Origin of the sequence: Pseudooceanicola sediminis (assembly GCF_003575965.1) — a bacterium.
GTDB classification, from domain to species: Bacteria; Pseudomonadota; Alphaproteobacteria; order Rhodobacterales; family Rhodobacteraceae; genus Pseudooceanicola; species Pseudooceanicola sediminis.
In genome coordinates this window covers 113752-170838 of record NZ_QWJJ01000003.1, presented here as the reverse complement: position 1 = coordinate 170838, position 57087 = coordinate 113752, and the positions used below count along the sequence as shown (strand labels likewise).

General features: G+C 64.8%; 51 protein-coding genes and 1 riboswitch (2 of these 52 cut by a window edge). Of the genes, 16 read left to right on the top strand and 35 right to left on the bottom strand.

Features of this window, described 5'->3' with window-relative positions; all coding sequences use genetic code 11:
• On the top strand, positions 1-427 hold the 3' portion of the coding sequence (locus DL237_RS04440; protein WP_119397828.1) for a thymidine kinase. It extends 164 nt beyond the left edge of the window; the window shows 427 of its 591 coding nt (coding positions 165-591); its start codon lies beyond the left edge, outside the window; it ends in the stop codon at positions 425-427.
• Between the two features lie 142 nt (positions 428-569).
• On the opposite strand, the gene DL237_RS04430 is transcribed toward DL237_RS04440, so the two are convergent.
• From DL237_RS04430 to DL237_RS04415, 4 genes are read right to left on the bottom strand one after another with little or no spacing between them, the layout of a single operon-like run.
• The gene (locus tag DL237_RS04430; protein WP_119397826.1) at positions 570-1526 is read right to left on the bottom strand and encodes a 2-hydroxyacid dehydrogenase; all 957 of its coding nucleotides are present in this window, start codon (positions 1524-1526) and stop codon (positions 570-572) included.
• The gene (locus tag DL237_RS04425; protein WP_119397825.1) at positions 1523-1864 is read right to left on the bottom strand and encodes a tRNA-binding protein; all 342 of its coding nucleotides are present in this window, start codon (positions 1862-1864) and stop codon (positions 1523-1525) included. Before DL237_RS04425 ends, DL237_RS04430 begins: the two co-directional genes overlap by 4 nt.
• On the bottom strand, positions 1857-2672 hold the full coding sequence (gene proC, locus DL237_RS04420) for a pyrroline-5-carboxylate reductase (RefSeq protein ID WP_119397824.1): 816 nt from the start codon (positions 2670-2672) through the stop codon (positions 1857-1859). Before proC ends, DL237_RS04425 begins: the two co-directional genes overlap by 8 nt.
• 35 nt (positions 2673-2707) lie before the next feature.
• Positions 2708-3208: a type III secretion system chaperone family protein gene (locus tag DL237_RS04415; RefSeq protein WP_119397823.1), complete on the bottom strand. Its 501-nt coding sequence runs from the start codon at positions 3206-3208 to the stop codon at positions 2708-2710.
• A gap of 654 nt (positions 3209-3862) precedes the next feature.
• Here DL237_RS04415 and cls point away from each other — a divergent pair.
• Positions 3863-5476: a cardiolipin synthase gene (gene cls, locus DL237_RS04410; protein WP_119397822.1), complete on the top strand. Its 1614-nt coding sequence runs from the start codon at positions 3863-3865 to the stop codon at positions 5474-5476.
• A gap of 9 nt (positions 5477-5485) precedes the next feature.
• Here the strand turns inward: cls and DL237_RS04405 are convergent, their stop codons facing one another.
• From DL237_RS04405 to DL237_RS04365, 9 genes are all read right to left on the bottom strand, one after another.
• Positions 5486-6451 carry a cell envelope integrity protein TolA gene (locus DL237_RS04405; RefSeq protein ID WP_119397821.1) on the bottom strand — a complete coding sequence of 322 codons (966 nt, stop codon included), beginning with the start codon at positions 6449-6451 and terminating at the stop codon, positions 5486-5488.
• The gene (locus DL237_RS04400; protein WP_325048626.1) at positions 6448-6840 is read right to left on the bottom strand and encodes an ExbD/TolR family protein; all 393 of its coding nucleotides are present in this window, start codon (positions 6838-6840) and stop codon (positions 6448-6450) included. The genes DL237_RS04405 and DL237_RS04400 overlap by 4 nt, the downstream gene beginning before the upstream one ends.
• Before the next feature lie 4 nt (positions 6841-6844).
• The gene (locus DL237_RS04395) at positions 6845-7225 is read right to left on the bottom strand and encodes an ExbD/TolR family protein (RefSeq protein ID WP_119397820.1); all 381 of its coding nucleotides are present in this window, start codon (positions 7223-7225) and stop codon (positions 6845-6847) included.
• Positions 7226-7237: 12 nt separating this feature from the next.
• On the bottom strand, positions 7238-8404 hold the full coding sequence (locus DL237_RS04390; protein WP_119397819.1) for a MotA/TolQ/ExbB proton channel family protein: 1167 nt from the start codon (positions 8402-8404) through the stop codon (positions 7238-7240).
• 326 nt (positions 8405-8730) lie between these two features.
• A complete protein-coding gene (locus DL237_RS04385) occupies positions 8731-9483 on the bottom strand; it encodes an iron ABC transporter ATP-binding protein (protein ID WP_119397818.1) in 753 nt (250 codons plus the stop codon).
• Complete coding sequence (locus DL237_RS04380; protein ID WP_119397817.1) at positions 9480-10436, bottom strand: iron chelate uptake ABC transporter family permease subunit; 957 nt, start codon at positions 10434-10436, stop codon at positions 9480-9482. Before DL237_RS04380 ends, DL237_RS04385 begins: the two co-directional genes overlap by 4 nt.
• The gene (locus DL237_RS04375; RefSeq protein ID WP_119397966.1) at positions 10429-11385 is read right to left on the bottom strand and encodes an ABC transporter permease; all 957 of its coding nucleotides are present in this window, start codon (positions 11383-11385) and stop codon (positions 10429-10431) included. The genes DL237_RS04380 and DL237_RS04375 overlap by 8 nt, the downstream gene beginning before the upstream one ends.
• Entirely contained in the window at positions 11382-12320 is a 939-nt protein-coding gene (locus tag DL237_RS04370) for a siderophore ABC transporter substrate-binding protein (RefSeq protein ID WP_119397816.1), read from the bottom strand. Before DL237_RS04370 ends, DL237_RS04375 begins: the two co-directional genes overlap by 4 nt.
• Positions 12321-12459: 139 nt before the next feature.
• Complete coding sequence (locus DL237_RS04365; RefSeq protein ID WP_119397815.1) at positions 12460-13110, bottom strand: helix-turn-helix transcriptional regulator; 651 nt, start codon at positions 13108-13110, stop codon at positions 12460-12462.
• 81 nt (positions 13111-13191) lie between these two features.
• Between DL237_RS04365 and DL237_RS04360 the strand changes: the two genes are divergently transcribed.
• The 6 genes from DL237_RS04360 (at position 13192) to DL237_RS04335 (ending at position 18842) form a co-directional block, all read left to right on the top strand.
• Positions 13192-14394 (top strand): substrate-binding domain-containing protein, encoded by a 1203-nt coding sequence (locus tag DL237_RS04360; protein WP_119397814.1) that lies wholly within the window; start codon positions 13192-13194, stop codon positions 14392-14394.
• Positions 14395-14455: 61 nt separating this feature from the next.
• Positions 14456-15220, top strand: a complete 765-nt coding sequence (locus tag DL237_RS04355) for an ABC transporter ATP-binding protein (RefSeq protein WP_119397813.1) — start codon at positions 14456-14458, stop codon at positions 15218-15220.
• Positions 15217-15921, top strand: a complete 705-nt coding sequence (locus DL237_RS04350; RefSeq protein WP_119397812.1) for an ABC transporter ATP-binding protein — start codon at positions 15217-15219, stop codon at positions 15919-15921. Before DL237_RS04355 ends, DL237_RS04350 begins: the two co-directional genes overlap by 4 nt.
• An 11-nt stretch (positions 15922-15932) precedes the next feature.
• Positions 15933-16916, top strand: a complete 984-nt coding sequence (locus tag DL237_RS04345) for a branched-chain amino acid ABC transporter permease (protein ID WP_199671979.1) — start codon at positions 15933-15935, stop codon at positions 16914-16916.
• Between the two features lie 10 nt (positions 16917-16926).
• The gene (locus tag DL237_RS04340) at positions 16927-18000 is read left to right on the top strand and encodes a branched-chain amino acid ABC transporter permease (RefSeq protein WP_119397810.1); all 1074 of its coding nucleotides are present in this window, start codon (positions 16927-16929) and stop codon (positions 17998-18000) included.
• Positions 17997-18842 carry an alpha/beta fold hydrolase gene (locus DL237_RS04335; RefSeq protein WP_119397809.1) on the top strand — a complete coding sequence of 282 codons (846 nt, stop codon included), beginning with the start codon at positions 17997-17999 and terminating at the stop codon, positions 18840-18842. The genes DL237_RS04340 and DL237_RS04335 overlap by 4 nt, the downstream gene beginning before the upstream one ends.
• On the opposite strand, the gene DL237_RS04330 is transcribed toward DL237_RS04335, so the two are convergent.
• The 17 genes from DL237_RS04330 to DL237_RS04250 all read right to left on the bottom strand — a co-directional run bounded on the left by DL237_RS04330 (position 18839) and on the right by DL237_RS04250 (position 36966).
• Positions 18839-19078: an Lrp/AsnC ligand binding domain-containing protein gene (locus DL237_RS04330; RefSeq protein WP_119397808.1), complete on the bottom strand. Its 240-nt coding sequence runs from the start codon at positions 19076-19078 to the stop codon at positions 18839-18841. The two genes, DL237_RS04335 and DL237_RS04330, sit on opposite strands and share 4 nt — an antisense overlap.
• 69 nt (positions 19079-19147) lie before the next feature.
• Positions 19148-19837 carry an ABC transporter ATP-binding protein gene (locus DL237_RS04325; RefSeq protein ID WP_119397807.1) on the bottom strand — a complete coding sequence of 230 codons (690 nt, stop codon included), beginning with the start codon at positions 19835-19837 and terminating at the stop codon, positions 19148-19150.
• Positions 19830-20597: an ABC transporter ATP-binding protein gene (locus tag DL237_RS04320; protein WP_119397806.1), complete on the bottom strand. Its 768-nt coding sequence runs from the start codon at positions 20595-20597 to the stop codon at positions 19830-19832. Before DL237_RS04320 ends, DL237_RS04325 begins: the two co-directional genes overlap by 8 nt.
• Positions 20590-21543 carry a branched-chain amino acid ABC transporter permease gene (locus DL237_RS04315; protein ID WP_119397805.1) on the bottom strand — a complete coding sequence of 318 codons (954 nt, stop codon included), beginning with the start codon at positions 21541-21543 and terminating at the stop codon, positions 20590-20592. The genes DL237_RS04320 and DL237_RS04315 overlap by 8 nt, the downstream gene beginning before the upstream one ends.
• On the bottom strand, positions 21540-22463 hold the full coding sequence (locus tag DL237_RS04310) for a branched-chain amino acid ABC transporter permease (RefSeq protein WP_119397804.1): 924 nt from the start codon (positions 22461-22463) through the stop codon (positions 21540-21542). Before DL237_RS04310 ends, DL237_RS04315 begins: the two co-directional genes overlap by 4 nt.
• Before the next feature lie 38 nt (positions 22464-22501).
• A complete protein-coding gene (locus DL237_RS04305) occupies positions 22502-23659 on the bottom strand; it encodes an ABC transporter substrate-binding protein (RefSeq protein WP_119397803.1) in 1158 nt (385 codons plus the stop codon).
• A 224-nt stretch (positions 23660-23883) separates the two neighbouring features.
• Positions 23884-24705, bottom strand: a complete 822-nt coding sequence (locus tag DL237_RS04300; RefSeq protein ID WP_119397965.1) for an alpha/beta hydrolase — start codon at positions 24703-24705, stop codon at positions 23884-23886.
• Between the two features lie 230 nt (positions 24706-24935).
• Positions 24936-25409 (bottom strand): hypothetical protein, encoded by a 474-nt coding sequence (locus DL237_RS04295; protein ID WP_119397802.1) that lies wholly within the window; start codon positions 25407-25409, stop codon positions 24936-24938.
• Positions 25399-26640: an agmatinase family protein gene (locus DL237_RS04290; RefSeq protein ID WP_119397801.1), complete on the bottom strand. Its 1242-nt coding sequence runs from the start codon at positions 26638-26640 to the stop codon at positions 25399-25401. The genes DL237_RS04295 and DL237_RS04290 overlap by 11 nt, the downstream gene beginning before the upstream one ends.
• Positions 26624-27403: an ABC transporter ATP-binding protein gene (locus DL237_RS04285; protein WP_119397800.1), complete on the bottom strand. Its 780-nt coding sequence runs from the start codon at positions 27401-27403 to the stop codon at positions 26624-26626. Before DL237_RS04285 ends, DL237_RS04290 begins: the two co-directional genes overlap by 17 nt.
• Complete coding sequence (locus DL237_RS04280) at positions 27400-28212, bottom strand: ABC transporter permease (protein WP_119397799.1); 813 nt, start codon at positions 28210-28212, stop codon at positions 27400-27402. Before DL237_RS04280 ends, DL237_RS04285 begins: the two co-directional genes overlap by 4 nt.
• Positions 28213-28293: 81 nt before the next feature.
• Positions 28294-29409 (bottom strand): putative urea ABC transporter substrate-binding protein, encoded by a 1116-nt coding sequence (locus DL237_RS04275; protein ID WP_233544863.1) that lies wholly within the window; start codon positions 29407-29409, stop codon positions 28294-28296.
• Between the two features lie 88 nt (positions 29410-29497).
• Positions 29498-29608, bottom strand: a riboswitch (guanidine-I (ykkC/yxkD leader).
• Between the two features lie 172 nt (positions 29609-29780).
• Positions 29781-31097: an OpgC family protein gene (locus DL237_RS04270; protein ID WP_233544862.1), complete on the bottom strand. Its 1317-nt coding sequence runs from the start codon at positions 31095-31097 to the stop codon at positions 29781-29783.
• 61 nt (positions 31098-31158) lie between these two features.
• Positions 31159-32979, bottom strand: a complete 1821-nt coding sequence (gene mdoH, locus DL237_RS04265) for a glucans biosynthesis glucosyltransferase MdoH (protein ID WP_119397962.1) — start codon at positions 32977-32979, stop codon at positions 31159-31161.
• 20 nt (positions 32980-32999) lie between these two features.
• Positions 33000-33191: a hypothetical protein gene (locus DL237_RS04260; protein WP_147405310.1), complete on the bottom strand. Its 192-nt coding sequence runs from the start codon at positions 33189-33191 to the stop codon at positions 33000-33002.
• On the bottom strand, positions 33188-34876 hold the full coding sequence (locus DL237_RS04255) for a glucan biosynthesis protein (protein WP_199671976.1): 1689 nt from the start codon (positions 34874-34876) through the stop codon (positions 33188-33190). The genes DL237_RS04260 and DL237_RS04255 overlap by 4 nt, the downstream gene beginning before the upstream one ends.
• Before the next feature lie 707 nt (positions 34877-35583).
• On the bottom strand, positions 35584-36966 hold the full coding sequence (locus DL237_RS04250) for an aspartate aminotransferase family protein (protein WP_119397797.1): 1383 nt from the start codon (positions 36964-36966) through the stop codon (positions 35584-35586).
• A 251-nt stretch (positions 36967-37217) separates the two neighbouring features.
• On the opposite strand from DL237_RS04250, the gene DL237_RS04245 reads away from it, so the two are divergent.
• Complete coding sequence (locus DL237_RS04245) at positions 37218-38834, top strand: DUF1217 domain-containing protein (RefSeq protein ID WP_119397796.1); 1617 nt, start codon at positions 37218-37220, stop codon at positions 38832-38834.
• A gap of 178 nt (positions 38835-39012) precedes the next feature.
• Here DL237_RS04245 and DL237_RS04240 read toward each other — a convergent pair whose 3' ends face one another.
• Entirely contained in the window at positions 39013-39501 is a 489-nt protein-coding gene (locus DL237_RS04240) for a nucleoside deaminase (protein ID WP_119397795.1), read from the bottom strand.
• A 479-nt stretch (positions 39502-39980) separates the two neighbouring features.
• On the opposite strand from DL237_RS04240, the gene DL237_RS04235 reads away from it, so the two are divergent.
• From DL237_RS04235 to DL237_RS04210, 6 genes are all read left to right on the top strand, one after another.
• Positions 39981-40967 (top strand): ABC transporter substrate-binding protein, encoded by a 987-nt coding sequence (locus tag DL237_RS04235; RefSeq protein WP_119397794.1) that lies wholly within the window; start codon positions 39981-39983, stop codon positions 40965-40967.
• Positions 40968-40991: 24 nt separating this feature from the next.
• Positions 40992-41765, top strand: a complete 774-nt coding sequence (locus DL237_RS04230) for an ABC transporter ATP-binding protein (RefSeq protein ID WP_119397793.1) — start codon at positions 40992-40994, stop codon at positions 41763-41765.
• A gap of 1 nt (position 41766) precedes the next feature.
• Positions 41767-42621 carry an ABC transporter permease gene (locus DL237_RS04225; protein ID WP_119397792.1) on the top strand — a complete coding sequence of 285 codons (855 nt, stop codon included), beginning with the start codon at positions 41767-41769 and terminating at the stop codon, positions 42619-42621.
• Positions 42618-44006, top strand: a complete 1389-nt coding sequence (locus tag DL237_RS04220; RefSeq protein ID WP_119397791.1) for an amidohydrolase family protein — start codon at positions 42618-42620, stop codon at positions 44004-44006. Before DL237_RS04225 ends, DL237_RS04220 begins: the two co-directional genes overlap by 4 nt.
• Positions 44007-44082: 76 nt before the next feature.
• Positions 44083-45078, top strand: a complete 996-nt coding sequence (locus DL237_RS04215) for an isopenicillin N synthase family dioxygenase (RefSeq protein ID WP_119397790.1) — start codon at positions 44083-44085, stop codon at positions 45076-45078.
• A 54-nt stretch (positions 45079-45132) separates the two neighbouring features.
• Complete coding sequence (locus DL237_RS04210) at positions 45133-46086, top strand: isopenicillin N synthase family dioxygenase (protein ID WP_119397789.1); 954 nt, start codon at positions 45133-45135, stop codon at positions 46084-46086.
• A 267-nt stretch (positions 46087-46353) separates the two neighbouring features.
• On the opposite strand, the gene DL237_RS04205 is transcribed toward DL237_RS04210, so the two are convergent.
• From DL237_RS04205 to DL237_RS04190, 4 genes are all read right to left on the bottom strand, one after another.
• On the bottom strand, positions 46354-47763 hold the full coding sequence (locus DL237_RS04205) for a pyridoxal phosphate-dependent decarboxylase family protein (RefSeq protein WP_119397788.1): 1410 nt from the start codon (positions 47761-47763) through the stop codon (positions 46354-46356).
• 57 nt (positions 47764-47820) lie between these two features.
• The gene (locus DL237_RS04200) at positions 47821-48699 is read right to left on the bottom strand and encodes a transglutaminase family protein (RefSeq protein ID WP_119397787.1); all 879 of its coding nucleotides are present in this window, start codon (positions 48697-48699) and stop codon (positions 47821-47823) included.
• A gap of 3 nt (positions 48700-48702) precedes the next feature.
• Complete coding sequence (locus DL237_RS04195) at positions 48703-51063, bottom strand: circularly permuted type 2 ATP-grasp protein (RefSeq protein WP_407691900.1); 2361 nt, start codon at positions 51061-51063, stop codon at positions 48703-48705.
• 342 nt (positions 51064-51405) lie between these two features.
• Positions 51406-54765, bottom strand: a complete 3360-nt coding sequence (locus DL237_RS04190; protein WP_119397786.1) for a transglutaminase family protein — start codon at positions 54763-54765, stop codon at positions 51406-51408.
• A gap of 255 nt (positions 54766-55020) precedes the next feature.
• Between DL237_RS04190 and DL237_RS04185 the strand changes: the two genes are divergently transcribed.
• Positions 55021-57087: the 5' portion of a Tex family protein gene (locus DL237_RS04185; RefSeq protein ID WP_199671971.1), read on the top strand. 303 nt of this gene lie beyond the right edge of the window; the window shows 2067 of its 2370 coding nt (coding positions 1-2067); the start codon lies at positions 55021-55023; its stop codon lies off the right edge, out of view.

The following is a 57087-nucleotide window of genomic DNA, read 5'->3' as shown; positions in this document are numbered from 1 at the left end:
CGGCGAGGCGGCGGATACCTTTTGCGACGATGACGACCTGTTCGCGAAGCTGACCGACCGCCTGGCACGGGGGCCCTTTGCCTGTGCCTTTATCGACGAGGCGCAGTTTTTGACCAAGGCCCAGGTCTGGCAACTGGCCCGCGCCGTCGATGACCTGAACATTCCGGTGATGTGCTATGGCTTGCGCGTCGATTTCCGGGGCGAGCTTTTCGATGGCTCTGCCGCCCTGCTGGCGCTGGCCGACGAAATGCGCGAAGTGCGCACGATCTGCCACTGCGGGCGCAAGGCCACGATGGTCGTGCGCCGCGGGCCGGACGGCCTGGCCCTGCACGAGGGTGCCCAGGTGATGATCGGTGGCAATGAAACCTATGTGTCGCTTTGCCGGCGTCACTGGCGCGCGGAAATGGGCGACCTCCCGGTCAGGTGAACCACTGGGGAGGCCTCCGGCGGGGGTATTTCCGGCCAGATGACAGGGAGCGGGGCGGAACATGGTCGCGGCGGCCCTTGGTCCGGGGCGCCGAGGCGTCTGCTCAGCCCCCCGGCCCGCCAGCCCCCCCGGCCCGCGCCGCTCAGTTGACCTGGTTGGGCACCTCTTCCCCGGCGAAGAAGGCGCGCAGGTTCTCGACCGCCATTGCGCCCATGTTCTCGCGGATGTTCATTGCGGCCGTGCCCAGGTGCGGCAGCAGCACCGCGTTTTCCAGTTTCAGCAGGGCGGCGGGGACCTTTGGTTCGTCTTCGTAGACATCCAGGCCCGCCGCGCCGATCTGGCGTGACTGGAGGGCGGCGATCAGGGCGGCTTCGTCGACGATGTCGCCGCGGGCGATATTGACGAAGACGGCGTGGGGCTTCATGGCGCCGAAGACCTGCTCGTTCACCAGGTGGCGCGTTTCGGGGCTGGCCGGCGTCGCGACGACCAGCACATCCGCCCACCCTGCCAGGTCTTCGAGGGTGTCCTTGCGCGCTGCCGGGAAGGCGAGGTCCTTTTGCGACCGGGAGAAATAGCCGACCTCCATTCCGAAGCCGAAATGGCAGCGCCGGGCCACCGCCTGGCCGATCCGGCCCATGCCGATCACGCCAAGCTTCAGCCCCGTCACGTGCAACCCGAGCAGTTGCGTCGGATGCCAGCCGTCCCATTTGCCCGAGCGCACGAGGCGTTCGGCCTCGCCCGCGCGGCGGCAGGCCATCAGGATCAGGGTCATCGCGATGTCCGCCGTCGCATCGGTGACCGCGCCGGGCGTGTTGGAAACCGTGACGCCGTGGGAGCGGCAGGCCTCGACATCGATATGGTTGTACCCGACGCCGAAATTGGACAGCATCTTGCAGCGCGGGCGCCCGAAATCCTGGAGGATGTCGGCGCTGACCCTGTCGCCGAGCGTCACCATCATCGCGTCGAACACGGCAAAGCCGGAGCGCAGTTCCGCCGGGGTCATCGGGCGGGTGCTGTGGCGCACCTCGACCTCGAACAGCGCTTCGGCGGCGGCGATGGTTCCGGGCGGCATCGGGCGGGAGAGCAGGATCCGTTTCACTGCATCCGCTCCCCCGGGGCGACCGGGTGGTCGGGGGACAACAGGACAATGCCGCCGTCGGCATCCGCGACACCCAGGGTCAACACTTCGGACATGAAGGGGCCGATCTGGCGGGGCGGAAAGTTGACCACGGCCATGACCAGGCGCCCCACCATCGAGTCAGGCGTGTAATGCGCCGTGATCTGGGCCGAGGTCTTCTTTTCGCCGATCTCGGGACCGAAATCGATCCAGAGCTTGATGGCGGGCTTGCGTGCCTCGGGGAAGGGTTCGGCGCGGATCACGCGACCGGCGCGGATATCGACCTTGAGAAAATCGTCAAAGGTGATTTCGTCAGCCATTGGCAAGCTCCCTGGATCGTTTCGTGGCCGCCGCGACCGCGCGGGGCAGCAGCGCGGGAAAGCCGCGCTCTTCGTCCATCAGCACGTCGAGGGCGGCCTGCGTGGTGCCATTGGGGCTGGTGACGTTGATGCGCAGTTGGGTCGGAGTTTCCTCGGTGCCCTCGGCCAGGGCGCCCGCGCCGGCCACCGTTGCCTTGGCCAGCTGCATGGCGAGGTCGTCGGGCAGGCCCTGGGCCACGCCGGCGGCGGCAAGGGTTTCGATCAGGTGAAAGACATAGGCGGGACCGGAGCCGGAGACGCCGGTGACGGCATCCATCTGGTCTTCGGTGCGGATCCGCACCACCTGACCGACGGCGGCGAGGAGCGCCTCGGCCATGGCCATGCCCGCCTCGCCCACATGGGTGTTGCCGACGATGGCGGTGATGCCGCGCCCCACGGCGGCGGGGGTATTGGGCATGCCGCGAATGATCGGGCTGTCGCTGCCGAACGCCGTCTCGAACGCCGAGATCGGGGTACCCGCAGCAATGGAGAGAAAGACCGTTTTGCCGTTGCCGAGGGCGCGCAGGCCGGGCAGTGCCTCGCCCATCATCTGCGGCTTGACCGCGACGATGGCGATGGCGGGTTCGTCCGGCAGGCCCGCGTTCAGGTGCACACCCGTCCCCTTGAGCCAGTCGGACGGCTTGGGATCCAGGACCCAGACCGAGCTGGGCGGCAGCCCGCCGTTGAGCCATCCGGCGAGCATCGCGCCGCCCATCTTGCCGCATCCCAGCAGGACGAGTCCCTTTGCGGCCACAGTTTCCAAAGACATGTTGCCCCCTAAGCTATTCGCGTCGGGGGCCAGTGTTACGCCCGCCCATAGGCCTCTGCAATGGCCACTTCCAACGCGGCCTTGGGCGGTGTGGCGCCCCAGACATTCAGCTGGAAGGCCGGGTAATAGCGTTCGGCCGACAGCACGGCCGCCGTGACCATGGTGCTGATCTGTTCCGGTGTCGCGATCTGTTCGCCCGACAGCACCAGGCCATAGCGATAGACCATCAGTTTCTGGTCCGCCCAGTAGGTGAAGGACCCTGCCCAGCACTGATCGTTGACGAGGTTCAGCAGTTCGTAGAGACCGGGCAGGCTGTCCTGGGGCGGGTCCATGTCGAAGGTGCAGACCATGCGCAGGGTTTCGTCGAAGGCGGACCAGGCGAGGGTGATCGAATAGGTACGCCACTGGCCTTCGACGGCCATGGCGATCTGGTCTTCGGCGATGCGGTCGAAATCCCATTCGTGATGCTCGGCCAGGGTTTCGACGATATCGATCGGATGCAGTTCTTCGGAGATGAAGGATTCAGACAAGGCCATGGCGCCACCTCTTGTGTTGCATAGCGCAGGGGGCCTTGCAGCACCCATACGCTAGATGCCTGCTCTAGAAACGGGAAGAATTCCTACGTTCCTTACCAGATATGGTGGTCCCGTGGCGACGACCTGTAAAGCTACTTTTTGTGGATAAACGCGATTTGTTGTGGATGAAGCGGGCGGACCTACGAAATCTCGCCTAAATCCGGGGCAGCGGTTTTTGGGGCCACGCGGGCCGATGGTGCCGATTTGGCTGTGATTTGGCGGCTATTTCGCGGTGATTTCGGCGCGATGCGCAGCGGCCGCCGCGGTGCCCTGCCGGGTGTCCGGCGAGGTGTCCGGCGGTCCGGGTGATGTGCCGGAGGGGTGCGCGGGCTGGTTCGGGTGGGCAGTTCGGGGCAGCGGTTCGGGCCGCCGGAGAGGGGCGGGAATGACGTCGGTATCTTGTCGGTATCCGGGCGGACAAACATGCGGTTCGCGGCCCGGTTCGGCAGGCGGGCGTCAGCGGGGGCAATCTGTGCGGCGTCGGGGCCTGCGCGATTGTTGACTGGCGCATGCCCCGCCAATAGTGCGACCATCCCCGCGAAGTGACCAAGTGACGTGACCAAGTGACGTGACCCCGCCCCCCCGTACTGGCCCGGCTGCAAGGACGACCACGATATGACCGACCTCACGCTCTGGCCTGCGACGCTGCTTGTTGCGCACGTGATCTTGCAGGCGATCTTTATTGTGCGCGCGCTGCTGCGGCCCCACCGTGAACCCTCGGCGCGCATGGCCTGGGTGCTGGTAATCATGGGGGTGCCGGCATTGGGGATGCTGGGGTATTTCCTGTTCGGGGAAACCAATATCGGGCGGCGGCGCGCAGCGCTGTACCGCGAGACGGCGCAAATGCTGGAGGGCGTGCAGCGCCACGACCCCGATCGGGATGTGGCCGCAGAGGCCGGGCCCGGCGCGGCCGGCGGTGGCATGGTCAGCGACGCGGACGCCGGGGGGAAGTCGGGCGGCGGGGCTGAGCGCGGCGGGGCGGAAGGCGACCCCCATGCGCATCTGTTCCACGTCGGCACCTCGATCAGCGGGCTGCATCCCGTGGACGGCAATACGGCGCACCTGATGGAGAGTTCGGACGCCGCGATCGACGCCATCGTCGCCGACATGGATGCCGCGCGCGCGCATGTGCATCTGCTGTTCTACATCTGGCTGAACGACGGCAACGGCACGCGTGTGGCCGAGGCCGCGATCCGCGCCGCGCGCCGGGGCGTGACAGTGCGTGCGATGGCCGATGACATCGGATCCCGCGGCATGATCCGGTCGCGCGATTGGGCCCGTATGAAGGAGGCCGGGGTGAAACTGGCGCGGGCGCTGCCGGTCAGCAACCCGTTCCTGCACCCGATCCGGGGCCGTATCGACCTGCGAAATCACCGCAAGATCGTCGTCATCGACGGTGCCGTGACCTATTGCGGCAGCCAGAATTGCGCCGATCCGGCGTTCCTGCCCAAGGCAAGGTATGGTCCCTGGGTCGATCTGGTGGTGCGCTTTGAAGGGCCGGTGGCCCGGCAGAACCAACTGCTGTTCATTGCCGACTGGATGGCACATGTCGACGAAGATCTGCGCGAACTGGCCGAGGCGGATGCGCCCCTGGCGGTTGCAGGGACTGCGGGCGCGGCTGCGGCACCGGAGGACGCAACGCGCGACCCGCAGGCAATGGCAAGGTGGGAGCCCGGGGGCGGCCTGACCGCGCAGGTGATCGGCACCGGCCCGACGGTGCGCCCGACGGCGATGCCGGAAATGTTCGAGGTGCTGATGCACGGGGCGCGGCGCGAATTGGTCGTGACGACGCCCTATTACGTGCCGACCGAGGCGATGCAATCGGCCCTGTGCATCACGGCCCGCCGGGGCGTGGCCACCAGCATCGTCTTCCCGACGCGCAACGATTCCCTGATCGTGGCCGCCGCCAGCCGCAGTTATTATTCCGAGCTGCTGGAGGCCGGGGTGCGCATCTACGAATATCCGCTGGGCCTGCTGCACAGCAAATCCCTGACGCTGGATGGTGAGGTGGCGCTGATCGGGTCGGCCAACCTGGACCGGCGCAGTTTTGAGCTGAATTACGAAAACAACATCCTGATCAGCGATACCGCCTTGACGGGCGCGCTGCGGGCACGCCAGCAAAGCTATATCGATGCCTCGGACGAGGTGCTGCCGCGCGACGTGGCCGAATGGTCGGTGGGGCGCAGGCTGTGGTACAATGCCATCGCCATGTTCGGCCCGGTCCTGTAGCGCGCGGCGCTAGCTGAAATCCATCGGCAGGTTGAAGGCGTAGCTGGGCCGCGACAGGCCCGCCGGGGCGGCAGGCATCCGGCCCGATCGCTGGATGGCGGCCATGGCTGCCTGATCAAAGGCCGCAATCCCCGACGACCGGACGACCTGCGCCCCGAGGACATTGCCGTCACGCCCGACGGTGATGCGCACGACAACGCGCCCCTGCTGGCCGCGCAACCCGCCGGGAAAGCGTTTCCTGCGTTCGATCCGGGTGCGGATCTGGCTGCCCCAGACCGCCTCAAGCCGGGCCTCGGCCTTGCCGTTGCCCGCCTTGACGCGGCCATTGCTGGTGCCCGCCTGCTGAGAGCCGCCATTGCCCGCGGCGCGCTGCGTGGCACCGCCTTCGCCGCCCTTGCGGGCCTTTTGCGTGCGATCCGCCTGGACGGCCTTAGGCGTGGGCTTTTCGCGCGGCTGCGGAATGGCGAGGTCTTCGGGACGCGGTTGCGGACGTTTCGAGAGCGCCGGGGTCAGTGGCGATTCGGCCACCTGCTCCGGTTCGGGTTCCGGTTCGGGCTGTGGTTCGGGTGCGGGCTGTGCGACCTCTTCGGGGATCGGGTCCGGTTCGGCCTGCGGTGGCGGGGGCACGTCCTGTTCGATTTTCGGCAGGGCGGTGGTATCGGGCTGCGCCTGCGGCAGTTCCATGCTGGGAAAGGCCGGGCGCGGGGTGGTCTGCGCGACAGGGCGCAGCGGCGCCGGGTCCGCGACGGCGTCCTGCGGCATGTCGGGGGTGTCGGGTTGCGCGACCTCGGGCGGGGTTTCCCAGGCCTTGACCATTTCGACCATGCCCGGCGCGGCCCCCTGAAGCGAGACCAGCGCCTGGCCACCCTGCCCGCCCGCGTCGGAGCCACCGTCGCTGGGCACCCGGATCGCGACCGCCACATGCAGCCCGACGGCAAGGGCCAGGAAGGCCGCGGTTTCCAGAAGCCGCCTCATTGCGGGGCCACCACCAGCGCGACATCGGCCAGGCCCGCCTCGGTCAGTTCGCGCAGGGCGCGGGCGACGGCGGCGGCTTCGGTCGTGGCATCGGCGCGCAATTGGGCAATACCGTCGCGACCCCGGTTTTCAGCGACGAATGCCTCGATCGCGGCAGCCCCGCGCAGGTCGCGCAGGCCCGCCTCGCCTTCGCTGGAGAGGTAGAGCGTGGTGGTATCGTCGGCCTCGGCCCCCTCGCTCGCCGTGGGGGGCGTTACGGGAAAGGGTTCGGGCGGCGTCAGACGCGAGGTCATCAGGAAGAAGATCAGCAGCAGGAACACCACGTTGATCATCGGCACGATGGATTCGCCCCGGGGGCGGCGCGGCGGGTCTGAAAAGGTCATCGCCATGGGGTTATTCCACAAGCACGAGATGGGTGAAGCCGGCGGCGCGCAGAATCGCCGCGGTATCGACGACGCGCTGGAGCCTGGCACCGTCGGCACCGCGCAGGATGATGGTATCCTCGGGGCGTTCGGTCAGGCCCTGTATCCGGGTGACAAGGGCGGTGGGGGCGGTATCAACGCCGTTGACCCTGAGGCCCTCGGGCAGGATGTCGACCAGGCGGGGCGGCCCGGCATAGCCCTGTCCTGCCGAGGCCAGCGGCAGCGGCAGCACCGCGTCCATGCCGAAACGTGACGCCAGCATGAAGAACACCAGCAGCAGGAACACCACGTCGATCATCGGCGTGAGGCTGGGTTTTCGGCGCGGGCGCGGCCTGTCGGGAAGGAAGGTCATCGTGGCGCGACCCTATTGAGCCGCGTGTTTCGACAGATGGCTGCCCCGGGAATAGCCCAGCCCGAGGTCGTGGCCCACGTCCTGGGCAATGCCCTGCCCCGGCAGATCCGCGATGAAGATACGGGCCGAGAGATCTTCGAGGTCGGTGCGCAGCGTATCCAGCACCGCTTCGAACCAGGTCAGCGCGGCGGAGGCGGGAATGGCCACGGCCATCCCGGCGGCGGTGGTCAGAAGCGCCTCCCAGATGCCGCCGGCGAGGAGGGCTGGGTCAGCCTGGCTGCCGGCCTCCTGCAACGCCTGGAACGCCGAGATCATGCCCATCACGGTGCCGAGCAGACCCAGCAGGGGCGCAATGGTTGCGATCAGTTCCAGCGCGCGCAGGGCGGTGCCCTGGCCGGTCAGAAGGCGGCGCGCAACGCGGGTCGTCTCTTCGCGCGCGGCGTCGTCGGACATGCCGAGACGGGCACGCATGGCGGCCCGCACCAGGCGCGAGCGGACACCGCCGCGCCCCTCGACAAGGGCGATGGCGGTCGCGGCCTCGCCCTGTTCCCAGGCCAGAACGGCCCGGCGCGAGGTGCGGCGTGACCAGGCCCCGGACAGCACGAGGCGCCAGATCTTCCACAGGATCAGGGCGACCGTGATGATCGACAGGGCAGCAATCGCCCAGATCGCCGGGCCGCCATCGACCAGGAACTTGACCGCGCTGTCGAGCGAGTCGTTCAGCATCGCAGTGACCGTGCGGGGTGGCTGCGGTGTTGCGGCAGGCACCGGCGCCAGTTCGGATGCAGGCGCATCCCCGGCGGCATCGGCAGAGGCTGTATCGGGGGCCGCTTCGGGCGCCGCGGTATCGGGGGTCGCCGCTTCGGGCGTCGCGGTATCGGCCGCCGCGTCGGGCGTCGCGCTGTCCGCCGTCTCGACCGGCGCAGAGGGCGCGGTCGGCGTGCTGGCTGTGGCCATGGTGCCGGGCAGAGAGGGGGCCGCGTCGGTCGTCGCCCCCGGCAGCGCCATGGGCTGCATCGTGTCGCCAACGCTGGGGGCCGTGTCAGTGGGGGCCATGTCACTGGTGGCCAAGTCACTGGGCGCAGCATCAAGGGACGCAGAGGGGTCGGTTTGGCCGAATGCGGCCCCGGCGACAATGAAGAGTGCCACCCCGGCAAGTGCCAGACGCTGCCTGACCATGTTGATCTCCTTTTCAAATGACGTGCCCGCAGGGCGGCATCATTTCGTGGGCGCGGCCCACCGTGCATAGCCTGCTTGACCAGGCCCCACCGGCCAAGAGAAACGGGCGGGCCGTATCGCGCGGGAAGGGTCTGGCCCCGTCGTGTCATGCACCGGTGGGGCCAGCAGAGCCCGGTGAAGTTCTGAATTGCTGGCAGAGATGCAGGGGATTCGAGGGAAAATCGACTGTCCCCAGTGACCGTCGCTGGCTTTAGCGTGGAGTTAAGATAACTGAGTAATACAGTCAACTATAATCCCGCGCGCCTTGCCGCCTGGGCGGAACGGGCCTAGACCATCACGAAGGGACGCCCGTCAATGCGCGAAATCTTGGCATCGGTGTCGAAAACGTCGCGCAAAAGCGTGTCGGAAATGACCTGATCCGGTGCGCCGGTGGCCGCGATTCGCCCATTTTTCAAGGCAACGATACGATCGGCAAAGGCTGCGGCATAGTTGATGTCGTGCAGCACGATCAGGATGGTCTTGTCGTCGCGGTCTGCCATGTCGCGCAGCAACCGCATCAACCCGCGCGCCCCGGCAATGTCGAGGTTGTTCAGGGGTTCATCAAGCAGCAGGTAGTCGGTGTCCTGCGCAAAGGCCATGGCGACAAAGGCGCGCTGGCGCTGACCGCCGGAGATTTCATCGAGGAAACGGTCAGCGATCGGCAGCAGGCCGAACCGTTCAAGCGCGGCTTCGATCAGGGCGTGATCGGCGGGGCCCGGCCGGCCCCGGTGCCAGGGATAGCGCCCGAACCCGACCAGTTCGCGGACGCGCAGGCGGGCAGAGACATGGGTGCTTTGCGCCATGATGGCGAGAACGCGGGCAAGGTCGCGGTCGGAACAGCCGCCGATTTTCAGCGTGTCGACCGTGATCTCGCCCTGTTTCAGCGGCGTCAGGCGGGCGATGAGCGACAGCAGCGTGCTTTTGCCTGCGCCGTTCGGCCCGATCAGCGCGGTGATGCCGCCCTTGGGCAGGTCGAGCGAGATGTCGTGCAGGATCTGTGCCCCGCCGATGAAATGACTGACGCCGGAGAGCCGGATCATGCGCGTTTCCTTTTCACCAGAAGGACGAGGAAGAGAATGCCGCCGATCAGTTCGATCACCACCGTCAGGGGGGTTGTCAGGTCAAGCAGGCGTTCCATCACGGTCTGTCCGCCGACAAGGATGATGCAGCCGGTCAGCGCGGCGGAGGGCAGCAGGATGCGGTGGCGTTCGCTGGGCGTGATGACATGGGCCAGGGCCGTGACGATGAGGCCGAAGAACGACCCGCCGCCGCCCGACATCGGCCCGACAAGGGCCGTCGAGGCAGCGACCAGGATGCAGATCAGCACCAGCGCCTGGGCCTGCCCGGACTTGGGGTTTTCGCCAAGGCCGGTGGCGGTGGCATCGCCCAGCCCCAGCACATCGAGGCGGTTGCGCATCCCCCAGGCCAAGGCCAGCGCAGGCAGCGTGACCAGGGCCGAGAGCGCCAGCAACGACGGTTCGACCTGCGTGAAGCGGGCGAAGGAGACGGATTGCACCATCTGGAATTCCGCCGGGTCGATCATGCGTTGCAGGAACTCGGTCACCGAGCGCAACAGGATGCCGAGGATCAGCCCCGTCAGCACCAGCCGCATGATGTCGCCGCGCGCGCCCTTTTGCAGCAGGCCGAACAGCAGCATCCCCAGCACCGTCATGCCCGCGACGTTCATCGCGAACAGCAGCGCGGCGGGCAGGCTGGCATAGCCGACGCCGCCAAGGACATGCACCAGCACCGTCAGCACCATGACATAGAGCGCATCGAACCCCATGACCGAGGGCGTCAGGATGCGATTGGCGGTGATGGTCTGGAACAGCACCGTGGCCACCGACAGGCCGATGCCGACCAGCAGCATAGACGCGAGCTTGGTCGCGCGGTAGGGCAGCAGAAAGCGCCACGCGCCTTCGGCGCCTAGGCCGATGTAGATGGCGCAGGCGACCAGCAGCAGGGCCGACAGGAGGATCAGACGCTTAGCCACGGCGCGGCTCGGAATACAGCAGTGCGAGGAAGACGACCGCGCCCGCGATCCCGACCAGCGAGGCGACGGGGATCTCGAACGGTGCGCGCAGGGTGCGGCCCAGCATGTCGCCCACCAGCACCAGACCCGCGCCCGACAGCGCCGCCACCGGCAGCGCGCGGCGCAGGTTGTCGCCCATGCGGCGGGCGATGATATTGGGAATGACGAGGCCGACGAAGGGGATCGCGCCGAGGGTCACGACCACCATTGCCGTGGTGACCGAGATCGCGGCCAGCCCCAGCCCCGACACCAGCGCGACATTGAGGCCGAGGCCGCGCGCGGCGTTTTCGCCCAGGCTGAGCACGGTGATGCGATCGGCGATCAGCCAGGTGACCCCTGCCGCCGCCGCAGCGCCCCAGAGCAGTTCGTAGCGGCCCTGAAGCACCCCGGAGAGTTCCCCCGTGAGCCAGCTGCCGAGGAACTGCATCATGTCGCCCTGATAGGCAAAGAAGGTGACGACTGCCCCGATCACGCCGCCGTAGACCAGCGCCACCAGCGGCACCAGCAGCGGCTGGGTCGGCGGCAGGGGCCGGATCAGCAGCAGCAGGCCCGCGCTGCCGATCAGGGTGGTCAGCGCCGAGACCCCCATCTTGGCCCAGATGGCAGAGGCCGGGAAGACCACCGATGCGATCAGGATGCCGAGCGCCGCGCTTTGCCCCGCCCCGGCCGTCATCGGTTCGACAAAGCGGTTGCGCGCGAGGATCTGCATGATCTGTCCGGTGACCGCCAGCGCCGCGCCCGCCAACAGGGCCGCCAGGGTGCGCGGAAGGCGGCTGACAATCAGCACCTGCTGGCTGTCGGGGTCGGTCAGGAAACCCGACAGCGACACCGGCACCGCGCCGATGAACAGAGAGGTGATGGCCAGCGCCGCAAGACACGCAAGGGCCAGGCTCCAGCGGAGCGGTGTCAGGGCTTTGCCTCCGGCTGCGGGGCGTTCAGCGCGTCGGTGATCTGGTCCAGCGTGCGCATGAGCGAGCGAATGCCACCGGCGGCCACATAGGATTCGGCCGTGGACAGGTAGATGACGCGCCCGGATTTCCACGCCTCGGTGCCCGCGACCAGCGGATTGTCCAGCGTGGCGGCGGCGTTCTGCGCGCCGTCGCTGACGGTCGTACCGCGGTCGATCACCAGCAGCGTATCGGGGTTGGCCTGCGCGATATATTCGAACGACACGGGTTCACCGTGGTTGGATGTCTGGATGCCCTCGACCGCCTCGGGCCAGTTCAGGCGGGTATGAAGCCAGCCAAAGCGGCTGGTCGCGCCATAGGCCGACACCTTGGGGCCGTTGGTCAGGATGATCATTGCGCGCCCCCCGTGCGCGGCAACGGCGGCCCTGGCCGCGTCGATCCGTGTATCGAGCTGATCCTCCAGCGCGTCGGCCTCGGGTTGTTTTCCGAACAGGGCGCCGTAGGTGTGGAGGCGCGCAATGCCGTCGCCAATGGCATCCGGTCCGATCGACATGTCGATCACGGGTGCAAGGCGCGACAGCATCTGCGTCTGCGCGGCGGATCGCCCACCGACGATGATGAGATCGGGGCGCAGGGCAGCGAGTTTTTCAAAGTTGGCCTCGAACATGGTGCCGACGACCGTCGCCCCCTGCGTTTCCCGGTCCAGGATATCGAGGTAGAGCGGCGTGACTATTCCACCCGGCACGACGCCCAGCGCGCCCAGCGTGTCGATCGCCGCGATGTCCAGCGCCGCGATGGTATCGGGGACGCCCGCCAGTTCGACGGGACCGGTCGACGTGTCGACGGTCACGGGATCGGCCAGGGCGACGCCCACGCTGCACAGGGCGACAAGAAGGGCGCCGGCGGCGGCTTTCAGAGGCGCGGAAATCAGGGGCATGGCTCTCTCCGATGGCGTGACGCGCGCGGGCGCAGGGGCCTGCCGCAGTCAGCGTTCGGGCTATCGCGTCGGAAATGACGGGTCAAGCGCATACCCTACAAAAACAATCGGAGATCAAGCGAGGGTGATTGCCATCGGCCTATTTGGCATCGCTGCGCGTGACGATGTGATCCTGGTAGACCCCGGCGAGGCAGTTCAGCAGGCCGCTGGTATTGTTTACACCGAATTTCTTGAGCAGCTTGGCACGATACACCTCGACCGTGCGATGCGAGATATCGAGTTTCAGCGCGATTTCCTTGCTGGTCAGACCGTCGGCCAGCAGCGAGATGATCTCTCGTTCGCGCCGGGTCAGGGGGATGTAGGGGCGGATCTGGCTGAGATCAGCAAAGCTCCAGACGGCGCGATCAAGGGGGGCGTCGGGGGTAAAGGAATGCCCCCGCACGCGGCACCAGAACAAGGTGCCATCGCGGCGCGCCATGATCCGTTCGTCCCAGTAGGTATTGGTTTCGCGCAATTGTTCGACACCGCGATCCCGGACGTTGGAAAATTCGGCCGGGCTTGGGTAGAGGCGCGCGAACAGCTGGTCGCGCAGGTCCGCCGGGCGATAGCCGAACATAGCGGCAAACGCGAGGTTGCAGTCGCGGATCACCCGGTTCTGCGTGACGACAAGGCCGATGGGCGCGTGGGCATAGGCAAGTGCGGCGAAATCGCCGTTCTCGAAACACCTGTCGATGTCTTCGCCGGTTTCCGGCGCGGTACGTATTTTCACGATCTTGCCCAGACTGCCCATGCGGTGGACTCTTGTCGCATACGGTAGAGCACGTGCCCGCGACCCGCAACGCGCGTCCTCTGCGTTATCTGGGAGGATATCATGAGACATTTGAGACAGGTGGTTTGCGCAGCCCTGGCCGTGACAAGCCTTGGCAGCGCGGTGATGGCACAGGAGGACCCGATCAGGATCGCCCTGATCCACGGGCTGTCGGGATCGAGCTTCGAGGCGTTTTCGAAGCAGGCGCAGACCGGGTTCGAGCTGGGGCTGGAATATGCCACCGGCGGCACGAACACCGTCAAGGGGCACCCGATCGAGATCATCACCAAGGACACGCAGTTCAAGCCCGATGTCGCGCGCGCCGTTCTGGCCGAAGCCTATGGCGACGACGAAGTGTTGCTGGCCGTCGGGGCAACGTCGTCGGGCGTGACGCAGGCGATGCTGCCGATTGCCGAGGAATACGAGAAGCTGCTGATCGTCGAACCCGCCGTGGCCGACAGCCTGACGGGACCGGACAGCAATCGCTATATCTTCAAGACCTCGCGCAATTCCTCGATGGACATGCAGGCACAGGCGCTTGCGCTGCAACCGGACGAGACGCTGTTCGTGGCGACCCTGGCCGAGGATTACGCCTTTGGCCGCGATGGCATCTCCGCGTTCAAGGCAGCGCTGGAGGGCAGCGGCGCGACCGTGGTGGGCGAGGAATACGTCCCCCAGGGCACCGCCGATTTCACCGCCGCAACCGAGCGCATGTTCAACGCGCTGAAAGACAAGGACGGTCGCAAGGTGATCCTGGTCTACATCGCGGGCGGCGGCGACGCGCCCGGCAAGATCAAGGCGATGGACCCGGACCGCTATGGCATCGAGATTTCCATGGGCGGGCATATCCTGCCGGTGCTGCCGACCTACAAGCGGTTTCCCGGGATGGAGGGCGCGGTTTATTATTACTACGAAGCCTATGACAACCCGATCAACAACTGGCTGGTCGAGGAGCACATGAAGCGTTTTGAGACCCCGCCGGATTTCTTTACCGCCGGGGGGATGTCTGCCGCGCTGGCGGTCGTGAAAGCGATCGAAACCGCCGACAGCCTTGAGACCGAAGACCTGATCACCGCGATGGAGGGCATGTCGTGGGATACGCCCAAGGGCGAGATGACCTTTCGCCCCGAGGATCATCAGGCGTTGCAGAGCATGGTGCACTTCAAGATCCGCGTCGATGATAGTGTCGACTGGGCGATCCCCGATCTGGTACGCATCATCGAACCCGATGAGATGGACATCCCCATCGGCCGTCACAACGACTGACGCGCCCTGCCCCGGTCGTGTGTTTCGACCGGGGCACCCTTTTCACAGAATTCGGGGCACCATGACCCAACCCAGCCTTATCACGCGCGATCTGACGATCCGCTTTGGCGGCCATGTGGCTGTCAACGCGGTTTCCTGCGCCTTTCACCCCGGAGAGCTGACGGTGATCGTTGGCCCGAACGGCGCGGGAAAGACGACCTATTTCAACCTGATCTCGGGTCAGCTGAGCGCCAGTTCCGGGCAGGTCATCAAGGACGGCGTCGACCTGACAAGGATGGCACCTTCGGCGCGGGCACACCACGGGATCGGCCGGGCGTTCCAGCTGACCAACCTGTTTCCCGCGCTTTCGGTGCTGGAAAACATCCGGCTGGCGGTGCAGGCCCGTGCGGGAATGGGCTGGCGCATGTTGCGCCCGGTCCGCCATTTTCGCGTGCTGAGCGAGAAGGCCGAACATTTCCTTGAGGCGACACGCCTGGGCGCCCGCGCCCATCAGCCCGCCGCGCTGTTGCCGCATGGCGATCAGCGCAAGCTGGAGGTGGCGCTGCTGATGGCGATGGAGCCCGATGTCTACATGTTCGACGAGCCAACCGCGGGCATGTCGCTGGACCATGCCCCCGAAGTGCTGGAGCTGATCGCCGGGATCAAGCGCGACACCACGAAAACCGTCCTGCTGGTCGAGCACAAGATGGAGGTGGTGCGTGCGCTGGCCGACCGGATCATCGTGCTGCACAACGGTGAACTGCTGGCGCAGGGCGATCCGGCCGAGGTTATGGCAAGCCAGCTGGTGCGCGATGTCTACCTGGGCAAGTCGGAGGGGGTCGCATGAGCCTGCTGAGTTTGCGCGGCCTGCGCACAAGCATCGGTCAGTATGCCGTGCTGCACGACGTCAGCATCGAGGTGCCGGAGGGCGGGGTTTTCGTGCTGCTGGGGCGCAATGGCGCGGGCAAGACGACGACGCTGCGGTCCGTCATGGGGTTGTGGAGCCCTTCGCCCGCTTCGGTGTTCTTTCGCGGGCGCGACCTTTCGGGGATGCACACGGCCGACATCGCCCGGCTGGGCATCGCCTTCGTGCCGGAAAACATGGGCATATTCGGCGGGCTGAGCGTGGCCGAGAACATGGTGCTGGCCACGCGTACCGGCCAGTTCGACAAATCCCGCCTGGCCTATGTGCAGGCGCTGTTTCCGGCGCTGGAGAAATTCTGGGACAGCCGCGCAGGCAGCCTGTCCGGCGGACAGAAACAGATGCTGGCCGTGGCCCGCGCAATCATCGAACCGCGTGAGCTGATCCTGGTGGACGAGCCGACAAAGGGCCTTGCCCCGGCCATCGTCGATGCCATGGCGGATGCCTTTGCCGAGATCGGGCAGAACACGACGATCCTGCTGGTCGAGCAGAATTTCCAGTTTGCCAGGCGCCTGGGGCGCGACATGGCGGTGATCGACGACGGGCGGATCGTCCATGCGGGCAGTATGGCGGAGTTCGCGGCAAATGCGGATCTGCAGGACCGGCTGCTTGGCCTCGCGGTATGAAGGAACTGGGGATGATCGGATTGATTGGAAAGCTGGGTGGGGTGAACCTGCTGCCCGTCGCGGTGATGCTGGTGGGGCTGGTCCTGATCGGTGCACCTTCGTCCTGGGTCACGCTGACGGTGGCCGGGCTGGCCATGGGGATGATGGTGTTCCTGATGGCATCGGGCCTGTCGCTGGTGTTTGGCCTGATGGATGTGCTGAACTTTGGCCATTCGGCGTTTGTCAGTTTCGGGGCCTTTGTCGCGGCCAGCGTTCTTGCGGGCCTGTCGGGTTGGCTCAGCGCGCCATCGGTGTTGCTGAACGTCGCCGCCCTGGCGCTGGCGCTGATCGCGGCGCTGGCCTTTGGTCTGGCGGCGGGGCTGTTCTTTGAACGGGTGATCATCAAGCCGGTGTACAAGGATCACCTGCGGCAGATCCTGATCACCATGGGCGCGCTGATCGTGTCGGAACAAATCATCCTGGCACTCTGGGGAGGAACGCCAATCACCGTGCACCGCCCCGCGTTCCTGGAAGGCGCCTGGATCATCGGGGATGTCAGCATCGAGATCTATCGCGGCTTTGCCTTTGCCCTCGGGCTGATCGTGTTCGCGGCGCTCTATGTCATGCTGAACCGCACCCGGCTGGGCCTGCTGATCCGCGCCGGAGTGGAGAACCGCGAGATGGTCGAGGCCCTCGGCTTTCGCATCGACCGTCTGTTCGTGGGCGTCTTCATGCTGGGATCGGCGCTGGCCGCGCTCGGCGGGGCGATGTGGGCGGGATACCAGACGCTGATCACCCCCGCATTGGGCGGAGAAATGATGATCGTCGTTTTCATCGTGGTGATCATCGGTGGTCTGGGCAGCATCGAGGGCACCCTGCTGGGCGCGCTGATGGTGGGGCTGATCAGCAATTACGTGGGCTTTCTGGCCCCAAAGCTGGCGCTGGCGTCGAACATGATCCTGATGATGGCGATCCTGATGTGGCGGCCTTCGGGCCTTCGCCCAGCAGTGAAGTGAGGGCGGCGTCATGACCACGACATCCACCTACGGAAGTATCGCCGTCAAGCTGATGGTCCTGCTGATTGCCGCCGCGCTGCTGTTCGCGCCGTTCCTGTTCCAGGACGTGCGCTCGGTCGAGGTGGCGGCGCGGATCTGCATCTTTATCGTGCTGGTGGCCAGCTACGATCTGCTGATCGGCTATACCGGCATCGTGAGCTTTGCCCATACGATGTTCTTTGGCTTCGGGGCCTATGGTGCGGCGATCCTGCTGAAACAGATGGGGCCGGGATGGGGGCCGGTGGTGCTTGGCGGGTTGGCCGGTATCGCGCTGTCGCTGGTCATCGCGGTGGCCATCGGGTTGCTGTCGCTGCGGGTCAAGGCGATCTTTTTCGCCATGATCACGCTGGCGGCGGCGTCTGTCGCGCTGGTCCTGGCGTCGCAACTGTCGCACCTGACGGGGGGCGAGGACGGCATCACCTACAGCGCGCCGGATCTGTTCAAACCCGCGACCAAGCTGTTGGTCGATGCCGACGGCAAGGTGATGAAAATCGCCGGGGTGCGGATGAACGGCAAGATCGCGGCGTATTATTTCGTCTTTGCCTCGTCCGCCGTGCTGTTCGCGCTGATGCTGCGGCTGGTCGGCTCGCCCCTTGGCACCGTGCTGAAGGCGATCCGGGAGAACGAGGCCCGGGCGGAGGCGATCGGATATCGGGTCGTCGCCTATCGCACCTTCGTCTTTTGCATCTCGGCGGTGGTGGCGTCGCTGGCGGGCACGATCTATGCCGTGTGGCTGAAATACACGGGGCCGGAAACGGCGCTGAGTTTCGACATCATGATCGACATCCTGTTGATGGTGGTGATCGGCGGCATGGGGACGATGTGGGGCCCGGTGATCGGCGCGACGCTGCTGGTGATCGCGCAATACTATCTGCGCGACCTGATGGGGGTGGCGGCCGAGGCGGTATCGTCGGTACCTGTGTTGCCAGAGTTGCTGAACCCGGATCGCTGGCTGTTCTGGCTGGGCATCCTGTTCATTTTGCTGGTCTATTTCTTTCCCAAGGGCATCGCGGGCACAGCGATGGAAAAAGGGGTGCGGCAATGAATGCGCCCCGCTTTGCGCTGGTCCCGGTGATGGACCACGAAATTCACGTCACGGAATGGGGCGATCCGGGCAAACCGGGGTTGGTGATGTGGCATGGTCTGGCCCGCACGGGCCGCGATTTCGACGAGCTGGCGCAGGCGCTGTCGGAGGATTTCTTTGTCCTGTGCCCCGACACCATCGGACGCGGCCTGTCGAGTTGGGCCAGCGACCCGGAGGTCGAATATTCAGTCGAATACTATGCCGGGATCGCGGGTGACCTGCTGGATCACTACGGGCAGGAGCGTGTGGCCTGGCTGGGCACCTCGATGGGGGGGATGATCGGGATGCGGCTGGCGTCGGGGCCGAATGCCGACCGGCTGCGCTGTCTGATCCTGAACGACATCGGCCCCGAGATACCGCAGTCAGCGATCGACCGCATCCTGTCCTATGTCGGGGATCTGCCGCGGTTCAGCCGCGTTTCGGGCGGCGAGGCATGGCTGCGCGAGGTGTATCAACCGTTCGGCCCGGCCAGCGATGCCTTTTGGCGGCGGATGGCACGCACGTCGCTGCACCGAATGGAGGGCGGCGACCTGACCCTGCATTACGACCCCAAGATCGTGATCCAGTTCACCGCATCGCCGGACGAGGTTCTGGTCTGGGACCGCTATGCCCGCATCACCGTGCCGACGCATGTGGTGCGCGGGGCACGCTCGGATCTGCTGACGCCGGAAATAGCGGAGCGCATGCAGCAACTCGGGCCGCAACCGGGGGTGACGGTGCTGCAAGATTGCGGCCACGCGCCAACCCTGACGCGTCCCGCAGATATCGCGCGCGTGCGGCAGGTTCTGGCGCAGCTGCTCTAGAACGCCTTGAAAGTCAGCGTTGTCAGGGTGCGTTCGATCCCGTCGATGCCGCCAAAGCTTTCGTTGACGAAGTGGCCGATGTCGCCACCTTCGGGCGGATATATCTTGACCAGCAGGTCGAACTCTCCGCTCGTCGAGTAGAGTTCGGAGTGGAATTCGCGCAGGGAAATGGCGTTGGCGACATCATAGGTCGTGCCCGGTTTGCAGCGCACCTGAACAAAGAGCGGGGTGGTCATCGGGGCGTCCCTTTCAGCCGTGTCTTTGGCCACAGGATGCGCCGGGACGAGGCCGGGTTTCAAGGCGTGTCAGACCTGGAGCCAGTTTTCCTTGACGCGCGCATCGCCCAGCAGGTCGGCGGACGTGCCGGACCAGACGACACGGCCCTTTTCGATCACGACATGGCGGTCGGCCAGCCGCGCCATCGCGTCGACGTTCTTGTCGATCACCAGGATCGCCGCGCCCTGATCGCGGATGCGGCCAAGGCAGGCCCATATCTCGGCCCGGATCAGCGGGGCCAGGCCCTCGGTCGCTTCGTCCAGCACCATCAGCGACGGGTTGGTCATCAGCGCGCGGCCAATCGCCAGCATCTGTTGCTCGCCCCCCGACAGTTGGTCGCCCATGTTGCGGCGGCGGTCGCGGAGCCGCGGGAACAGTGCCCATATCGCGGCCAGATCCCAGGGACCATTGCCGCGCGCCGTGGCGATCAGGTTTTCCTCGACCGAGAGGGTGGGAAAGATCTGGCGGCCCTCGGGCACCAGGCCGAGGCCGGCGCGGGCAATGCGATGCGGGCTGGCACCGGTCAGATCGACACCATTGATCGCGACGCGCCCGGCGCGCGGGCGGAGCAGGCCGAAGATGGAGTGTACCGTCGTCGTCTTGCCCATGCCGTTACGTCCCATCAGGGTCACGACCTCGCCCGCTGCGACATGCAGGTCGATGCCGAACAACACGCGGCTTTCGCCATAAGCGGCCTCAAGCCCCGTCACCTCAAGCATCTGGCGTGCCCTCCTCCTCTTCGCCCAGATAGGCCGCGCGCACCTTCGGGTCGGCGCGGATATCGCCGGGGGTGCCGCTGGCAGCGATCTGTCCATAGACAAGGACCGAGACGCGATCCGCCAGCGCAAAGACAGCCCCCATGTCATGTTCGATCAACACGATCGTCAGGCGGTCTTTCAGGCGCCGCATCAGGGAGATCAGCACCTCGGCCTCTTGCCCGCCGGTGCCGGCCAGGGGTTCATCCAGCAGCAAGAGGCGCGGTTTGGTGGCAAGGGCGACAGCCAGTTCCAACTGGCGCTGTTCGCCGTGCGACAGGGCGCGGGCGGGACGGTGTGCCCGGTCGGCAAGACCGACCTCATCCAGCGCCTGCATCGCCTCCTGGGACAATGCCGCGTCATCCGCGACGGGACGCCAGAAACGGTAGGACGACCCGCTGCGGGCCTGCACCGCAAGGGAGACGTTTTCCAGAACGCTCATCCCCGGCAGCAACGCCGTGATCTGGAAACTGCGCGCCAGGCCACGGCGCACGCGCGCGGCCATATCCAGCCGGGTGATCGGTGCACCGTCATAGAGAATCGTGCCGCTGTCCGGTGCCAACTGCCCCGAGAGCTGGGAAATCAGCGTGGTCTTTCCCGCGCCGTTCGGCCCGATGATTGCATGCAGTTCCCCCTCGGTCACCGACAGCGACACATCATCGGTGACGGCAAGCGCGCCGAAGGATTTGCGCAATGCCCGGACTTGCAACAGCGGTTCAGTCATGGCGAGGCCCAACCCCCAGCCGTTTCAAAAGGCCTGTGATGCCATCGGGCGAGAACAGCACGACAAGGACCAGCAGCAGCCCGAAGCCCAGGCGCCAGTGTTCGGACCACGCCGCGAACGTATGCTCCAGACCCACGGTGATCAGCGCGCCCGCCATCGCCCCGGTCAGCGTACCGATACCGCCCAGCACAAGCATGACGATCAGTTCGCCGGAACGGGACCATGCCATATAGGCCGGCGAGACGTATTCCGTCTGGTTGGCCAGCAGGACGCCCGCGACCGAGGCGATGCAGGCGGCAATCACATAGGCGGTCAGCTGATAGGGAAAGGGTCGGTAGCCGATGGCCTGCATACGCAGCGGATTTTCCCGTGTGCCGGTCAGGACCCGGCCAAAGCGCGCATTGGTCAGCCGGTAGAGGCCCCCGTAGCACAACACCAGCACGGCCAGGATCGTGTAGAAAAAGGCGATATCGCTTTCCAGGACATCGGTAGACAACAGGGTCGAGCGTGCGGTCAGCGCCACGCCATCGTCGCCGCCAAGGCTGCTTTGCGAGACAAAGAAGAAAAACGCCATCTGCGCGAAGGCGAGCGTGATCATGATGAAATAGACGCCGCGGGTGCGCAGGCTGATCGCGCCGGTCACCAGCGCGAAGGCAGCAGACATCAGTGCACCGAGCGCCATCTGCGCCAGCAGGTCCGTGACGCCGAAGCGCGCGCCGATCGCCACGGCATAGGCACCGACCCCGACATATGCGGCATGGCCGAAGCTGACCATCGCGCCGTAGCCGAGGATCAGGTCGAGCGACAGGGCGGCGATGGCAAAGACCAGCATCCGGCTGGCAATGACAGTCAGAAACGGGTCACCAAGGGCCGCGGCGACAGGCGGCACCAGTGCCATGCCCACGAAGATCGCGAGGGCGGCAATCAGGCGTGGACGCAGGTTCATCTGGCCGCCTTGCGCCCGAACAGGCCGGTCGGGGAATAAAACAGGACCGCCGCCATCAGCAGGTAGACCAGCATCGGGGCAAGGGTGCGCCCCAGTTGCGCCGCGGCCGCCGGCTCCATCACCATCCGCAGCAGGATGGGACCGAAAGTGCGCCCGACGGTATCGACGACACCCACCAGAAGGGCTGCAAGAAACGCGCCACGGATAGAACCGACGCCGCCGATGACGATCACCACGAAGGTCAGGATCAGGATGCTTTCGCCCATGCCCGGATCGACGGACAGGATCGGCGCGACGATGGCACCGGCAAAGCCCGCCAGCATCGCCCCAAAGGCGAAGACCAGCATGAACAGGCGCGAGATATCCACGCCCAGGGCCGAAACCATCGCGCGGTTCGAGGCCCCTGCGCGCAGCAGCATCCCCGCCCGCGTGTGGTTGATCAGTGCCCAGAGGCCGACCGCCGAGGCAAGCCCTGCCGCAATCACCGCAAGGCGATAGACCGGATAGCGCAGCGGCCCCAGCAAGGGGATCGATCCCGACAGCACGTCCGGCATCGACACGCTGAGCGGCGCGGCACCCCAGATGATCTTGACCCCTTCCGACAGGATCATGACCAGGCCGAAGGTGGCCAGCACCTGGTCGAGGTGGGAACGGTCATAGAGCCGCCTGAACACCAGGAACTCAAGCACCAGCCCGAACACCAGCGTCGCCGGCAAGGCCAGCAGCAGCCCGCCCCAGAAACTGCCGGTCAGGGCCGACAGCATCGCCATCAGGTAGGCACCGACCATGTAGAGAACCCCGTGGGCGAGGTTGATGAAATCCATGATCCCGAAGACGAGGGTCAGCCCCGCCGCCACCAGGAACAGGAGGATTCCGAACTGCGCCCCGTTGAGCAGTTGCAGCACGAAGAGGTTGAACACGGTCGGCGCCTTTCAGTCCGTCGGATACGTCCGCCAGATCACATCTTGCACTGGTCGACATAGGCGTCGGCGTAGTTGGAAAAGACCGTCTCGACGATCGAGGTGGCGTATTTACCATCCTCACGCTTGATGGCCTTGGCGAGGTAGAAATCCTGCACCGGGAAGTGGTTGGCAGAAAACGAGAACTTGCCACGAACAGAGGTGAAATCCGCCGCCATCAGGGCGCTGCGCAATGCGTCCTTGTCCGCCAGGTCGCCACCGGTCGCCTTGACCGCGCTGTCGATCAGCTTGATCGCGTCATATCCGCCCGCGGCATAGAGGGCAGGCACATAGCCATAGGCTGCCTCGAAGCTGGAAACGAAGGCGGTATTGGCGGCATTGTCGAGATCGGGGGCCCAGTTGGTGCCCGACAACATGCCGACCGCCGCGTCCTGTTCGGCGGGCAGCGTCGTTTCATCGACGGTAAAGGCGGTCAGCAGCGGGATCGTCTTCAGCCCGGCCTGTTCGTATTGCTTGACGAAGTTCACGCCCATGCCACCGGGCAGAAAGGCATAGACCGCCTCGGGCTGCATCGCGGCGATCTGCGCCAGTTCGGCGGAATAGTCGAGCTGGCCAAGCGGGACGTAGAGTTCGGAGGCGACATCGCCCTTGAAGACGGTCTTGAAGCCATTGAGGCTGTCCTTGCCCGCCTGGTAGTTCGGGGCGAGGATGAAGGCAGAGCCAACGCCATCCTTGTTCATCTGTTCCGCCAGAACCGTCGGCATCTGGTCGTTCTGGTAGGAAACGACGAAGAGGTTTGGATTGCAGCCCTCGCCGGCGAAGCTGGAAGGGCCAGCGTTTGGACTGACAAGAAACGCCTCTTCGGTGATCGGCCCGGCGATGGCGTTCAGCACGTTGGAAAAGATCGGGCCGACGACGAAATCGACATCGTCCCGCTCCACCAGCTCGCGGGCCTTTTGCGCGGCGACATCCGGTTTGCCTTCGGCGTCTACCACGAAAACCTCGGTCTTGAGGCCGCCGACCATGCCCAGTTCCTCGACCGCGAGCAACGCGCCATCACGGGCATGTTCGCCCAGCACGGCAGGGGGGCCGGAAAGCGTCACCAGCACGCCGATCTTGAGCGTGGTATCCTGGGCAAGCGCAGGGGCGGCGGCGGTCAGCATCAGGGCCGCGGCCAAGGTCAGGTTCCGTGTCATCTCATCACTCCCGGTTGGATCGGGCTTTGCGCCCTTTTGTCTATGGGCACACTTTGGCGACGAAGGATTCTGGCTGGCAAGGGTCTTGTCGGGAAATTTCGCAGATGCCGCGCTGGCGCATCGGTTTACGCCGATATGCCGCCGCTTTGCGCCGCGCCGCCACGATGTTGGGCTGGCCAGAGGGTCTCTCTCTTCTCTCTCTCGCGCGCGCACCGGCCCGGACGTCAGCCCACGAATGCCTCGGTCAGGGCATGGTCCGCACTGACCAGCCCGTCAATCACGTCGAAATGGTTGCGGTCGTTTTCGATCACCCGCTGGCAACTGTTGATGCCTTCCTGCCAGGCTTCGGTCAGCAACGCTGTCTGGCGCAGGAATTCGGGGCGTTCGTTGCCCCCGACCCAGGCCGTCAGCCGCATGTCGGGACGCGGGTCCCGCAGGGCCGGGCTTTCGGCGCGGGCCTCGGCCGCATCGAGGTTCAGCACGTCGTTCATCCGGTGCAGGCGCAGCGGCCGCAGGTCATGCACACCGGAAATCGACGTGATCTTGTCGATCCGCGCCGCCACCGAAGGCGTCAGCGGCGCGTTGATGCAGGCCATCCGGGTGACAAGGTGACCGCCCGCAGAATGCCCGGCAAGGCGGATTGGCCCCGACACCCGCGCCGCAGCCACTTGCAACGCCATGCCAACCTGGGCGGTAATCTGGGAAATCCGCGCCTGTGGTGCCAGCGTATAGCCCGGCACCGCAACCGCCCATCCGCGCGCCAGCGCACCCGCCGCAAGATGCGACCAGCAGCTTTTGTCGAACTTGTGCCAGAAGCCACCATGAACGAACACCGCAAGCCCCCGTGGCGTGCCCTGTGGTTGGAACAGGTCAAGGAGCGTTCGTTCGCCATCCCCATAGCGCACATCCAGGTCGGCGTTCACCCAGGTTTCCCGAAATGCCGCCGCCTGTGACTGCCAGCGCGGCGGATAGCGTTCTGCACCGGGAATATAGAGGGCGTTTTCAAAGGCATCCTGCCAGTCGATACCGCTCGTCTCGGTCGCCATGTCTTGCATTCCAACTCAGTCCCGTTTCATCGCGTAAGCGCAGAGTGTGTGATTGTCGCGAAGAAAACAATTGACCGACGAGACAAAAGGCTCCGGCCAAAGCGCAGGATGATTGCCGCACCCGAGTGCCCGGGCAGACAGAATAGGCGCCCCCCCAGCCGCCTGACAGCGCGCACGCCCCCACGGTCGCCTGTCGGGGCAGGCATGTCCGGCACATCTGCCCGGGCGCCCTAGAGGCGTTCGCGCAGGAAATCGCGGATATCCCAGAGCACCTTTTCGCTGGACGAAACATAGACCAGCGACATGTTGGTCCGTTCCCGCACCATCTGGCCGGGAAACGGCAGATAGCTGAGTTCGCGCGATCCGAAGGACGGCGAGGCCGTCCCGACCTGCCATTCGGTCTTGAGTTCGATATCCACCAGCTTGAGGGCCGTTTCACCGCCCTGCCCTGCCCGTTCCAGCGGCACCCCGGCGAGTTTCAGGTAACTCGCCTTGTCGGCGGCTGTGACGAAGCCGTCGATGAACTGTGCCGTCAGGACCTGAAGGTCTGCCGCGTCATCTTCGGGTTTTGCGTGGGAATGCAGATGGTGTGCATGGGCCCCATTATGGCCCTGAGCGGGCGGACGATGATCGTGTCCATGCGTGTGGTCGTGGTGGTGGTCGTCGTGGTGCCCGTGGTGGTGGTGGGGATGATCATGTGGCATTGGACCACCTCTTGCCGGTGAATTCGCCGTGCGGAATGGCAACGGGCTTGTCGATGTGGCGCTTGTGGTTGCCCAGGGTCCCTGCCGAGACCATGGAGCCAAGCACGTCGACGATGACGCGGGTGCCCATCAGCGCAGTGATGTCCGAGGTGTCGTAGGGTGGCGAAACCTCGACCAGCTCCATTCCGCAGATGCCTTCGGCCGCAACCTTGGAGGCCAGCGCCAACGCCTCGCGCGGCAGGAACCCACCCGGTTCGGGCCAGCCGGTGCCGGGCACGAAGCCACAGTCGATCGAGTCGATGTCGAAGGACATGTAGACCATGTCGACCCCGTCCCAAGCCATTTCCAGCGCCATTTCGGCGGTCCTGTCGATGCCCATCTTTTCCATGTCGCCCATGGTGATGATGTTGGTTTCGCGGTCGCGCGCGACCTTGACCGCGTCACGCGGCACCTGCCAGCCACCTATGCCGACCTGAACCAGGTTCTTGGCCGGGACATTGGGCATGTTGGTGGCGTGAAACCAGGGTGTCGTGTGCATCCGTTCGTCCAGGTCCTTTTCCTGGATATCCGCGTGCCGATCAAAGTGGACGATCCCGATCTTTTTCGACGTGCACTCGGCTATGCCGCGCACGCAGGGAAAGCCGATGGAGTGATCGCCACCGATCATGATGGGCAGCGAGCCGCTGGAGAAGACGTGGCTGACAGCGCGGGAGATCTGATCGAAGCTTTTTTCCAGGTTCGCCGGGATGGTAAAGACGTCTCCCGCGTCGCACAGGGTCATCTGTTCGCGAAGATCGACCCCGAGTTCGTAGTTGTACGGCGTATAGAGCGCCGAGATCTTGCGCAGCCCCTGTGGGCCGAAACGCGTTCCCGGGCGATATGTCGTGCCGCCGTCGAAAGGAATTCCCAGCACGGTGGCGTCGTAATTGGCGACCTCCAGAACGTCTTCGGCATAGGGCGCTTTGAGAAATGTGTTGATACCGGCGTAGTGGGGCAGCTCACCGCGGGCAAAGGTGGGGATCGACTTGTCATCGATGCTGTCGGCCCCGGTCAGGCCCATGCGCAACGCCCACTGGCGTTCCTGTTCCCAACGGGTGCCGGGAATCTCGGCTTCCTTCTGCATGGCGCGCCACCCGCCCAGCTTGGTCAGATCGGGATGGTGAAAGCGCCTGTCGTCGCGGTGCAGGTCTGCGGGATGATGCGAGCGGCGTCGCTCATGCGGAAAGAACATGGGGGTCCTCCAATAGGTCCGGGGTCGTAGGGGTCTGAAACGGGATGCCGTTGTTGCGGGCATCGAAATCGTAGGTGATCGTGGCACCGTAGCTGTCCGGATAGTCCGGGTCCCAGCGTGTCTTGTCGAAAACCAGGACCCGGTCGCCCAGCTTGAAACCTTCCTCGAGGTCATGGGTGACCATGAAGACGGTCATGCCGGTTTGGCGGCGCAGCTCCATCAGGAAATCGTGCATGTGCAGGCGGGTGCCGGGATCGAGCGCGCCGAAAGGTTCGTCGAGCAGGAGGATGCGCGGACGGGCCACCAGCGCCTGCCCTATCGCAAGGCGCTGCTGCATCCCCCCGGACAGGGTAGCGGGATAGGCGCCCGCCACATGCGAGAGGCCGATACGGTCCAGCGTTTCATCGGCCCGCGCCTGCGCGGCCTTTCGGGCCGCCCCGAAAAAGCGGCCCGGCGGGCGCGCAAAGCTTTCGCCTGCCACGATATTTTCGCGCACGGTCATATGGGGAAACACGGAATAGCGCTGAAAGACCACGCCCCTTTCGCGCCCCGGCTCTTCCGCCGGCTGGTTGCCGTCGATCCTGATGGCACCGCGCGACGGGGTCTCCTGCGCCAGAAGCAGCCGCAGAAAGGTCGACTTGCCGCACCCAGAGGCCCCGACGATCGAGACGAACTCGCCCTCGTCCACATCCAGGTTCACGCGTTCCAGGATCGGGCGGGCGCCGTAGGTTTGAAAGACGTTGCGCACCTGGACGAAGCTCATAGCGATGCCCCCGTCCACGGGAACAATCGCCGTGACAGCAGGCGCAAGGCATAGTCCATCACGAAGGCCAGCAGGGTGATCCAGATCACGTAGGTCAGGATCACGTCCATGGCGAGGTAGCGGCGCACGAGGAAGATGCGATACCCGAGGCCAAGTTCGGCGGCTATCGCCTCCGCTGCGATAAGGAACAGCCAGGCAGGACCGAGCGCCAGCCGGATCGAAGAGATCAGGCGCGGCAGGATTTGCGGCAGCACCACCCGCAGGGCGATGACCAGAGAGGACGCACCGAGGGTTTCGGCCTTGACGATCATCTCGTGCGGGATTTCCAGCGTCCGATTGGCCAGGTCGCGGATCATCACCGGTGTGATCCCGACGACGATCAGCGCCACCTTTGCGGTTTCGCCCAGCCCGAAAATGATGAAAAGGATCGGTAGAACGGCCAGCGGCGGCACCATCGAGACCACACCGATAAAGCTGTTGAAGGTGCGCCGGGCATAGGGCAGCAGCCCGATCGCCATCCCGAGGACAAGCGCCGAGAGCGAGGCGATGCCGACGCCGAATGCAAGCCGCCTAAGCGAGGCCAGGGTGTCGTGCCATAGCAGGATGCGCCCCGACCGCTTGTCCCCTTCGGTGAACAGCCGCTGAGCCGTTTCAAGGATATGCGACGGTGCCGGCAACAGCTTGTCCGCCGGATTGGCCGCCAGGCGGATGTCAGACGCGATGACATAGGTCAGGGCCACCGCCGCAAAGGGCAGCAGCACAAGCGCGGCAGAGGCGGCGCGGCCGGGTTTCCGGTTGATCAGACGCATGGCGACCCTCGGGCTGGCAAGACGGAAAGACCCCTGCGCCGGTGCGACCCTTGCCGCACGGCGCAGGGTGGGCCTGCGGGATCAAAGCGTGCCGTCGACCGCCATCGCGACATAGGTCGTGTCGTAGCGCAGGTTCACATTGCCTGCGTCGCCCGTCGTCGCGCCGTCGGGATAGGCAACGCCCACATAATCGGGCGAGGGTGCGCCTTCGCCCAGGATCCCCTTGTCGAACAGAAAGTTGGCGACTGACACCATTGTGGTTTGCAGGGAGGCCCCTTCGGTAAATTCCATGGCGGCCTTTGGGGTATAGAACATCGCGGTCGCGGCGAGTTGGCTCTTGTAACCCTCCAGATCCGTACCCGATGCCTCGGCCATTTCACTGAGCGCGGCGTCACCTTCGGGCGTACCGGAGGCCATCAGCGCCATGGTTTCATACCATGCGCCCGTGACCGCCTTGCCGAAGGCGGGGTTGTCGGCCAACGTGTCCGTGTTGACGAACAGGCAATCGATGATCTCGCCCGGGATATCGCTGGAATCGTAGACCTTCGTGGCGCCCGGATCTTCGAGAATGGTCGAGACAAGGGGGTTCCACGTCACGACAACCTCGACATCGTCGGTCTGAAAGGCCGCAATCATGTCGGCATCCGATGTGTTTATCACCGCGCCGAGGTCAGCTTCGGACAGATCGACCTGTTCCAACGCGCGGGCCAGCAGGTAATGCGACACCGAAAGTTCAACCAGGTTCACAGATTTGCCCGCCAGATCCGCCAATCCCACGTCGCCCTTGACGATGATCGCGTCGTTGCCGTTGGAATAATCACCGACGATCAACGCGGTCGAGTCGACACCGCCACCCGCGGGAATGGAGAGTGCATCCATGTTGGTCGCTGTCACGCCATCGAACGCGCCCGCGGTATATTGGTTGATGGATTCGACGTAGTCATTCAGTTGGACGATATCGACGGTAATACCGTATTTATCGGCCCATTTGTCCATGATGCCAGAGGTCTCGATATACCCCCAGGGCATCCAGCCTGCGTAAATCGTCCAGGCCAGTTTGAAATCGGTTTTCTGTTCGGCCATGGCCGCCGGCCCGCACAGCGAAAGCGTCAGCGCGCAGGCCACACCAAGCCCTACGCGGGCAGTCGGGCGGATCTTAGCAAAGCGGGTCGTGCAAAGGATCATCTTTTTCAGCATGTTAAAGCTCCCCGTCGCGTTCCGCCAATTTTTGAGTTTTCCCGCTGGCGGAACGAATGAGAGAGGGCGCGGGTCAACCTGCGCAGTACTCTCCCGGGATTTTGCCCCGCCGTGTACCCTGACCGGAATTTGCCGGGGGGCGGCACTTCTTGGACCAGACCGGGCCTGTCTTGCCCGCGGAACCCTAAGTGCCCTGCCCCCTCAGACCAGCACCGAAGCCGGACATCGGGCAAGGTTTAACGCCCCGCGAACAGAGTAAAACCGACTGAATGCTCGCTAAACGGGCAGCAATCGCGCCCGCAACATGCCCGAGGACACCAGCAACAGCTGATTTGTGACAGAAGCGAGGCGCCTTTTCAGCGCCCCGGTTGTCAGACGGGTACGCTGGGGATCGTCACCTTGGCCGTCGATCGTGCTGCGGTCAGGTCGCGCGCAAGTCCGCCCTGAACCGTGCGCGGGCGCGGGCGGCGTGCGATTTCTGCCCCCCATGCGACCAGAACCTGAAGGAGGAGGCCAGCGAGCGGCAGTACCACGGAGAGCACCCTGCTGTCGGGCTCGGCCGCAAGAAACACCTGAAACAGCAGGCTGACCACGGTTCCGACCGAAAAGACCACCAATCCGTGCCGTCCCATCAGGCGCAGCGGCGCAGCCAGGGGCGAGGCGCAGAGCGATTTCACGACAGGCAGCGAAGACAAGACGTAGACCAGTGCAAGCACGTGCAGCAGACGCGGCAGGGACAGGAATGTCTTGTCATGGGCGACGATGAAGAACGGCACCCCAGCCGCGCCCAAGCGGGCCAGCTGCGTGTTAAGGGCATTGGCCAGGGCCGGGATGAACATCCACGCGACGACAAGGATCAGATATCCTGCGGCCAGACCAAAGAGCAGGCGTGATCGGGGCACGAAACGCTGGCCCTTGCGCAGATGCATCCCGGTCAAGAGGCCGATGACAAAAATCAGCTGCCACGCGACCGGGTTGAAGAACCATCCCCCCGGGTTGGGGAAGTTCGGCAGGTTGAGGCGAAACAGCCCCGCGCCGAACCACAGCACAAGCGACACGGCAAGCGTCGTCCTTGGTGCGCGCAAACCGCAGAACAGCACCAATGGCGCGCCAAGCAGCAAAACCGAATACGCTGGCAGGATGTTGACGTAGCCAAGCTGGTGCGTCAGCGCCGGGATACCGATCAACGCCTCCGGCGTATTTTCGAACACCTGCCGCAGATTGATTTCGCTCAGCAACTTGGGCAGGCCAAAGGTGTTCGCCCCCCAAGCGTAGATCGCGATGGCCCACATGGTCAGAAAGACCTGAACCAGGTACAGCGTCCACGCCCGTTTCCACACCGGAGAGATCGCCGCCCAAGCGCCATCACGCCTGAGGATTTCGGGCGCGAAACGGCCCGAGTATGCGATCCCGGCGGCGATGCCCGACATGACGAAGAACCCCTCGGCAGCGTCGGAAAAGCCATAGTTGCGCGATGTCAGTGCCTCGAACGGATTGCCCGGGACGTGATCGACAAAGATCATCACCAACGCCAGACCGCGGAAGGTATCGATGCGCAGATCGCGCGGTCGCTTGCCACCAGCCGCCGGCGGCAAGGCCGCACCGCCATCTGAACCACCGTTGCCTGACCCACCTGTCCTGGCGGCGGATCGTTCAGGGCGCGCCCCGGCAAGATGGCGGTCAGGCACTCTGGGTGCGCCTGAATGAGACGGAAAATCGAAGGCCTGCCCCACAACCGGGGGTCCGTTGTCACGCGGCGACATTTGCAGGTTCCCCCGCATCGGCATCGCCCGCCGCGCTGGTCGTCGTGGCGGTTGCGCTCGTCCAACGGGCGTGGATGGCGCGATAGGTGGCGACGACTGTGCCTCGCTCGTCCTCTTCCGGGGTGCGGAACAGGCCCCCGAAAATATCGCGCGAGCTATAGGTGATCAACAGGGGTGCGGCCAGCATCGGCAGGCTGACGGGCATCAGCCACAGCACCAACGCAGGTGCGATCTGCCAAACCCCCAGCAAGGCCACAGCGCCAAAGACCGAGATCCAGAGGCCCGCGCGCAGCCCTTGGCCCAACGTCAGGCTGCCTTCGCCGCGCTGGTTGGCCGGCCAGCCACCATCGCGCCCGGACAACACCTGAAGGACGGCCTTGGATTGGTACATCAGCATCACGGGTGCCATCAGCGACGACAGCAACAGCTCGACCAGGACCGACGCGGCAGCAAGGGCCCCGCCGCCAAATCCGTCCGCGCGCCGGGTCACGATGGCCTGGATCAGGATGCCGAGCTTCGGTACGACAAGAAGCCCGACGATACCCATCCCCAGGGCAATGATCTGCTGGGTCCGGTCCGAGGGAAATACAGGGAAAAGCTGGTATGGTTCGGGAAAGTAATCAGGTGCCGGCGCCATGACGGTCGCCGCGATCGAGGCGAGCAGGAACAAGCCCCAGAGAAGCGAAACGATATAGGCAAAGATGCCCTGCACAAAGACGAACCGGCTCCAGGCGCGCAGGCCGGGGGCCGTCAGCAGGCGGATATGTTGCAGGTTACCCTGACACCAGCGACGGTCACGTTTGGCAAAGGACAGGACGTTTTCCGGGCCTTCCTCGAACGAACCGGGGATCGTCTCATCGACCTGGACGCTCCAGCCACCGCGGGCCAGCAATGCGGCCTCGACATAGTCATGGCTGAGGATATGACCGCCGAACGGCGGCAGGCCCGACAGCGGCGGCAAGGCACAGCTTTGTGCAAAGGCCTCGGTTCGAATGATCGCGTTGTGCCCCCAGAAAGGGCCTGTATCGCCCTGCATCCGGGCCAGGCCACGGGCGAACACCGGCGAAAAGAAACTGGCGGCAAACTGCATCGCGCGGCCGAACAGGGACCCCGCGCCGACGATCTTGGGCAACGTCTGCAATAGCCCGAGGGAGGGATCTGCCTGCATCTGGGCAATCATGCGCCGGATCGTCGCCCCTTCCATCAGGCTATCCGCATCAAGGATGACGGCAAATTCGTAGGCAGCGCCGGAATTGCGGATGAAATCCTCGATATTGCCAGCCTTGCGGCCACGGTTGTCCTGACGGCGACGGTAAAAGATTCGCCCGTGCCCCGAGGTTTCTTCGAGCAGGCGCACGAAGGTATTTCGCTCATGTGCGGCGGCATCTTCGTCACGGGTATCGGACAGGACGGCGATATCCGTCGCCACACCCGATGCCAGAAGTGAGGCATCCATCGCCGCGATGCGGGCAAAGGTGGCCACCGGGTCTTCGTTGCAGATCGGGACCAGCACGACGGTGCGCGGCTGCGGCATCACGATATCGGCAACAGCGGGCTGACGCGTACGTCCGGGCAACCCCAGAAGCGCCTGTGCCGCCCCCCAGGACAGCCAGGCGGTTGTCAGAAAGATCAGCGAGGCGCGGGCATAGTCCCAGACGTCATTGCCATCCGCAACGGCGGCTTCGAGCAGCAGCACTGTCGCGGTTGTGGCAGCAACGGCACTGAAGCCGAGGGCGATCACGCGGTACAAGCGTGCGCGCCTGACGTCATCCTGTCTGGCCTGCGATCCGACTGGACCTGTGGACATGCGCACCCCGTCCTCCCCCATCAGGCGAGATGCAGGAACGAAGCGAAACGGGACATCCAGCCGAGGGAGGCTGACGCACCTTGGCGCGCGCTGCCGTCGCGCTCAAGAATCTGGCGCGGCATGTCCATCGGCGCCATCGGGGGCTCCCAATGCGTTGCCTCGACGGCTGTTGCGTTCAAGGCGGCGGCTTCCATATTCATTTCGGCTTTCATTCCTTCACCCACTGGTAGAGCCAGGTTTCGGAAAGCTTGCGCCCATAGCCCGAAAGACCGGCCTTGATCTCAACAATACTGTCGTCGGGGGCGGATATTTCCGTCACCAAACGCCAGGTCTTGGTGCCGTCTATGCAACTGAGAACCGTCTCGACGATCTCTCCGTTGTTGACCTGCACGGTAGGAGAAACCTCCGCGTTGTCGGGAAGTTCCGAAAGAAGTCCGCCAGAGAAGTCGATGACGAACTTTCGGCGGTCCTTTGCCGGTTTAACACCCGCAACACCGCCATGACCGGCCCGTGTGCGCAAAACCTGTGCAAGTTCTGTCTCGTCGCTGCCGGGCGTCATCCCCCAGGTCATACGATAGGAAACCTCGAAATTCGCGCCCTGGGTAAAGCTCGCGTCCGGCACCCAGAAGGCGACGATATTGTCGTTTCCTTCGAGATCGGATGGAATTTCGACCAGGCGGACAAAGCCTTTGCCCCAGTCGCCCAGCGGTTCGATCATCAGCGACGGGCGCAGATCATAGCGTGCCCCTGCATCCAGGTAGTCGTCGAAATCGCGGCTGCGCTGCACCAGACCGAAGGCCTTGGGTGTCATTGCCCCGAGATAGGACGAGGCCAGACGCGGCGGGTTCTTCAGCGGCCGGAAAAACCGGTCGCCGCCCTGGGTGTCCAGCACCAGCGCCTGGCTGTCGTGGACTGCGGGACGGTAATCGTCGAAGTTGCCTTTGTCGGCCGATCCGAAAAGATACATTGAAGTCAGCGGCGCAATCCCGATCTGCTCAACGTCGTTGCGCAGGAAAAGACGCGCTGTCACGTCGATTTCGGTGTTTTCGCCGGGACGGATCGCAAACCGATAGGCACCCGTCAGCGACGCGGATTCCAACGACGCATACAGCACGGCCTGATCGGCGCCGGGAACGGGCCGTTCCAGATAGAAGCCGGAAAAGCGGGGGAATTCCTCGCCCGAGGACAGCCCCGTATTGACGGCCAAACCGCGCGAGGACAGACCATAGCGATTGCCGCGCCCCAATGCCCGAAAGTACGACGCACCAAGGAACGCGACCAGTTCGTCAAATATATCCGCCCGGTTCAACGGAGCATTCAGGCGAAACCCGGCGACGCCAGGCATCACGATATCCTTCGGAACATCCTTGCTCAGCGGTTCGTGATAGAGAAAGTCCGCCGTCGAAAATGTCATCGGCAGCTTCATCCCGTCGACGACCTCGAACAGTTCGACAGGTTCCTTGAACAGCCAGCCGAGCGAGAAGGCGTTGACCTGAAACAAAGATTCCCCGTCGCGCCAGCGGGCCCGTTCCGGATTGAACTGAATACGCTGGTATCCGTCGTAATCCAGTTGCGACAGGAAACCCGACAAGGCCTGCACCTGGCGCGGGTCCTGCGTAGCAAGCTGGCGCATCTCTTCGGTAAGGGTGTCGAAGGTAAAGGGCTGCGGCGAGGGCTGTTCGGCAGCAGCGGCGTCGGCGGGTTGCGCGGCATCCTGCGCCAGGGCGGGCAGACCACAGGCGGCGAAGGCTGTCGAGCCGGCAAGCTGGCGCAGAAGACGGCGGCGCGCAGGCGAGGCCGGCAGGGCGCGCTTGGGGATATTGGGGTCAGCGGTCGCTGCCCTACGCGGCGTTTGGCGGGCGGCGGAGGGGCAGTTCACGTTGGCATTCGGCAGCATATGGTATCCTCAAAAAGCGCTTTCCCCGAAACGGGATATCGTCCGAGATTTTCCCGTCGGACGAGCAGAGGCAATCCGGGCGGGTCGCCACGGCAAGCATTCGCCGTACCTTCCCTGCCGCAACGCAGAAAACTTGCCGATGGTTCAATGCGCAAAAGGCAGAATTTTGCGTCTGAGGCTCATGAGCAGGATAAATCCTGTGATTCCGGGCGGTTGCCAGCAGGCAAAATATCGCTATCCACCCTGCCCCTGCCAGCGGATTCTGCGGGCGCAAAGCGAAAATCAGGCGGCTTTCCGCCGATACGAATGCCAGGATCACGCGCAATTCACGGCAACAGCGAAAATCGGCTGACCACATTACGGAAGTGAAATCTGTAGTGAGACGCTCAGGCGGGAATCATGCAGGTGCAGAACGACCGTATTGTGATTTCGGAATGTCCGCCCCGACACAGCCGCCCTGCCCCGTGACCCGGGCACTGACGGCGCCGCTCAGGCGCGGCAAAAAGGGCTGGTTCGCAACGTCGGTATCTGGGCGGTATCTATGCGGTATCCGGGCGGGAAAGGCACGGAAAATGCCGCGCCCGGCATGGCATCGCGAAACAGGACAGCCCCGGCACGCCGTGCGCACAAATGGGCACAGCCGGGAGGCCCCCACATGAAAAAGGCGCGGACTGCTCCGCGCCTTTCATGCTCAGCAGCAGACGGCCTCAGACCAGCCCTTCGGCCTTGGCCCACTCGTAGGTCCTGTCGAGACCGCGCCCCATGCGCAGGATGATTTCAGCGACATCGTCTTCGGTCACGATCAGCGGCGGGCACAATGCCAGCGTTTCGTAGACAGAGCGCGAGATCAGCCCCTCTTCGGTGCAGAAGGCCGAGGCCTTGGCCGCCATCATGCCTGCCGGTTCAAAGCTTTTCCTGGTCGCCTTGTCGGCCACCAGTTCGAGGCCGGCGATCAGGCCGACGCCGCGCACTTCGCCCACCAGAGGGTGATCGGAATATTGACGCAGGCCCGTCTGGAACTGCTCCTCAAGGCGGGCCGCATTGCCGATCAGGTCACGCTCTTCGATGATCTTGAGGTTTTCGAGACCGACGGCGGCGGCAACCGGATGACCGGAGCCCGTGAAACCATGACCGAACGACCCCAGCTTGGCGGTATTGTCGGCGATGGCGCCATAGACCTCTTCGGTCACCATGATCGCGGCGAGGGGCATGTAGGACGACGAAATCTGTTTCGACAGCACCAGGATGTCAGGCTCGAACCCGTATTTTTCACAGCCGAACGCCGTGCCCAGACGCCCGAAACCATTGATCACCTCGTCCGCGACCAGTAGGATGTCGTACTTCTTGCACAATGCGGCGATGCCCGGCCAATAGCCTTCGGGCGGCACCATGACACCGCCCGCGCCCATCACCGGCTCACCGATGAAGGCGCCGATGGTTTCGGGGCCTTCGGCCAGGATCGTATCTTCGGCCTCTTTCAGCAGGCGGGCGGTAAATTCGACCTCGGATTCGCCGTCCAGGCCATAGCGCCAGAAATGCGGCGTGGTCAGGTGCGTCACGGGTATCGCGGGCAGGTCGAAATCGCGGTGGTTGCCCGCCAGCCCGGTCAGCGACCCCGAAGCGACGGTGATGCCGTGGTAGCCCTTGTTGCGGGCAAGGAACTTTTTCTTTTCGGGGCGGCCAAGGGCGTTGTTCATGTACCAGACCATCTTGACGACGGTATCGTTCGCCTCGGATCCGGAATTGGTGAAAAAGCACTTGGTCAGGTTGGCCGGCGTCATCTCGGCCAGCTTTTCGGCCAGACGGATCTGCGGCTCATGCGCCTTGTGCGCAAAGGTATGGTAATAAGGCAGTTCCTGCATCTGCTTCGTCGCGGCATCCACGAGGCGCTGTTCGGAAAACCCGACGGCGACGGACCACAGCCCGGCCATGCCTTCGATATATTCCTTGCCGTTGGTGTCGTAGACATGAATGCCGCTGCCGCGCGTGATGATCATCGGCCCCTGCTGCTCATGTGCGCGCATGTTGGTGTAGGGGTGCATCGAATGGGCGATGTCCGCCGCGGCAAGGGAATTTGAAAGATCGTTCATGTAAGGCTCCTTTGAAAACGCGCCGGTCAGGCCCGCGCGACAGGCAGATGGTCGGGACACTAGCCGGGCATGGCCGCAGATAGAAGGGGCAGCGACAATGCGCCCCCCAAGCACACCTGCCCCAGCGTGGGACACGCGGGAAAATCCGACAATGCGATGCAAAAACCCGGCGGTGGATACGCCAGGTTAAGAGACAGGGCCTAGCCTCTGACGCGGACGGGACACGAATTGCGATTGCCGGAGGCCGAGCGATGTTTACACCGACAGCCATGGGAACGGGCGTCTCCGGGTATGAATTCCTGATGCGGACCCGCGACCGCCAGCAGCAGTTGCTGGCGCAATCGGCGCCGATCGCGCGCGATACCGAACAATTCAAGAGCAAGCTGAAGGATATTCAGACATCGGACCAGCTGATGGATGACCGCGCCATGTTGCGCGTCGCCCTTGGTGCCTTTGGCCTGGACGAAGACATCAACAACCGCGCCTTCATCAAGAAAATCCTCGATTCCGATCTGACGGACGGCAAATCCCTTGCCAACCGACTGGCCGACAAACGCTATCTTGCCTTTGCCAAGGCGTTCAATTTCGCCGGTGAGGGGGGGCCATCGCTGACATCGACCAAATCGGCGGAGGAGGTTTCGGCGCAGTTGGCCAGCATACAAACTGCCGACGACCTGCTGAACGACCCCTCGCTGCTGCGCGCGACCCTGAAAACCTTTGGCCTGGAGGACGACCGGACCAACACCTATTTCCTGCAACAGGTGCTGAATTCCGATCTGGGCGACGAAAACTCCTTTGCCAACCGCCTGTCCGATCCCCGCTATGTCGCGCTTGCCGAGGCGTTCGATCTGGCGGGCAAGGCCCGCGACCGGGACAGCCTGTATGGATTCGCGACGCTGTTCGCAGACAAGGCCGCAGACATCCGCACCCCCGAGGCCCTGATGGACGAGCCGGAGTTGCTGGCGGCGGCCTTGCAGATATTCGGCCTGCAGGCGGATGCCGACGACCCGGAGTTGATCGAAGCTGTCCTGGCATCGGATCTGACCGATGACACCTCGGTCGCCAACACGCTGGAGGACAAGCGGTACGCGGCGCTGGCCAATGTCTTTGACTTTGCCGCGATGGCCGAGGCGGATGCCGATCCGAACGCCGAAGCCTTTACCAGCACCTTGCAGAAGGTCGTCAAGACCGTCAGCGCGCGCACCAGCCAGGTCGAAACCCCGGCGGATCTGTTCAAGGACATATCGCTGATGCTGGCCACGTTCGAATTCTTCGATCTGCCATCGCGCAGCGACAGCGTGCCCTTTGCCAGCCGCATTCTGGGGTCGGATCGCAACAGCCCGACGTCATTGCTGAACGTCTACCCCGATCAACGCTATCGCGCCTTTGCCGACGCCTTCAATTTCAAGGACCAGGATGCGGGGCGCACCTATCCCGCCGGATTTGCCGAAACGGTGGTGGAGAATTACCTCGACCGGCAGTTCGAGATCGAGATCGGAAACGCCGATCCGACCCTGCGCATTGCGCTGTCGCTGGAACGCGACATGGCCCAGGTGATCGCGGGCGCCAGTACCAACAGCTCTCGTTGGTACGGCGTGCTTGCGTCAAAACCGCTGAGAGAGGTTTTCGAGACCGCGTTCCAGTTGCCCGCCAGTTTTTCGGCGCTGGATATCGACAGGCAGAGCGCGGAATTGCAGGCGCGATCCGAACGCCTGTTCGGCACGTCCAATGTTACCGAGCTTGCCGAAACGGAGGCGCTGCATGACGTGCGGCGGCGCTATCTGTTGCTGAGCAATGTCAGCTCGGGCGGGGCGATGTCCTCGGCCAGCATCGTGGCCACCCTTTTGGGCGGAAGCGAGGAGCAATAGACGGCGGCACCCGCGGGGGCGGCACCTAAGGTGATCACGCCGCCAGCCTGCCCGGATGGGCGCCTGAATCCGGGCACGAGGAGCGGGCGGAACCCCGCGCCCCGTCGGAAATCAGCGACCCGCCAAGCAAATCAGGTAAATCCAGGTAAATCCACGTAAAAAGGGTGGCCGCCGATGATCAAAGGCTGTCCCAGAAACCTTCATGCACCACGGCGCTTTCTTCGCTGAGCAGGGGGCCGACGACCTCGACTGCGCGTTGCCCTGCGCCAAAAATAGTCCTGCACGGCAGATCCATCGTCAGGTTCTCGGGATCGGGGCCGATCAGCGCCTTCAGGTCGACCTCGCTCATCCCGTGGACGACGCGCCCGACGCCGGTCCAATAGACCGAACCGGCACACATCGCGCAGGGTTCTGCCGAGGTGTACATCGTGCATCGTGACAGGAAATCGACATCGTATTTCAGGGACGCCGCCGTCATCAGGTTGCGTTCGGCGTGGCCTGTGCGATCGCCCTTGGTGCCGCAGGTGTTCATGTCTTCAAGCAGGATCTCTCCGTCAGGGCCGGCCAGCAGCGCGCCGAAGGGATGATCGCCGCGCGCCCGGCTTTCGGTGGCAAGGGCGATGGAGCGGCGAAGAAGGACAAGGTCCTGGTCGGAAGTGATGGGCATCTGGTGCCTCCTGTCGGTGTCAGCTTGGCGCGACAACACGAGAGATTCGCCCCGAAAACAAGATCGAATCCCACATTGCATACGATCCGAGCCTCTCACATCGCCCATATTTACGGCAAATTCGACAGCGTCCGATCAAAAAACGCACATTTCAGCACGGTGCATCGCGGCCTGCGCCATCGCATGCTTTGCCGAACGCGATCCGCAAGGCCAAGGTGGATCACGAGTAGAAGCGGAAGGGCCCAGGCCATTCGGAAAAGTTTCCGAGACTGGGGCACTGACATTGCTCATCAAGGCCAACGACAGGGTTGAGGTGATTGATGACGCGGCGACTGCACTACTCCTTCCTGAATATGCGTATGCCACGCGCCGCCGCGCAACGTCGCGGGGGCCGGGAAGGCATGGCGTTCCTTCCGTTATCAGGCTCCAAGAAACTTGGAAAAACCAGATCAGACAACAAGAGAAACAGGGAAATCGTAATGAACAGACTTTGCGCAACCGCGCTTGTGGCAATCACGCTCGGCTCACCCGCCTTCGCCCTCGACAAGATCACCTATCAGCTGGACTGGCTGCCGGGTGGCGACAAGGCCCCGATCTATGTCTGCGTCGAGGAAGGCTTTTGCGAAGAGGCCGGGCTTGACGTCAGCATCGCGCCGGGCCGGGGATCGTCGGAGGCAATTACCAAGATCGCGACCGGCGTTGCCCAGGTCGGATCAGCCGGGATCGAGGCGCTGATGGCGGCCAAGGTTACCGAAGGGGTGCCGGTCACAGCGATCGCGTCGATCTTCAACACCGGGCCGCACGCCTTCTATACCACCGCAGACAAGGGGATTTCCGAACTGGCGGACGTCAAGGGCAAGTCGGTCGCGACGTCGCCCTTTACCTCGTCCAACGTGTTCCTGCCGCTGGTGCTGAAACAGAACGGCATGTCCGAAGACGACATCACGCTGACCAAGGCCGATCCCGGCGCGCTCGGTCCGCTGCTGATGACCGGCCAATCCGACGTCATCATCGCCTGGCTGACAGATGTGACGCGCTATACCAACCAGGCCAAGGAAGCGGGCAAGGACATCGTCGTCCTGCCGTGGGATTCTGCCGGGCTGAAGCTGTATTCGGCATCGCTGATCGCCAGCGACACGTTCCTGACGGAGCAACCAGACGTCGCCAAACGCTTTGTCGGTGCCTTCCTGAAGTCGATCCAGTTCGCCTATGACAACCCGCAGAAAGCCGCCGAAGACACCGCCGCGATGGTGCCCGAGCTGAGCGCGGAAGATGTCATCGGGTCGTGGACCGATGCGTCGAAGCTGGCCTTCAACCCCGTCACAGACGAATTCGGCCTGGGCGCCTTTGACGAGGCACGCCTTGCCTCGACCTGGAAACTGGTTGCCGAAGCGCAGGGGCTGGACGCCGAAGCGCTGGATCCCGAAACCGTCGTCGACCGGTCCTTCCTGCCCGACGGGATGTAAGCCACGCTGAAAGGGACGTTGTCCATGACACAAGATGCCATCAGCTTTTCCGAAGCCGGTCAGACTTTCAGAACCGACTCCGGGCCGCTGACAGCCCTGTCGGGGGTGGATCTTTCCATCGCCCGGCATGAATTCGTCGCCGTCCTCGGCCCGTCGGGCTGTGGCAAATCCACCCTGCTGCGGATGACCGCCGGGCTGATCAAACCGACCGAAGGCATGGTGTCGGTCTTTGGTCTGCCGGTCACCGAGCCGCGCGACGATATCGGCATCGTGTTTCAACAGGCGACCCTGCTGCCCTGGGCCAGTGTCGAGGACAACGTCGTCTTTCCGGCCAAGCACAAGCGTGGTCGCGTGTCCCGACAGGACCGCGACCATGCCCGCCAGATCATCGCGACCTGCGGCCTGGCCGGATTTGAAAAACGCCTGCCCGGAGAGCTGTCGGGCGGTATGCAACAGCGCGTGGGGATTGCCCGCGCGCTGTTCCTCAACCCCGATATTCTGCTGATGGATGAACCCTTTAGCGCATTGGACGCGCTGACGCGCGACGCCATGGGGTTCGAATTGCTGCGCCTGTGGCAGGCCAGCCCCAAGACGGTGCTGTTCATCACCCATTCGATCCCCGAGGCGGTCATCCTGGCCGACCGGGTGGTGGTGATGAGCGAGCGCCCCGGTCGCGTCATTGCCAATCTGAAAGTTCCGCTGAGCCGACCGCGCGACGAAAGCTCGCTCCGCTCAACCGAGATGCAGGAATTCATGGGCCATCTGCGCGGCCTGCTGATCAAGGACAAGGTGGCCTGAGATGAGTGCTGAAGCCGATATTTCCGTTTCCGAACAAAAGGATACGGCTACGACAAAGGTGCCCGTCGCGCCATCGGAACCGTTTATGGAGAAGCTGATCCGCCTGCCGGTGGTGCTGCCGCTGCTGACCTTCGTGCTGATCCTGGTGGTGTGGGAGGCCGGGACACGCCTGTTTGCGGTGCCCAGCTATATCCTGCCTGCGCCCAGCCGTATCCTGGGCGGGTTCGAGGTGGTCAGCCTGTCGCGTTGGGTCGAACATGTCTGGTCGACGCTGCGCGTGGCGCTGATGGGGTTCGTGCTGGCAATTGTCGTATCGCTGCCGATTGCGGTCGGGTTGGCCAAGTCGCGGTTTCTGAGCAGGTCGCTTTATCCGTTGCTGGTGGTGATCCAGTCGGTGCCGGTTGTCGCCGTGGCCCCCATCATCATCGTGGTACTGGGGACGGATGACGCGCCCCGCGTCGTCATCACCTTCATGATCACCTTCTTCCCGCTGGTCGTGTCGATGACGACCGGGTTGATGGCGACACCGCCGGAGTTGATCGAACTGTCACGGTCTTTGCGGGCCCCTGTCTGGCGCGAGATCAGCCAGATCCGTTTGCCCTATGCGACCCCTTATATCTTTTCCGGCCTTAAGATTTCCATAACACTGAGTGTGATCGGCGCGGTGGTGGCGGAATTCGTCGCTGCTGAAAAGGGCATCGGCTACTTCATCCAGTTCTCGACCTCGATGTTCAAGCTGCCGCAGGCCTGGGCTGGGCTGGTCGTTCTGCTGGTGATGTCGCTGGTGCTGTTCCAGGCGGTCAGCCTGACGCAAAAGATCCTGTTCCCCTGGTCGCTGCCGAAAGAACGCAAATGAGCCTGCTGATCACCAATATCCGCGACTGCCTGACCGGCAAACTGGGCGCGGGAGAGACCTTTTCCGGCGCGATCCGCGTGCGCGACGGGCTGATTGCCGAGATGGGCGAGCTGTCCCCCCTGCCCGGCGAAGAGGTGCTGGATGCGGGCGGCTGCGCCGTGGTGCCGGGGCTGGTGAACACCCATCACCACCTGTTCCAGTCGGTGCTGAAAGCGGTGCCCAAGGGGATGAACCTCGCTCTCGACCCGTGGCTGATGCATGTGCCCTATACCTGGTGGCCGCTGCTGGACGAAGAGACGTTTCGAATATCGGCCCGGATCGGGCTGACGGAACTGGTGATGAGCGGCGCGACCACGGTGGCGGATCATCACTATATCTATTCGGATCGCTACGACTATGCCCCCTCGGACGTGCTGTTCGAGGAGGCGGCAAAGCTGGGCATCCGCTTTGTGCTGGCACGCGGTGGCATGACGAAGGGGCGCGTGTTCGACGACCCCGGTGTGCCGCCCGCCCCCTGCGAGACGCTGCAACGGTTTCTGGACGAGACGCTGGCGACGGCGGCGAAATGGCATGATCCGTCGGACATGGCGATGACGCGCGTGGCGGTAGCCCCGACCACGCCGACATTCAACGTGGCGCTGGAAGAGCTGGGCGAGATCGCGGCGTTTGCGCGTGAAAACAAGCTGATGCTGCATTCGCACCTGAGCGAGAACGAAGCCTATGCCGCCTTTACGATGGCCAAGTATGGCCAACGCCCGGTCGAATGGCTGGCCGACAAGGGGTGGCTGGGCAGCGATGTGTGGTTCGCGCATCTGGTCGACCTGGCCCCGCATGAGGTGAAGATGCTGGCCGAGACCGGCACCGGCATGGCGCATTGCCCGAACGCCAACGCGCGGCTTGGCAGCGGCATTGCCCCGGCAGATGCGCTGCACCGGCTGGGCGGCGCGGTGTCGATGGGCGTCGACGGCGCAGCGGCGAACGAGGCGGCGGACATGGGCATCGTCATGCACGCGGCCTTCAGCCTGCACCGTGCGACGAAGGGCGTCGGCGCAGTCCGTGCGCAAGAGGTCCTGCACTGGGCGACGGCGGGCGGCGCGAAGGTGCTGAACCTGCCGAAGGTCGGCACGTTGGCGGTTGGCATGGCGGCCGATATCGCGGTGCTGGACCTGTCCGCGCCGCGCAACCTGGGCCTGCATGAGCGGGCGATTGCGCCTGTGATCACTGGCGGCATCGTCGTGAAACACAGCCTGGTCGGCGGCAAACGCATTGTGGCGGGTGGCCTGCCGACCGGCGTTGATCTGGGCCAGTTGGCCGAGGATGCGATGCGTCTGACAGACAGGCTGATCGCGCGACAGCGGCGGCAGGCCGCGCTGGAACCCGTTTAGGAATACCCACCGGAGTATAAGCAGGCAGCACATTCGTGCAGGTCATTGCTCCCTTACCATCGAAGGAGAAAAGACCATGAATGACACGACTTACGGATTGCAGGAGCTGAACGCCGAAAAGGCCTTCGGCGGCATGGGCGAGACGGTCGAGCGGGACATTCCGCAGATCGACATGTCCGATTATTTCAACCGCAAGGACGAGATCGGAGAGGCGCTCTGGGCGGCGGCGACCGAGATCGGGTTCTTTCAGTTGACCAACCACGGCATCCCGCAGGCGTTGGTGGACGAGGCGTTCTGGATGAGCGAGCAATTCTTTCAGCTGCCCGAAGACACCAAGAAGAAATTCCCCCTCAAGCCCGGATCGAACGCCGGGTGGGAGTTCATGGAGCAGGTGCGCCCCTCGACCGGGACGGCGGACCGCAAGGAAAGCTACCAGATCACCCTGCCCCGCATGGCCGGCCTCTGGCCCAATGGCGTCGAGGTTCCGGCCTTCAAGGCGACGATGATGGCATTCGAGCGGCACAACTGGTCGCTGGCCATGCGGGTGCTGAGCTGCTTTGCCGATCGCCTTGGATTCATGACGGATTTCTTTACCGAAGGGCATGACCCGGAGGCAAAGGAATACCAGTCGACGCTGCGCCTGATCCACTATCTTGGCATGGAAGACGCCAAGCCGGAGGACTTCAAGTTCTGGCGCGCGGGCGCGCATACCGATTTCGATTGCCTGACCCTGCTGCACCAGAAACCCGGTCAGGGCGGCCTTCAGCTCTGCCCCGGCAAGGATGCCAAGGGGCGCGCGATTGCCTGGACGGATGTGCCGCCGCTGCCCGGCGTGATCACCTGCAACATCGGCGACATGCTGATGCGGTGGTCGGATGACAAGCTGCAATCGACGCTGCACCGGGTGCGGATGCCACGGCCCGAAGAATACCTCGGGCCGCGCTATTCGATGGCGTATTTCGCGCAGGCCAACATGGACACCGTGCTGGAGGGGCCGGAAGGCAAGTACGACCCGATGACCGGGCATGAGTACATCCAGATGCGTCTGGGCGCGAATTTCGCGAAGAAATGACGCTGCGGGCGGCCTGCGCAGGGCCGCCCCATTCCTGTGCAAGAGGTTGAGAGCATGGCGAAAACACTGCCGATCATAGATGTCGCGGGCCTGTCTTCATCAGACCCGTGCGAGCGGGTCATGGTGGGCGAAAAGATCCGTGCGGCCTGCCTGGCGCATGGTTTTTTCTATGTCACTGGCCATGGCATTCCCGAAGGCCTGATCGAGGCGGTGATGAGCGAGACGCGCGCCCTGTTCGACATACCGGATGCCTGCAAGGACGCGCTGGACAAGGCCAATTCCCCCTGCAATCGCGGATATGAGCAATTGGGGGGCCAGACCCTTCAGCAGGGGGCGCTGCCGGACCGCAAGGAAGGCTATTACATCGGCGAGGAACTGACGGCGCGGGACGGGCGTGTGGCGGCGGGCAAGTTCAATCACGGACCGAACCAGTGGCCCAGCGACCTGCCCGGATTTCGCCCGACGATGATGGCCTATTTCGCCGCCATGACGACGCTGGGGGCGCTGCTGATGCGGGGCATGGCGCTGTCGCTGGATCTGGAAGAAGATTACTTTTCAGGGTTTTGCGACCAGCCGCTGGCGACGCTGCGGTTGCTGCACTATCCCCCTGCGCAGCCCGACAACCCCGACGAGATGGGCGCCGGGGCGCATACGGATTTCGGCGGGCTGACCATGCTGTTGCAGGACAACGTCGGCGGGCTTCAGGTGCGCGACGAAGATGGAAGCTGGATAGATGCGCCCCCGATTCCAGGGGCTTACGTGGTCAACCTGGGCGACATGATTGCCCGGTGGACCAATGATCGCTACCGCTCGACCCTTCACCGGGTGATCAACAAATCAGGGCGCGAGCGGTACTCGGTTCCCTTCTTTTACTCGGGTTTTCCCGACCACGAGGTATCGTGCATCCCGACCTGCCTGTATGACGGCGAGACCCCGCGCTATCCGCCGATCACGGTCGAGCAGCACCTGCGCAGCATGTATGAGCGAACCTACAAGGCGGCGCGCTGACGTCGGTAGGGGGATTTTGCCGAAAAGCGCGGAATCGAGTGGTTAATTGAGGAAACCGGCGAAATGCAACGTCGGTATCTTGACGGTATCAGTGCGGTATCTGAACGGTGCGCGGGGTGGTGCGGAGAGGGTCGTTAACGCAGCGGTCGGGGAGGCTGGAGGGCGCAAGCGTGCGCTGCCTGCCGTCTACCGAGCGGCCAGAAACTGGGCTCCGAAACTGGGCCCGAAACTGCGCTCCGAAATTGGGGCCCGATACGGGGGCAGCTGTCAGCGCGCGACGGGGGCCACGCCGGCCAGTTCGCAGATCACGTCATAGGCGACCTGCGCATCCTGTTCCTGCATGTCGAACTGGCCCGCCTGAAAACGGATCGCCAGCGCATCCCCCACCCGCGTCTGGGTCAGGTAGATGCGGCCGTCGTTGTTGATCGCCTCGACCAGCGCCAGTGTGGCGGTATCATCGGCACCTGCGGGGCGAAAGGTGAAGAGCGACAGCATCGGCTCGGTCAGGATCTCGATCCCCTCGGTGGCGCGGAGTTTCTCGCACAGGTCAACCGACCAGCGGACGTGATTGCGGATCATGTCGCGCAGCCCCTCAAGCCCGTGCGCGCGCAGCAGGAACCAGAGCTTGAGCGCGCGAAAGCGGCGGCCAAGGGGGACCGACCATTCGGAATAGTTGATGATGCCGTCGGCACCATGTGTCTTGAGGAATTCGGGCTGGATGGCGAGGGTGCGCACGAGGTCGTCGGGGTTGCGCAGGAAATGCGCCGAACAGTCGAATTGCGCGCCGAGCCATTTGTGCGGATTGAAGACCACGGAATCCGCGCCCTCGACCCCCGCCCAGAGGCTGCGGAACTCAGGACAGATCATGGCCGAGCCAGCCCATGCGGCATCGACATGGGTATAGAGATCATGCGCGCGGGCGACGGCGATCACCGCCCCGAGGTCATCGCAGCCGCCGATGGAGGTGCCGCCGGTACAGCCGATGACACCGGCAGGGCGGTGCCCGGCGGCGATGTCGGCGCGGATGGCCGCGTCCAGCGCTGCGGCGTCCATCGAATGACGCGGACCGGTCGAGGGGATCTTGACCAGGTTGTCCGCCCCGATGCCGGAAATCCAGATCGCGCGGTCGATGGAGCTGTGCACCTCGGCCGAGCAATAGATGCGCAGTTGCGGCCCGGCGCGCAGGCCGGCGCTGTTGCCCGCCCAGCCGAGGGCGCGTTCGCGCATCACCAGAACGGCGGCAAGGGTGGCCGAGGAGGCGCTGTCCTGAATGACGCCTTCGAAGCTGTCCGGCAGGCCGATGGCATCGCGCAGCCATTGCATCATGCGCGTCTCAAGCTCGGTCGCCGCCGGTGAGGTCTGCCAGAGCATACATTGCGCGGCCATGGCCGAGACGAGGTATTCGGCCACCACGGACACCGGCGCGGCATTGGCGGGGAAATAGGCAAAGAAACGGGGGTGTTGCCAGTGGGTCATGCCGGGGGCGATGATGCCTTCGAAATCGGCAAAGATCTGTTCCATGTCTTCGGCCCGTTCGGGGGGCGCGGCGGGGATGGAACGGTAGGTCTGGCCCGGCGCGACGCGGGGACGGACGGCGCGGTCACGCAGGCTGGCGCGGTAGTCAGCGCCCCATTGGGCGGCGCGGGCGGACCATTCGGCAAAATCATCGGTGTTCATGGGCCAAGTCGTAGCGCGGCGAAACCGGTTTGGCGAGAGGGGGTTTAGGGGGCGGGGTCAGGTGGCCTCGACCACGTCGACCGCCTGCTTGGTGCTGCGCCCACCGGTAAAGCGCAGCGCGCCCTTGACGGGCGAGACATCGAAATAGTCGCGGCCATAGCCGATGACGACGTGATCGGTGCCTGCCAGCATGGCATTGGTGGGATCGAATTCGACCCAGCCCATTTCATTGCCGCACCAGGCCCGGACCCAGGCGTGCATGGCATCGGCACCTTCGAGGCGTTCCTTGCCCTTGGGCGGCAGGGTGCGCAGGAACCCCGAGACATAGCCCGCCGGAATCCCGAGGCTGCGCAGGGCGCAGATGGCGATATGGGTGAAATCCTGACAGACACCCCGGCGCAGTTCGAATGCCCTGGCAATCGGGGTGTCGACCAGCGTGGCCTTTGCATCGAAGGTCATGTCGCGGTGCAACGCCGTGCAGATGGCATCGGCGGTGGCAAAGGCGGTTTCGGCGTCGCGCGCCTGTTCCGCGGCCCATGCGGCGATACCGGCGTGGCGGGGCACGCGCGGCGAAGACCACAGGAACTGGTGCGGCGCATGGGGCGACAGGGATGGGGTGCCTGCCATCTCGGCTTCGAAATCACGGCGGCGGGGCGATACGTCGAGGCGCGGCGTCAGTTCGAGACGTTCGACGCGGGCCAGCATTTCGAACTCGGTCCGTTCCTGCCGGTCGACATAGGCGATTTCGGTGCATTCGTTGCCGAAGAAGTCGCGGCGGTTGATCACCTCGGACGGGCGGGGCTGAAACGCGAGGCGGGCGTCGTGCACGATCTGCACCCCCGGCAGGCTGATCGGCAGCAGGCGCAGCAGGTGGCGGCCGACGTCGGCGGGGCGTTCGTAGGCATAGCTGATGCGCAGACGGATGGAATAGATCATCGCCTACCTCAGGTAACTGTCGGCCAGCAGGCCGGAGAAGCTGGCCGTCGCGTCGGAAATCTCGGCCAGGCGGGGTGGGTCGATTTCGGGCGCGACGGCGATGGCGAGGGCGGTTTGCAGGCGCAGAACCTCGCGGCGGAGCGAGGTCATCTGACCCTGCGGCGTCGCCAGCTTGTCCAGCCAGTCGAGGTGCCGCAGGATATCGCCCAGCTGGGTCAGCACCGAGCGGGGGTTCGCCTCGTCCAGCAGCAGCAGGTCGAGCACGGTGTCGCGGCTGATCACCGAGGGAAAGCGCTGGCGGTGGATCATGATGGCATCGCCCGCCTCGATCGCGATGTCGAGCGCACCTTCGGGGGCGTCGGGATCGGTGAAGGTGGCCAGCATGTTGGTGGTGGCCCAGGCGCGTTCAACCGCGCGGCCCAGCGACAGGAAACGCCAGCCGGTCGCGTGGTACATGTTTTCGTGCACGAGGCCGGAAAAGCCCGAGACCTTGCGCAGCAGCACGCTCATCGCGCGGGCGCAATCGTCGCCGGGTTGCAGGCGCGGGCCGATATTGGCGGCGGTGCGTTGCAGGTCCGTCAGGGCGTTCCAGCCGTCTGCGGAAAAGCGGTCACGGATGCGCCCTGCCCCGGCGATGGCGCTGCCGAGGTCGGCCATCAGGCCCTCGGGCATGGTTTCACCGGTGTCCACGCCCATGACCGAGAGAGCTTCGGAGAGGTGGTGCGTCAGCGGCAGGTCGGCCAGGCCATTTTCGGCAAGGCGCAGGTGGTAGGCGCGCAGCAGGCGGATCTTTTGCTGGGCACGTTCGCTGTAGCGGCCCAGCCAGAACAGGTTGTCGGCGGCGCGCACCGGCAGGGCGGCATATTGCGGCTGGCTGTGGTGCGGGCTGGGCGTGGTCAGCAGCGTGTCTTCGGGCGGGGCCACGGGCGAGACTACCCAGACATCGGAGACCGCGCCGCCGCGCTGCATCGAGATATCGGCCGAGGTGTCGGAATTGCCGATGCGGGCAAAGCCGCCGGGCATCACCTGCCAGCCTTGCGCGGTGCGTCCGAGGATCACGCGCAGGCTCATCGGGCGGGCCTCGAGCCGGCCATCGACGAGGGCGGGCGCGGTCGAGAGCGAGACGATTTCCTGCGCCGCGAGGGTTTCGGCGCGCCGGTCTATCCAGTCGGGATCGAGCGGTTGGCCATCGGGATGGCGGCCCGCGATCACGACGTCGGGGCCATGATCGAACGGCAGGTTCGTCGACAAGGCGCGGTCGATGGTCATGCGCGCGGCATTGGCCCGCACGTAGCTGCGGGCCGACGCGGCACCGCACCACCACGTCGCGATATTGGGCAGCGACAGGTCCCGGCCCAGCCACTTGCGGGCGATACGCGGGATGAAGGCCATCAGCGCGCGGGTTTCCAGCACGCCCGAGCCGGGCGCGTTGACCATCGTCAGCTGCCCCGAGCGCAGCGCGCCCAGCAGGCCCGGCGTGCCGATCTGGCTGTCTTCGCGCAGTTCCAGCGGGTCGAGCCATTCGGAATCGAGCCGCCGCCACAGCACCGAGATCGGTTGCAGACCGCCCACGGTATGCACCATCAGGCGGCCATCGCGCACCACAAGGTCTTCGCCCTGCACCAGCAGGAACCCGAGGTAACGCGCGATATAGGCATGTTCGTAGTAGGTGTCGGTCATCGGACCGGGCGTCAGGATGGTGACGCGGCTGTCGCCATCCGAGCGCAAGGCCAGCAGGGCATCGCGAAAGGCGCGAAAGAACCCCGCCAGCCGCGTGACGTTCGAGCGCGCCATGATGCCGGGAAAGCTGCGCGAGGTGGCCATGCGGGTTTCCAGCGCGAAACCGGCCCCCGAGGGCGCCTGCGTGCGATCATCCAGTACCCACCATTTGCCATCCGGCCCACGCCCGATGTCAAAGGCCATCATGTGCAGGAAATGCCCCGAGCGCGGCCGGATCCCGACCAGCGGGCGCAGCCATTCGGGATTGGCCGTCAAAAGATCGGGCGGGATAAGCCCCTGTTGCACCAGCGCGCCGGGGCCATAAAGATCGGCCATGATGCGTTCCAGCAGATCGGCGCGTTCGACCAGCCCGGCGGAAATCTGGCTCCATTCACCGGAATCGATCAGCAGCGGCAGGTGGGCCAGCGGCCAGTCGCGCTCTTCCTCGGAATCCGGGCCGTAGTGGCGAAAGTAGACCCCGGCGTCGCGCAGGTACTGGCTGCCGCGGGCGGTGGCATGGGTCAGATCCTCGGGCGAGAGGCGGGACACTTCGGCGAGAAAGGGCTGCCAGACGGGGCGGACATTGCCCCGGGCATCCATCAGTTCGTCCGCGACGCCTTCGAGGGGGCGATAATTGGCCAGCAGTTCCGCGAGACGCTGTTCGGGGGTGGTTTCTGGCCCACTCTCTGTCGGCGTCTCTGGCGTCGTCTCCGGGGTCGTCTGGGGCGGGATCGCGGCGGCGGTGTCAGGCCCGGTGCCGTGCGCCGTGGCGACGGGATCGCGGCCGGGCACGCCGTTTTGCGGAACGTCAGATGTCACCGTTGCGCCCCCCCTGGTCCTTGCAACCCGTTCAAACGGCGCAGGGTCCTGCGCCCATCCAAGGCCGGCCACAGGCCGCCTTGCCGTTCTTTCTTGCGGCGGGGCACCGTGCCCCCCGCGCGCCCCGCCCCCCGGGAAATCCGGGGGGATGCGCGGCGTCAGAGGCCCTTAGACGCCCGCCGGGCGCCTGAGGTCAAGCGTCATCGGGAATTCGCCATGGCTGTTTTCGGGCGGCGGCATGTAGAGGCCCGGGGTATGGCCATGCGGTTCGAACCGCGACAGGCGGCGGGCCTCGGCCTCGTTCGCATTGACGGGGAAGGTGTCGTAGTTGCGCCCCCCCGGATGCGCCACGTGATAGACGCAGCCGCCCAGTGCCCGGCCCGTCCAGGTGTCGAAGATGTCGATGGTCAGCGGCGCATTGACCGGCACGACGGGGTGCATCGCGCTGGCGGCCTGCCAGGCCTTGAAGCGGATGCCCCCCACCACGACGCCGTTGGTTTCCGTCTTGGCCAGCGGCACGCGGCGGCCGTTGCAGGTGACGATGTAGCGCCCGGTATCGCCGGTCGAGAGTTTCACCTGAAGCCGTTCGGTGGAACTGTCGGTAAAGCGCACGGTGCCGCCGATGGCGCCGGTTTCACCAAGGACGTGCCAGGGTTCCAGGGCCTGGCGCAGTTCCAGGTGGACGCCTTCGTATTCAACCTCGCCACAGAAGGGGAAGCGGAATTCGGACTGGGCCTCGAACCACTCGGGGCGGAAGTCGAAGCCGTGGCGGCGCAGGTCGGCCAGCACATCGAGGAAATCGGTCCAGACGAAATGCGGCAGCATGAAGCGGTCATGCAGCGTGGTGCCCCACCGCGTGAAATCACCCCCGATGGGCTGATTCCAGTAGCGCACCAGCAGGGCGCGGATCAGCAGTTGCTGTGCCAGCGACATGCGCGGGTCTGGCGGCATCTCGAAGCCGCGGAATTCGACAAGGCCGAGGCGGCCGGTGGGACCGTCGGGCGAAAACATCTTGTCGATGCAGATTTCGGCCCGGTGGGTGTTGCCGGTGACATCCGTCAGCAGGTTGCGCAGCAGACGGTCGGTCAGCCAGGGCAACGGCGGCGTGCCCTGCCCCGGCGCCGGGATCTGGGCCAGCGCAATTTCCAGTTCATAGAGGTTGTCGGCGCGGCCTTCGTCGACGCGGGGCGCCTGGCTGGTCGGCCCGATGAAGAGGCCGGAAAAGAGATAGGACATGGCCGGGTGCCGCTGCCAGTGCAGCACGAGCGAGCGCATCAGGTCGGGGCGGCGCAGGAAGGGCGAGTCGTTGGTGGTGGCCCCGCCGACGACGACGTGATTGCCGCCGCCCGTGCCGACGTGCTTGCCATCGATCATGAACTTGTCGGCGCCGAGACGGCACTGGCGGGCCTCGTCATAGACGCCGGCGGTGATCTGCTTGCACTCTTCCCAGTTGGCGGCGGGGTGGACGTTGACCTCGATCACGCCGGGATCGGGGGCGACGCGGATCACGTTCAGGCGGGGGTCGCCGGGGGGCGAGTACCCCTCGATATGCACCGGCAGGCCGAGCTTTTCAGCGGCGTCTTCGGCCACGGAGAGCAGTTCGAGGTAATCCTCGATCGCCTCGACCGGGGGCATGAAGACGCAGAGGCGGCCATCGCGGGGTTCCACGGCAATGGCGGTGCGCACGACACCGCCGACGCCGGTGGTGTCCTGTTCGACGCGATCCTGCGTTTCACCATCCGCGCGAAAGCTGGCGCGGGCATTTTCGCGCATTTCGGATTCCGCCTGACTGCCCGAAGCATCGCCCGCCCCGCCTGCGCGGCGCTGGAAATCGGGCAGGTCGCCGCGTTGCACCGTCGGGTCGGCGTCGTTGATATAGGGATAGCTGGAGGGCGGGACGTAGGGCAGCGCCCCCAGCGGCAGGCGATAGCCGACCGGGCTGTCACCGGGCACAAGGTAGAGGTGGCCGCGCCGGGGCTTCCACATCTCGGAGCGCCAGCGGGTGCCGGCGGCCTTGCTCTGCCAGCGTTGCACGGGAAGGATATAGCCGGAGGGTTTGGTGAGGCCGCGCCCGAAGACACGGGCCAGGCGATGGCGTTCCTCGGGGTCCTTGAGCTTGGAATTTTCCGGGGTCACGTTGTCGGGCAGGTTGCCCTCCTTGAGGATCCATTCGGCGGGATCTTCGTAGGCGGGCACGGTATAATCCGGCTCGACCCCCAGAGAGGTGGCGATTTCGCGCAGCAGTTTTCCTGCGTCCTTTTCGGTGGCGCCCGTGTCGGCAACCTCCTTGGCGATCAGCTCCGGGTTGCGCCAGATCGGCTTGCCGTCCTTGCGCCAGTAGAGCGAGAACGTCCAGCGCGGCAGGGTTTCGCCGGGGTACCATTTGCCCTGACCGTAATGCAGGAAACCGCCGGGGGCGAAACGGTCGCGCAACCGGCGGATCAGCTCATCCGCGAGGCCGCGTTTCATCGGCCCGACGGCGCCAGTGTTCCACTCGGAGCTTTCAAAGTCGTCGATGGAGACGAAGGTGGGTTCCCCGCCCATGGTCAGGCGCATGTCGGCGGCAGCGAGGGCCTGATCCACCTTGCCGCCCAGCGCATCGAGGGCATCCCAGGAGTCATCCGAGAACGGCTTGGTGATGCGGGGGTGTTCGGCGGTGCGCGTGACGTCCATTTCAAAGCCGAAATCGACCTCGGCAAAGGACGCAACGCCGGAAATCGGGGCGGCGGTCCGGTAATGCGGCGTGGCGGCCAGCGGAATATGGCTCTCTCCCGCCAGCAGGCCCGAGGTCGGATCAAGGCCGATCCAGCCGGCACCGGGCAGAAACACCTCGCACCAGGCGTGCAGGTCGGTGAAATCGTGATCGGTGCCGGCGGGGCCGTCGATGGCGACGAGGTCAGGTTTCAGCTGGATCAGGTAGCCCGAGACGAAACGCGCGGCAAAGCCCAGGTTGCGCAGCGTCTGCACCAGCAGCCATGTCGTATCGCGGCACGATCCGGTGCCGGTCGTGAAGGTTTCCTCGGGCGTCTGCACGCCCGGTTCCATGCGGATGACATAGCCGATTTCGTTGGAAAGGCGCGCATTCAGTCCGACGACCATGTCGACCGTGCGCTGTTCGCCCTTGTCGATGGTGTCGAGAAACGCCTGCAATTTCGGCCCGACGGGTTCGGGCGTGCGATAGATCGACAGGTCGTCGCGGATGTCTTCGGGATAGTCGAACGGCCAGACCTCGGCCTCCTCCTCGACAAAGAAATCGAAGGGGTTGTAGACCGTCATATCCGCGACGAGGTCGACCTCGATCTTGAATTCATGCACCGGCTCGGGAAAGACATAGCGGGCCAGCCAGTTGCCATAGGCATCCTGCTGATAGTTCACGAAATGCTTTTCCGGCAGGATCTTGAGGGAATGCGAGATCACCCGCGTGCGCGAATGCGGCGCGGGGCGCAGCCGTATGATCTGCGGCCCGAGCGTGACGGGACGGTCGTATTTGTAGTGCGTTACGTGGTGGATCGCCGCTGTGATCGACATATACTCGCCTGCCTTGAATTGCCTGGGATCAGCCTTCCACGTTTGTCCCGCGCTTACAAATGATTGTGCGGCCCGCCGGTTTGCCTGATCCCGATGCGTGGCGCGATTGCCCGCTGGGGCAGCACCGTGCGGCGGCGGCATTTCGCGATCCGCCGCAGGCGGGCGCGGCCGGGTGCGGTTGGCCCTTGGCGGGGCGGCGGGGGCTGGATATGTAGGCGATCCAACAGCCTGCCCCAACAGTTCGGAGACCTTGCCGTGGACACCCCAAACGCGACCGCCGCCAGAATTGCCCGCCTCATCGCGACCGAGATCGCCGCCCGCCCCGAACAGGTGAGCGCGGCGGTGGCCCTGCTGGACGAAGGTGCGACGGTGCCCTTCGTGGCCCGCTATCGCAAGGAAGTCACGGGCGGGCTGGATGACACGCAGTTGCGCAACCTGTCCGACCGGCTGAGCTATCTGCGGGAGCTGGAGGACCGGCGCGCCGCGATCGTGAAAAGCATCGAGACGCAGGACAAGATGACCGATGCGCTGGCCACCAGCATCGCCAAGGCCGAGACCAAGGCGCAGCTGGAGGATATCTATCTGCCCTACAAGCCCAAGCGCCGCACCAAGGCGATGATCGCACGGGAAAACGGGCTGGAGCCGCTGGCCGAGGCCATTCTGGCGGACCGGTCGCTTGATCCGCAGGCGCTGGCGGCGGGGTATCTGAACGAGGCCGTGGCGGATGAAAAGGCCGCGCTGGACGGCGCGCGCGATATCCTGACGGAGCGGCTGGCCGAGGATGCCGACCTGGTGGGAAGCTTGCGCAGCTATATGCAGCGTGAGGCGGTTCTCAGCGCGAAGGTGGTCAAGGGCAAGGAGCAGGAGGGCGCGAAGTTTTCCGACTATTTCGACCACCGGGAGCAATGGTCGAAGGTGCCGAGCCACCGCGCGCTGGCCATGCTGCGCGCCAGCAACGAAGGCATCGTGACGGTCGAGATCGCCCCGGACGAGGATCAGGCCGAGCGCCCGGTCGACATGGTCGCGGCCAAGTTGCAGGCGCGCGGCTCCGGCCCCGGTGATATCTGGCTGCGCAAGGTCGCGGGCTGGACGTGGCGGGTCAAGTTGAGCCTGTCGATGACGCTGGACCTGCTGAGCGACATGCGCAGCCGTGCCCACGACGAGGCGATCGCGGTTTTCGCGCGCAACCTGAAAGATTTGCTGCTGGCGGCGCCGGCGGGGTCGCAGGCAACGCTGGGCCTTGATCCGGGCATCCGCACGGGCGTGAAATGCGCGGTGATCGACGCCACCGGCAAGGTTCTGAGCACCGACACCATCTATCCGTTCCAGCCCAAGAATGACCTGCGCGGTGCGCAACATGCCATCCTGTCGATGATTGCGAAACATGGGATCGAGCTGATCGCGATCGGCAATGGCACCGCCAGCCGCGAGACGGAAAAGCTGGTGGCGGATACGATCAAACTGCTGCCGGAGACGGTGAAGAAACCCACCAAGGTCATCGTCAGCGAGGCCGGGGCCTCGGTCTATTCCGCCTCGGAACTGGCGGCGAAGGAATTCCCCGATCTGGATGTGTCTCTGCGGGGCGCGGTGTCGATTGCGCGGCGGTTGCAGGACCCGCTGGCGGAACTGGTGAAGATCGAACCGAAAAGCATCGGCGTCGGCCAGTACCAGCACGACGTGGACCAGCACCGGCTGGGCAAGTCGCTGGAGGCGGTGGTCGAGGATGCGGTGAATGCCGTGGGCGTCGATCTGAACACCGCCTCTGCGCCGCTGCTGAGCCATGTGTCGGGCCTGAGCGCGGGGCTGGCGGAGAGCATCGTGATGCACCGCGAGAGCAACGGCGCGTTCAAATCGCGCAAGCAGCTGAAGGACGTCGCCCGCCTGGGACCGCGCGCATTCGAGCAATGCGCGGGGTTTCTGCGGATCGCGGGCGGAGAGGAGCCTCTGGATGCCTCCTCGGTCCACCCCGAAGCCTATGGTGTGGCGCGCAAGATCGTGAAGGCCTGCGGGCGCGATCTGCGCGCGATCATGGGTGACAAGGCGGTGCTGACCTCGGTCCGGGCGGAGGATTTCGTCGATGAGAAATTCGGCCTGCCCACCGTGCGCGACATCCTGAGCGAGCTGGAGAAACCCGGCCGTGACCCCCGCCCCAGCTTCAAGACAGCCAGCTTTGCCGAAGGGATCGACCAGATCACCGACCTGCGCGCGGGAATGGTGCTGGAGGGGACGGTGACCAATGTTGCCGCCTTTGGGGCCTTTGTCGATATCGGGGTGCACCAGGACGGCCTGGTGCATGTCAGCCAGCTGGCCGACCGTTTCGTC

What these genes read in the sequence shown, in the direction of transcription:
- DL237_RS04425 (WP_119397825.1), bottom strand. Translation starts at nt 1,864, where the DNA reads ATGGCTGACGAAATCACCTTTGACGATTTTCTCAAGGTCGATATCCGC.
- proC (WP_119397824.1), bottom strand. Translation starts at nt 2,672, where the DNA reads ATGTCTTTGGAAACTGTGGCCGCAAAGGGACTCGTCCTGCTGGGATGC.
- DL237_RS04415 (WP_119397823.1), bottom strand. Translation starts at nt 3,208, where the DNA reads ATGGCCTTGTCTGAATCCTTCATCTCCGAAGAACTGCATCCGATCGAT.
- cls (WP_119397822.1), top strand. Translation starts at nt 3,863, where the DNA reads ATGACCGACCTCACGCTCTGGCCTGCGACGCTGCTTGTTGCGCACGTG.
- DL237_RS04405 (WP_119397821.1), bottom strand. Translation starts at nt 6,451, where the DNA reads ATGAGGCGGCTTCTGGAAACCGCGGCCTTCCTGGCCCTTGCCGTCGGG.
- DL237_RS04400 (WP_325048626.1), bottom strand. Translation starts at nt 6,840, where the DNA reads ATGGCGATGACCTTTTCAGACCCGCCGCGCCGCCCCCGGGGCGAATCC.
- DL237_RS04395 (WP_119397820.1), bottom strand. Translation starts at nt 7,225, where the DNA reads ATGACCTTCCTTCCCGACAGGCCGCGCCCGCGCCGAAAACCCAGCCTC.
- DL237_RS04390 (WP_119397819.1), bottom strand. Translation starts at nt 8,404, where the DNA reads ATGGTCAGGCAGCGTCTGGCACTTGCCGGGGTGGCACTCTTCATTGTC.
- DL237_RS04385 (WP_119397818.1), bottom strand. Translation starts at nt 9,483, where the DNA reads ATGATCCGGCTCTCCGGCGTCAGTCATTTCATCGGCGGGGCACAGATC.
- DL237_RS04370 (WP_119397816.1), bottom strand. Translation starts at nt 12,320, where the DNA reads ATGCCCCTGATTTCCGCGCCTCTGAAAGCCGCCGCCGGCGCCCTTCTT.
- DL237_RS04365 (WP_119397815.1), bottom strand. Translation starts at nt 13,110, where the DNA reads ATGGGCAGTCTGGGCAAGATCGTGAAAATACGTACCGCGCCGGAAACC.
- DL237_RS04360 (WP_119397814.1), top strand. Translation starts at nt 13,192, where the DNA reads ATGAGACATTTGAGACAGGTGGTTTGCGCAGCCCTGGCCGTGACAAGC.
- DL237_RS04355 (WP_119397813.1), top strand. Translation starts at nt 14,456, where the DNA reads ATGACCCAACCCAGCCTTATCACGCGCGATCTGACGATCCGCTTTGGC.
- DL237_RS04350 (WP_119397812.1), top strand. Translation starts at nt 15,217, where the DNA reads ATGAGCCTGCTGAGTTTGCGCGGCCTGCGCACAAGCATCGGTCAGTAT.
- DL237_RS04345 (WP_199671979.1), top strand. Translation starts at nt 15,933, where the DNA reads ATGATCGGATTGATTGGAAAGCTGGGTGGGGTGAACCTGCTGCCCGTC.
- DL237_RS04340 (WP_119397810.1), top strand. Translation starts at nt 16,927, where the DNA reads ATGACCACGACATCCACCTACGGAAGTATCGCCGTCAAGCTGATGGTC.
- DL237_RS04335 (WP_119397809.1), top strand. Translation starts at nt 17,997, where the DNA reads ATGAATGCGCCCCGCTTTGCGCTGGTCCCGGTGATGGACCACGAAATT.
- DL237_RS04330 (WP_119397808.1), bottom strand. Translation starts at nt 19,078, where the DNA reads ATGACCACCCCGCTCTTTGTTCAGGTGCGCTGCAAACCGGGCACGACC.
- DL237_RS04325 (WP_119397807.1), bottom strand. Translation starts at nt 19,837, where the DNA reads ATGCTTGAGGTGACGGGGCTTGAGGCCGCTTATGGCGAAAGCCGCGTG.
- DL237_RS04320 (WP_119397806.1), bottom strand. Translation starts at nt 20,597, where the DNA reads ATGACTGAACCGCTGTTGCAAGTCCGGGCATTGCGCAAATCCTTCGGC.
- DL237_RS04315 (WP_119397805.1), bottom strand. Translation starts at nt 21,543, where the DNA reads ATGAACCTGCGTCCACGCCTGATTGCCGCCCTCGCGATCTTCGTGGGC.
- DL237_RS04305 (WP_119397803.1), bottom strand. Translation starts at nt 23,659, where the DNA reads ATGACACGGAACCTGACCTTGGCCGCGGCCCTGATGCTGACCGCCGCC.
- DL237_RS04300 (WP_119397965.1), bottom strand. Translation starts at nt 24,705, where the DNA reads ATGGCGACCGAGACGAGCGGTATCGACTGGCAGGATGCCTTTGAAAAC.
- DL237_RS04295 (WP_119397802.1), bottom strand. Translation starts at nt 25,409, where the DNA reads ATGCCACATGATCATCCCCACCACCACCACGGGCACCACGACGACCAC.
- DL237_RS04290 (WP_119397801.1), bottom strand. Translation starts at nt 26,640, where the DNA reads ATGTTCTTTCCGCATGAGCGACGCCGCTCGCATCATCCCGCAGACCTG.
- DL237_RS04285 (WP_119397800.1), bottom strand. Translation starts at nt 27,403, where the DNA reads ATGAGCTTCGTCCAGGTGCGCAACGTCTTTCAAACCTACGGCGCCCGC.
- DL237_RS04280 (WP_119397799.1), bottom strand. Translation starts at nt 28,212, where the DNA reads ATGCGTCTGATCAACCGGAAACCCGGCCGCGCCGCCTCTGCCGCGCTT.
- DL237_RS04275 (WP_233544863.1), bottom strand. Translation starts at nt 29,409, where the DNA reads ATGCTGAAAAAGATGATCCTTTGCACGACCCGCTTTGCTAAGATCCGC.
- mdoH (WP_119397962.1), bottom strand. Translation starts at nt 32,979, where the DNA reads ATGTCCACAGGTCCAGTCGGATCGCAGGCCAGACAGGATGACGTCAGG.
- DL237_RS04260 (WP_147405310.1), bottom strand. Translation starts at nt 33,191, where the DNA reads ATGAAAGCCGAAATGAATATGGAAGCCGCCGCCTTGAACGCAACAGCC.
- DL237_RS04255 (WP_199671976.1), bottom strand. Translation starts at nt 34,876, where the DNA reads ATGCTGCCGAATGCCAACGTGAACTGCCCCTCCGCCGCCCGCCAAACG.
- DL237_RS04250 (WP_119397797.1), bottom strand. Translation starts at nt 36,966, where the DNA reads ATGAACGATCTTTCAAATTCCCTTGCCGCGGCGGACATCGCCCATTCG.
- DL237_RS04245 (WP_119397796.1), top strand. Translation starts at nt 37,218, where the DNA reads ATGTTTACACCGACAGCCATGGGAACGGGCGTCTCCGGGTATGAATTC.
- DL237_RS04240 (WP_119397795.1), bottom strand. Translation starts at nt 39,501, where the DNA reads ATGCCCATCACTTCCGACCAGGACCTTGTCCTTCTTCGCCGCTCCATC.
- DL237_RS04235 (WP_119397794.1), top strand. Translation starts at nt 39,981, where the DNA reads ATGAACAGACTTTGCGCAACCGCGCTTGTGGCAATCACGCTCGGCTCA.
- DL237_RS04230 (WP_119397793.1), top strand. Translation starts at nt 40,992, where the DNA reads ATGACACAAGATGCCATCAGCTTTTCCGAAGCCGGTCAGACTTTCAGA.
- DL237_RS04225 (WP_119397792.1), top strand. Translation starts at nt 41,767, where the DNA reads ATGAGTGCTGAAGCCGATATTTCCGTTTCCGAACAAAAGGATACGGCT.
- DL237_RS04220 (WP_119397791.1), top strand. Translation starts at nt 42,618, where the DNA reads ATGAGCCTGCTGATCACCAATATCCGCGACTGCCTGACCGGCAAACTG.
- DL237_RS04215 (WP_119397790.1), top strand. Translation starts at nt 44,083, where the DNA reads ATGAATGACACGACTTACGGATTGCAGGAGCTGAACGCCGAAAAGGCC.
- DL237_RS04210 (WP_119397789.1), top strand. Translation starts at nt 45,133, where the DNA reads ATGGCGAAAACACTGCCGATCATAGATGTCGCGGGCCTGTCTTCATCA.
- DL237_RS04205 (WP_119397788.1), bottom strand. Translation starts at nt 47,763, where the DNA reads ATGAACACCGATGATTTTGCCGAATGGTCCGCCCGCGCCGCCCAATGG.
- DL237_RS04200 (WP_119397787.1), bottom strand. Translation starts at nt 48,699, where the DNA reads ATGATCTATTCCATCCGTCTGCGCATCAGCTATGCCTACGAACGCCCC.
- DL237_RS04190 (WP_119397786.1), bottom strand. Translation starts at nt 54,765, where the DNA reads ATGTCGATCACAGCGGCGATCCACCACGTAACGCACTACAAATACGAC.